We start from the raw sequence: 54,112 nt of genomic DNA, 5'->3' as shown, positions 1-54,112 counted from the left end.
CGCCGCCGCCCCGTCTGGCGCCCCAACCGCGCCTCAGCGCCGCCGGTGAAGCGCTATCTACGGATACCTCTCCAAACCCGCAAGAAGAAAATTCGAGAAAATCCAATTTTTCTTCAGATTTCCGGTTTCAGTCTAGTTTTCAGTAAGTTGTGGGAAAATTCTGTCGCGGACCCTACGTCCGATCGCAAGGATCTTTCGCGGTACTCGCCGCGCTAACAGGGCAAGCCAGCGGAAGAGCGCAAGTTCAGCCGCGTGAGCGCGCAAATCCGGGAATCGAACGCACTTCGAGTCGCAAAGCGAGCAGTGCGACGACCACCAAAAGGTAGATCAGCGGTTCGATCTGCAGGCCCTTGCGGAGCATCACGAAGTGAATCGCACCGAGCAGCACCGCCGGATAGACGAGCCGATGCAGTTTGCGCCAACGCGGGCCGAGCCTGCGGACGGATAAAGCGTTCGATGTCAGCGCGAGCGGCAGGAGCAAAAGGAAACCCGCCATGCCCACGGTGATATAGGGGCGCTTCACGATATCGGCCCAGACGGCCGAAAGCGCCTGTACATCGAGGATCGCCCAAACGCTCAGGTGCAGCACCACGTAGAAGAAGGCGAGCAGGCCGAAGGCGCGCCGGAACTTCATGAAGTTCAGACCTGCATGACGCCGCAGAGGTGTGATGCAGAGACCGATGATCAGAAGCTGAAGCGCGATCTCGCCGTATTCATGCTCCAGCGCTTCTATTGGCTCGACGCCAAGTCCGCCGGTCAGCCCGAGATAGAAGAACCAGGGCGCGGGCAACGCGTAGACAAGGTAGACGGCCCAGGTCGGAATGCGCCGAGCCCAGCCATTTACCCTGTCGCGCCACGCCATCAGAAGTTCACCGACAGATCCATGCCTTCATAGAGCGCGGCGACCTCGTCTTCGTAACCGTTGAACATGAGCGTCGGTTTGCGCGGGCTGAAGAGCCCGCCGCCGATCTCGCGCTCGGTGGCTTGTGACCAGCGGGGATGATCCACGTTCGGGTTCACGTTCGAATAGAAGCCGTACTCGCGCGGATTGGCCTTGTTCCAGCTCGTCGGCGGCTCGCTGTCCGTGAGCGTGATCCGCACGATGCTCTTGATCGACTTGAACCCGTATTTCCACGGCACGACCAGCCGGATCGGTGCGCCATTCTGGTTTGGAATGTCCCGCCCATAAATGCCGGTCGCCATAATGGTGAGCGGATGGCGCGCCTCGTCGAGCCGCAGACCCTCCACATACGGCCATTCGAGAACCGGGCGCGAAACGCCCGGCATCTCTTCGGGACGCAGCAGCGTCTCGAATGCAACGTACCGTGCGCCGTCCTGAACGCCAGCCATGTCCAGAAGATCAGCCAGTTCGAAGCCGTTCCAGGGCACGACCATCGACCAGGCCTCCACGCAGCGGAAGCGGTAGATGCGCTCCTCGATGGTCATCTCGGACAGGATATCTTCGAAGTCGTAGGTGCCGGGACGCTCGACCATGCCATCGATCTCGATCGCCCAGGGCGATGTCGTCAGCTGACCGGCGAGGCGCGCCGGGTCGTCCTTGCCGGTGCCGAACTCGTAGTAATTGTTGTACTGGGTGATCTCCTCCCAGTCGTTCGGCTCAAGACCTTCCGCTTGCGCGCGCGCCCGCGTGGAGAAAAGGCCCCCCGCGACCGAGCCGGCAGCCAGGCCCGCGATGATCTGCCGGCGATTGAGGAAAATCGGCTCGGGCGTCGCGTCGGCCCGTGTGAAAGTGTTCGTCCAGCGATGCGCCATGAAACCTCCGGAAGTTTCGCCGATGCTACGCGCGGCCCGGCTTGAACGCCAAGCACAGCTGGCTCAACTTGCCGTGGTTTCGATGAAATCTTTCGCGTTTTCCGCGTCCCGAGTGACGCAGGGTAACGATGAGTTCATTGGAAAACCAAATGGGCCGTGGCTTAGTGAGCCGGGCCTTTCCGTCAAGCGCGGATCCCCGCCGTCTCTCCGCCCCGTGAGGTGATCTTTTTCGTGTCCGGCTACGTAGGTCAGCCAGATGCAGATCCTGCATCGGACACCAAAATAGGAGAGTTTGATGTTCCGCAGAACTTACCTCGCATTGACGTTGGCTGCTACCACGTCGCTCGGCACCGCGGCGTTCGCTCAGGACGAGATGAACATTGTTGAAACCGCGCAGGATGCGGGCAACTTCACCACGCTCCTCGCCGCAGCCGAGGCGGCGGGTCTTGTCGAGACGCTGACCGGAGAAGGCCCCTACACCGTCTTCGCGCCGACCGACGAAGCCTTCGAGGCACTGCCGGAAGGCACCGTCGACGAGCTGCTCATGGAAGAGAACCAGGATCAGCTGACCTCGATCCTCACCTACCATGTTGTCTCGGGTGCCGTGATGTCCGGTGATCTGTCCGACGGCATGGAAGCAGAAACCGTCGAAGGCAGCACTGTGACCGTCTCCATCGACGGCGACACCGTCATGGTGAACGACGCAACCGTCACCAGCGCCGACATCGAGGCATCGAACGGCGTGATCCATGTCATCGACTCGGTGCTGATGCCGTCCGAATGAGTTCAGGCGTCGGGGCGGCTTGTGGCCGCCCCGATCCGTTTGGCGCAACGTTCACGCGTCCGCGAGACGGACATGAAGTTATCGCGCCAACCCGACAATGCATTTTCACCTTAAAGAAAGAAGCAACAACGCCATCGCCGAGACGAGCATGGTTCCCGTCAGTACGTGCGCCCAAGAGCGGTTTAGTATTGGCGTTCCGCTTCCGCAGTTTGAGCATTCCGTCGCACCGAACCGGAGCCGGTGAGAACAATACGAGCATTTGAAAATACGTTTTGCCACAGCAACCCCTCACTGTGCAGCCGTTATGCAAATCGGCTATTGCGAATTTGCATAACATACATCGAATGATCGACGTTCGCGTGACAAAACGACCTTTGTTCAGTCGCGTTTGGCCATCTGCTCAAAATATAAATGAAGCGCACCCGCGAAATGAACTCTCGCGGGTGCGTGTGCGGTTACGTACCGCTTGGGCTGCATCGCATCCGTCTCAGTGCACGACGGCATCGTCCGGGCGCGGGCGATTCGAAGACGCCACCTTGTCCCCGATCACCAGTCCATCCGCACTCGCCGAGACCGGCAGGACGCTGCCATCGGTCACGTCGCCCGCGAGGATCATCTCGGCCAATGGATCCTGAAGAGCGCGTTGGATCACCCTCTTGAGTGGCCGCGCACCGAACACCGGATCATAGCCTTCGTCGGCCAGCCAATCCTTCGCGGCATCGTCCAGCTCGAGCGTGACCTTGCGGCTCGCAAGGCGGTTCAGGAGGCGCGCCAGCTGGATCTCTACGATGCCACCCATGTCCTCGCGCTTCAGGCGATCGAAGATGATCGTCTCATCGAGCCGGTTGAGGAATTCAGGACGGAAATGCGCGCGCACCGCGTCCATCACGTCCTGCTTGGCCTTGCCGCTGTCAGCACCTTCCGGCAACTGGCTGAGCGCCTGACTGCCAAGGTTCGACGTCAGTACGATGAGCGTCTGCTTGAAGTCGACGGTGCGGCCCTGACCATCGGTCAGCACACCGTCGTCGAGAACCTGCAGAAGCACGTTGAACACGTCCGGATGCGCCTTCTCCACCTCGTCGAAGAGCACGACCTGGTAAGGCTTGCGCCGGACTGCCTCGGTCAGAACGCCGCCCTCGTCGTAGCCCACATACCCCGGAGGCGCGCCAATGAGCCGGGCCACCGCGTGCTTCTCCATGAACTCCGACATGTCGATTCGCACCATCGCGCCGTCATCATCGAAGAGGAACTCGGCAACAGCCTTGGTCAGTTCGGTCTTGCCGACGCCGGTCGGCCCGAGGAACAGGAACGATCCCAAGGGGCGGTTCTCGTCGTTCAGACCCGCACGGGCGCGGCGCACGGCATTCGCCACGGCACGGACAGCCTGATCCTGTCCGATGACCCGCTTGTGCAGACCGTCTTCCATCCGCAGCAGCTTTTCGCGCTCCCCTTCCAGCATCCTGGAGGTCGGGATACCCGTCCAGCGCTCGACGACCTGGGCAATCTGCTCGGGGCGGACGGCCTCTTCGACCATCACGTCCTCTCCGGCATCCTCGGCCTGGTTCAGCTCTTTCTCGAGACCCGGGATCACGCCGTAGCTGAGCTCACCCGCCTTTGCGAGATCGCCGTTGCGCTTGGCGATCTCGAGATCGGCGCGCGCCCGGTCGAGCTGCTCCTTGAGCTCGCGTGACTTGCTGAGCTTGTCGCGTTCGGCTTGCCACTTGGCAGTCATCTCGGAGGCGCGTTCCTGCAGCTCGGCGAGATCCTTCTCGAGCTTGGTCAACCGATCCTTCGACGCGGCATCGTCTTCTTTCCGAAGCGCCTCCTGTTCGATCTGCATCTGCAGGATCTGCCGGTCGAGCGCGTCGAGCTCCTCTGGCTTGGAATCGACCGCCATTCGCAGCCGCGAGGCGGCTTCGTCCATCAGGTCGATCGCCTTGTCGGGCAGGAAACGGTCGGTGATGTAGCGGTGCGAAAGCTGCGCAGCCGAAACGAGTGCGGAGTCCGAGATCCTCACGCCGTGGTGCAGCTCGTATTTCTCCTTGATGCCCCGGAGGATGGAGATCGTATCCTCGACCGTAGGTTCATTCACCATGAGCGGCTGGAACCGCCGGGCAAGGGCCGCGTCCTTCTCGACATGCTTGCGGTACTCGTCGAGCGTGGTCGCACCGACACAATGCAGCTCACCCCGCGCCAGAGCAGGCTTCAGAAGGTTCGAGGCATCCATCGCGCCATCGGCTTTGCCGGCGCCGACCAGCGTGTGCATCTCGTCGATGAAGAGGATGATCTCTCCGGCTGCGGCCTCGATCTCTTTCAGGATGGCCTTCAGACGTTCCTCGAACTCTCCGCGATACTTCGCGCCAGCGATAAGCGCGCCCATGTCGAGCGCCATGAGACGCTTGTTCCGCAAGCTTTCGGGGACGTCACCATCGACGATCCGCAGGGCGAGGCCCTCGGCGATCGCGGTCTTGCCGACGCCGGGCTCACCGATGAGCACCGGGTTGTTCTTGGTGCGGCGGCTCAGAACCTGCATCGCGCGGCGGATTTCCTCGTCGCGACCGATGATCGGATCGATCTTGCCTTCCTCGGCCCGCGCGGTGAGGTCGAGCGCATATTTCTTAAGCGCATCATAGCCTTCTTCGGCATTGGCGCTGTCAGCGGTCCGACCCTTGCGGATGTCGTTGATCGCGGCATTGAGGTTCTGCGCGTTCACCGCACCCGCGTCCAATGCTTCTTTCGCAGGGCTTTTCACCATCGCAAGGGCGGTCAGCATCCGCTCGACCGGCACGAAGCTGTCGCCAGCCTTCTTGGCAAGCTTCTCGGCTTCGGCAAGAACCCGGCCAGTCGCGGCGTCGAGGTAAGTCTGGCCCGCATCACCCGAAACTTTCGGCACCTTGCCGAGCGCAAGATCAAGCGCTTGCCGGACGCGGTCCGGCGCGCCGCCGGCGCGGGAAATGAGATTGGACGCCAATCCCTGGTCGTCGTCGAGCAGGGCTTTCAGCAGATGCTCGGGTGCGATGCGCTGATGGCTTTCCCGCATCGCGATGGTCTGTGCGGCCTGAATGAAGCCGCGCGCACGTTCCGTGAACTTCTCTAGGTTCATGGGTCTCTCCTTGGTAAAGCGCTCCGACCGTTTCGATGCCCGTCATGCGGCACATCAATTTTTCGGAGCCTCAAGAGATAGATGGGGTCGGCTTCGGTTGGTGCAAGAATGCAACACGCAAAAAAGGGCGCCTCCGAAGAGACGCCCTTCAAGCTTTGCAGGAGCAGCGATCAGTTACTGCTATCCGACGATCCGTTGCCGCCTTCCGACGATCCATTGCCGCCTTCCGACGAGCCGCTGCCGCCTTGGCCGATGGACTCGCTGGCTTGGCGCAGCCGCTCGAACGCTTCGGCTGCCGCATTCGCAGCTTGCTCTGCGGCTTGCGCGGCCTGATCGGCAGCAGCCTGGATATCCGCGGCTGCTGCGCGCGCATCTTCCGCGGCGGCTTGCGCGGACCGGGCGGCCTGTGCCGCTTGCGTCGCGGTTTCGGTCAGCTCCTGGAGGTCTTCGTCGCTGAGGTCGGCTGCCATCGCGTTGCCGGTCTCCGAGCTCTCCTCGGAGGAGCCGTCAGAGCTCTGACCTTCGGAATCGCCCTCGGCGGAGGCCGTCTCGGACCCCTGCTGGGACTCATCCTCAGAGCCGCTTGCGGTCTCTTCAGAGGCAGCCTCGTCGCTCGAGCCTTCTCTGTCCGACGTCTCGCCTTCGGAAGAAGCCGCTTCACCTTCGCCCGAGCTTTGACCTTCGGCGGAAGCGGTCTCCGTCTCGGAGCCTTCACCACCGTCCGAAGCGCTTTCACTCGACGCATCGCCTTCGGAAGACTCGCCTTCGGTGCTTTCGCCACCTTCGCTGCCCGAGTCGCTTTCCCCCGACGCTGCGCCTTCGGCGGATGCGGTTTCAGTACCTGAGCCTTCAGCTTCGTCGCTGCTGCTTTCGGAACTCTCGCTGCCTTCCGAGGCAGACTCGCTTTCGCCGGAGGTGTCACCTTCGGAGGATGCGGCCTCGGAGTCCGAACCTTCGGAGCTTCCGCTCTCTTCGCTGGAAGACTGGCTGTTGGCCGCGGCCATCTCAGTGCCCGAAGCTTCGGTGTCACCGCCGCTCTCCGCGCTTTGGGCCGTGTCACCCTCGGACGCGCTTTCCTCGGAAGAGCTCCCCTCGTCAGACGAGGCAGTTTCCTCGGAGGAGCCGCTATCGGCAGATGCCGCCTCAGTCTCCGAAGCTTCGGAGCTGTCGGCTTCGGACGTGCTCTCGTTGGACGAGCCGGTCTCAGAGCTGCCGTCGGCTGCCTCGGCATCGGAGCCGTCCGCGCTGCTCGCGTCGGATGCGTTCTCTTCGGCTGCAGTTGCTTCACCAGAGCTGTCGGACGCTGCTGCTGCGTCAGATCCTTCAGAGTCGCTGCCGCCCTCGCTGCTTTCAGAGCCTTCCGCGGCCTCACCGGAGGCATCGCCCTCGGAAGCTGCGGTTTCAGTCTCAGAACCGGTCGCGTCTTCAGAAGCTGCACCGCTCTCACTGGAGCTCTCGCTGTCGGCAGATGCGGTTTCGGTCTCGGAGCCGTCCGACGCACTGGCGTCTTCGGAGCCTTCGGCGCTCGTATCGCTCTCGGAAGACGTTTCGCCTTCCGTGGATGCTGCCGCGCTGTCGGAGCCTTCCGCGTCGGAGCCTGCCGCATCACCTTCGGTGCTTGCTGTATCGCCCTCGGCACTCGCCGCGTCGTCTTCGGATTCGGATTCGGAAGCGCCATCGCTTTCGGCGGATGCAGTGTCCTCGCCAGATGCATCGGCGGACCCGCCGCTGTCGGTCTCGGCACCTTCCGCGGATGCGGCTTCGCCAGACGCCTCGCCGTCGGAGCTCCCGTCGGCCGCGCCGCCGCTCGAGTCGCCTTCGCCGCTCATGTCGGCGGAGGCCATCTGCGTTTCGTCAGCGCTTGCCGTTTCTTCGCCGCCGCCCTGGGTCAGGCCGAGCGTCAACGCGATACCAGCGGCGACAACGACACCCGCGCCGATGGTGATCGGTGCGACGCTCATCGGTTTCTTCGCAGGTGTTCCCTTGGGCTTGTTCTCTGCCGGACCGGTATCGGTCTTCCCTGCAGACTTGTCGTCAGCCATCCTCACACTCCCAATAACGAATTGTTGTGACCTAATGAATGGAACGAAGCCGGGTGGATTCCGTTCCCGATCCCCTTTAATCGGTCATAACTTAGTCCAGAGAGGTTCCTTGTCATGTCGGATGACCGTCTAATCGTTGCGCTCGATGTGCCGGATGCGCTCTCTGGGCTGAAACTGGCCGAAACGCTTGGCGATGCTGTCGGCTTCTACAAGATCGGCCTCGGGATGCTGACAGGCGGCGGATTGGCCCTGGCCAACGAGCTCAAGCAGGAGCACGGCAAGCGCGTCTTCCTTGACATGAAGCTGTTCGATATCGGCCAGACCGTCGAGAATGCCGTACGCGGCCTCGCGCAGTTCGACATCGACTTCCTGACCGTGCATGGCGATCCGCACGTGGTTCGCGCGGCGATGGAAGGCGCGTCAGGCACCAGGACGAAGATCCTCGCCGTGACCATCCTGACCTCGCTGGACCGGGGCGATCTCGATGAGTGCATGATGCAGAGCGGCGATATGTCAGCCCTCGTCGAAGAGCGGGCGGGCCGCGCGTTCGAGGCAGGGGCCGATGGCGTCATCGCGTCCCCGCAGGAGGCCGCGCGCATCCGTGGGCTCGGAGAGTCCGCCGGACGTCTCATCGTGACGCCCGGCGTCCGGCCCGACGGCGCAGCGCATGGCGACCAGAAACGAATCGCGACACCGGCCCGAGCCATCGCCGATGGAGCCGACCATATCGTGGTCGGCCGCCCGATCTGGCAGGCCTCAAATCCTCGGGGCGCCGCCGCTGACATCTTGCAAGAGATTGTCTGACAAGGGCTTTCTGGAACTATCCACAGGTTTTCCTCGTTATTGTGGCAAGAACAGCAACGAGGCAGACGACATGACACAGATTCCAGAATTGGGCGACGTGACCTACAACGCCGCCTCCCAATCCTTCGAAGCACTCGCAACCTGCGACACACAGACCGGCCAGATTAGACTGCCTGCCAGTTTCGAAGCGCCCCTCGACGCGCCGGAGCAGTTGGTCCGCCAGGGCCTTGTGGCCGATGCAACACGGAAGATGCAAAACGGCAGCGAACTACGGAGCCGCGTGGCGCACCCGATGGGTGACGGCAGCGACGAGAGCGAAGTCGCAAGCCTGTTCAGTTCGGCCAAAAGATTTATCGGAAATGCATGGAACAAAGCGGCCTGACCGCGAGTTTCGATCTTGTTCCCTTGGAGGTCTTTTCCCTGTCCCTTGACCTCCCCCTGCCGGAGCCGGCCCTTCCCCCGGCTCCGGCTTTTCTATGTCTGCCGCACGAGCCATTGAAGCGGCGCGGAGGATCGCTCATCTTGGCAGGGATCCATACAGCCCGAAGCTCCTGAAATGCCCGCCCTCTGCCGCGATTGCCTGACCGAGTTCGACGCGGGGCCACGCTGCCCGTCCTGCCGCTCGCGCCGGGTTGTGGCTCATGCGGAGCTGCGCGATCTTTCCATCGCGCATATGGATTGCGACGCCTTCTATGCCTCCGTCGAAAAGCGCGACAATCCGGAGCTGGCGGACAAGCCCGTCATCATCGGCGGTGGGCGCCGCGGGGTCGTCTCGACCGCCTGCTACGTCGCGCGGATCAAGGGGGTGCGGTCCGCCATGCCGATGTTCAAGGCGCTCGACCTCTGCCCCGACGCAATCGTCATCAAACCACGCATGCAGCTCTATGCAGAGATCAGCCAGCAGATCCGCGCGATGATGGAAGAGCTGACGCCTGCGGTCGAGCCCCTGTCGCTCGACGAAGCGTTCCTCGATCTGACCGGCACCGCGCGACTGCACGGCGCGCCGCCCGCGGTGATGCTCGCGCGGCTCGTTCGGCGGATGCGTGACGAGCTCGGCATCACCGGTTCGATCGGGCTCAGCCACAACAAGTTTCTCGCAAAGGTCGCGTCCGATCTCGACAAGCCGTTCGGCTTCGCGGTGATCGGCAAGGCGGAGACGCAAGCTTTTCTCCGGCCGAAGCCCGTCCGTCTGATCTGGGGCGTCGGCACCGCGACGCAGGAGGCGCTGGATCGCGCCGGCATACGCACTTTCGAGGATCTCTTGCGATGGGACGAGCGGGATCTGACGGCCCGATTCGGATCGATGGGCACGCGGCTTTTCCATCTCGCGCGCGGAGAGGACGCGAGACGTATCTCGGCCCGGAATCCCGTGAAGTCGATCTCCAATGAGACCACGTTCCACGAGGACACCGCCGATCCCGACCTTCTCGACGGACATCTCTGGCGTATGGCGGAAAAGGTGGCCGACCGCGCCAAGGCCAAGGATCTGGCGGGGCGTGTCGTCGTGTTGAAGCTCAAGCGCGCCGATTTCTCGCTCATCACGCGGCGGCATGCGTTGCGTGACGCGACACAGATCGCGGACCGGATCTATCGCGAAGCCCGCGCTTTGTTCGACAACGTCGAAGGCGCGCGGGCCTACCGGCTGTTGGGCGTCGGTCTGTCCGACCTCTGCAGCGCCGATGTGGCCGACCGCACGCCGGATCTTCTCGATCCCGAAGCTGCGAAACGCAGCGAGGCCGAACGCGCCACTGATCGCATCCGCGCGCGGTTCGGTCCAGACGCGATTCTCAAGGGGCGTGCGTTGCGCTGATCAGCGCGCGAAGAGCCGGTAATAAAGGCCCTCGGGCAGAATCTGTCCGACCTTGAACACCCAGGCGAAGGGGTTGGGGAAAGCCCGTGCGAAGTTGTCCGAGTTCAGATGCTCGAACACGATCCGCCCCGCGTCCTTCGGCTCCATGATCTGCGGCATCTTGAAATCGTTCTTTTCAGTGAGCCTCGTCTTGACGAAACCGGGGCTGAGGAGCTGCACCTTCACGTTCGTCTTGTGCAAATCCGCGTAGAGGCATTCGGCCAGCGACATGACGCCCGCTTTCGAGGACGTGTAGGCAAAGGAGCCCGGCAACCCGCGATACCCTGTCAATGAGCCGACAAGCGCGACATGGCCGTGATCGCGTTCGATCATGCGCGGGACGACATGTCCGAGAAACCGGACCGCACCGACGTAATTGACCTCCGCCATCGCGACGGCCTGCTCTGCGTTCCACTCGTCTGCACCAAACGGCCAGTAGACGCCGGCGCAGAAGATGACGCCATCGACATCGCCAACCTCCTCGACGGCCTTCGCGCAGGATTCGTCATCCGTCACATCGAGCGGCACGATCTTCGTGCGCCCGTCGAGGCGCTGGCTCAATTCCTCGAGCTTGTCCGTGCTTCTGGCCGAAAGAACGACCTCGGTGCCGACGCGGCTCAGCTGTTCTGCGATCGCGGAGCCAAGACCGGCGCTCGCGCCGACGATCCAATACCGTTTTCCGGTCCATTCCATCATGCAGGCTCCTTCCGACGCATCGTCGCCACGAGCTCGGCGACCTTAAAACCGTATTTGCGAAACTGGCTGCGATTGATGATGGTTCCGTCGGGCGTGAGATACATCCAATCGACCACATCAAGAACGTGACCGCCCGCATCGGGCGGCAATTTGATCCGATAAGACAGGCACACCGTAGGGCCCGATTGCACGCCGCTGCCCTCACCGATGAGATCGTCCGCATTGGCGGTGAACCGTCCATCCTCGCCGAGCTCGAGATGCCAGGCGCGGTCCTGCGTCTCCCCGCTGTCGTAGCGGAAATGTTCCGACATGATCGCCTTCGCGCCGTTCCAGACGATGTTGAAGTCCGCCGCGAACCGCGACACGACCCGGCCTGACGGGCCGTATATGACACCGTCGCAGAACATCTCTCCGCTCAGGTGCCGGGTCAGATCGAAGGTGGGTCCACCTTCTGCGTAATGTGCCGGACGCTGACCGAGGAACCCGATCCTGCGCCGAACAAACCATACTGCCATGAGCGCGACGAACGCGCCGATGATGAAGGACAGTGCCGCCATGTCCTCACTCTTCCAATTGGGTCGCCCAGAGGAGGGCGAGTGCGATAAGTTTCAAGAGACATGGGACGAACGCGTATAACAGGCTGAGGGTCCACAGCGCGTCAGAAGAATTCTCTTGTCCAGACTCGAAGCCCGACGCTTCGAGAAGCGGCAGGAGCGCTGCGGCCGCAAATGCCAGCGTGAATTTCTGAGCGAAGGACCAGAGGGAGAAACCCTCCGTCGCGTTGGGCGCGATCTTTTCCATCCGCTGCGCGAAGATCGCCGGAAGAAGCGTCAGGTCCGCGCCAAGCGTCGCACCCGAGGCGAGGCAGATCGCCGCGAAGGCCCAGACGTCGCCCTCACGCAAGAACAGCGCGAAAGAGAAGGCGATGATCGCCGCGACCATCGCGGCCATGAGCGTCCGCCGGCCACCGAACCTTTCGGCCGCACGGGACCAGAAGGTGACCGATGCTGCCGCGGCAAGGAAGAACAAGAGCAGGAGCGGCCCTTCCCAGCCCGGCGCATCGAGCCGCGCTTCCACGAAGAACAGGAACAGCGTCGACGTCACAGCGACCGGCGCGGCATTGGCCAAGGCTACGAGCAGCAGCTTGCGGGCCACAGGATCCGACAGGATCACCTTGAAGCCCGACGAGCCGACCGCGAGGCCGCCGCGCCACTCCGTCCTCATCAGGAGAACGGCAAGAAGGCAAAGCCCGGCAAAGACCAGAGAGAAGACCGCGAATTCAGGCAGCCCAGCCGCCGCGAAAGCCGTTGGCATGACCGATGCTGCGCAGATCCCAAGAAGCGCGCCCGTCTCTCGCCACCGCGCAAGCTTCAGGTGGCCCTTCTCGCCCAGATCCTCGGCCTTCGCCACGCCGCGCGCGTAGAAGGTGATCGTCATGAAAGAGAAGGCCGAGAACACCATCGTCAACGTGATCGCGAACCAGAGCGTCGGATGGACGGGCGGCGTCACGGCGAAAAGCCCGATCATGCCAGAGCCCATGATCGCCGCGGCCACGGCAACAGCCAGACCCCTGACACCTCTCAAGCGTTCGGCCAGCCACCCGAAGGCCGGATCCTGCACGAGATCCAGTAGCCGCAGCGCGAAAAGGATCGTGCCCAGCGTGCCCAGCCCGACTGCGTAGCTGTCGGCATAGAATTTCGGTGCGTGGATGTAGATCGGCAGCCCCGCCGCAGAGAGCGTCCCGGCAAAGACCGCATATCCCCAAAGATTGCGCGGCGCCTCGCTCATCGCGAGACGTCCTCGACCGGCGGTTCGGGACGCGGCCGATAGCGTGCGCCTTTCCACCAGAGCTTGAGCGCCTGCCAATGGATCAGCGCCAGAACCCGGCGAGAACCGAAGGGACGGCGCAGGAGCGCACGCAGGATCGAGCCATTCGTCATCGGCGCGCGTCGCCCCGTGAGCGTCGCGATCACGCCGCCACCGTCGCCGGTATCGAAATCGATCCAGATGCCGATCCGGTCCGGGCGGATGTCGAAGCGAAACTCGTAGCCGCCGCCGATGGGCTGGAAGGGCGAGACGTGGAAGATCTTGCGCGCGGTCAGACGGTCGCTGGCCGCGATCGGCGCACCGTCCTGCCGCTGCGCGAGATAGGAATGGCGATCGCCGAAGGTATTTGTGACCTCGGCGATCACGGCGACGAGCGCACCGCTCGCGTCATGCGCCAGCCAGAAGCTCACCGGGTTGAAGACATGGCCGAGCATGCGCGGCTGCGCCAGCAGCAGGATCTCGCCATCCGCGCGCACCTGGTATTGGCTCAGAACATCGCGCGCCCAGGCCGCGCCGCGTCCCTCTTTCGGAGGTCCGCCATGATCGAGATCGCGAAGCGACAGGATGTTCGGAGCATTCCGGGAAAAGAAGCGAGGCCCTTCGGTCTGCGCTTCGGCATCGAGGCAGACATAGTCGATACCGTAGCGAAAATCGTTCTTCGTTTCGCCTTTCCGGCCATGCCACGTATGGCCCTGGATATGCTCGACGCGGCTCATGCGGCCTCGGAAACCCGGTCTCGACGCTGGATCGCCTTGGCCACGTCGAGGGCGGAGGAGAGGCCGTCTTCGTGGAAGCCGTTCTTCATCCACGCCCCGCAGAACCAGGTATTGTTCCGGCCGTTCATCGCCGCCACGTCACCTTGCGCGGCCAGCGCCTCGAGGTCGTAGACGGGGTGCCTCAGAACCGTCTCGTCCCAGATCAGATCCTCGCGGATCGGGCGTGTCGTGTTCAGCGTGACGAAGCACAGATCGTCCTTCGGGATCGGCTGCAGCGAATTCATCCAATAGGTCAGGTCAATGGCGTTCATCGCTCCGGGCGCATCCTCTGTGTAGTTCCACGAGGACCAGACGCGCCGGTTCTTGGGCATGATGCCGGAATCGCCATGCAGCACGACGCGGTTCGGCTGGTAGCGGATCGCGCCGAGCGCGGCCTCCTCCTCGGGCGTGGCATCCGCCAGAAGCGCAAGCGTGTCGTCGGAATGAGTTGCGAAGACCACTTCGTCGAAGTGCTCCCATTCGCAGCCTTCCATACGCAGCTCCGCGCCGGTCTCACCCCGCCGAACGCCGGCCACGGGCGTGCCGAGTCGGATGTCGACATCTGCCCGACGCAAGGCGACCTCGAGGCGGCGCACATACTGGGCAGACCCGCCCGCGACCGTGTACCATTGATGCTGGCCGAACGTGCTCAGAAGTGCGTGGTTCTCGAAGAACCGCACGAGCGCGTGGGCGGGAAAGTCGAGGATCTTTTCGGTCGGCGTCGACCAGATCGCGCCCGAGAGCGGCAGAAGGTAATAGTCGCGGAACCACGGCCCGACGCGCAGCGCCTCCAGGAAATCCCCAAGGCTTTGCGAGCGATCATGCGCCGAGGAGGATGCGCGCGCATTGAAGCGGAAGATATCCCGGATCATCCGCAAGAACTGCGGGTTGGTCACGTTCTTGCGTTGCGCGAAGAGGGCGGAGAGCGACGCGAGCCCGTATTCCATGCGCCCGCCGCCAAGGGACGCACCAAAGCTCATGCTGGATTCGACCACCGGCACGTCGAGCCGCGCGAACATTTCCGCGAGATTGGGGTAATTGGCGTAGTTGAAGACGATGAAGCCTGTATCGACCGGCTGGTCGCCACGCTTTCCTGCGATGATCGTGCGCGCATGACCTCCGAGCCGCGGCTCGGCCTCGATCAGCGTGACACGATGCGTGCCAGACAGCGCTTCGGCAGCACCCAGACCGGAGATCCCCGAACCGATGATCGCGATCTTTTTCGGCTCGGCCGGTCGATATTCGAATGGCATTCGGGAACTTCTCCGGTGTTGTGCGTCTTATTGGGTTACGTGATGCACGGATCCGCGGATGAAAAAGATCCAGATCGCAAAAATTAGTGATCCGGGAGATGCCCCGCCCCGTAACCCGCTCATGATGGGTTATGTGGACGCCGCTCCCGCCGAAGTCGAGCCCGCTTTTCGGCAGCCGCCGAGAGCGAACGGCACGCGCGTGCTCCGCGCGCGCCCCGAGACCGGGCACAAAGTCGGCGCCGATGACTGGGTGGCCGAGATGCTCTTGATCCGTGACGACAGGTGCCAGACGTCCTTCGCAGCGATCTTTGGCCATTTCGCACCGCGCCTCAAAGCCTTCCTGATCCGTTCCGGTCTCACCCCTGCCGTTTCCGAAGATCTCGTGCAGGATGTCATGCAGACCGTGTGGCGGAAGGCAGACATGTTCGACCCCCGCCGCGCGAGCGTCGCGACCTGGCTCTTCACCATCGCACGTAACCGCCGGATCGATTTTCTCAGAAAACACGCGCGCCCCGAGCCCGAGGATTTACCCTGGGGCCCCGAGGCCGAACCCGATCAGGCCGAGGTGATCGGCCTCAAACAGGAAAGCGACGTGCTTCGCCAAGCGCTGCGCGATCTTCCCGAGAAGCAGCGCGTGCTCGTCGAGAAGGCCTATTTCGGGGATCTCACTCATACCGAGATCGCCGCCGAAACCGGCCTGCCCCTCGGCACGATCAAGTCCCGTATCCGTCTGGCGCTCGATCGGCTGCGTCATGCGATGTCCTCATGAGTGTCCCGATGATCCGTCACCACCTGCCAGACTCCCTCTTGATGGCATATTCCACGGGCACGCTGCCCGAAGCCTTCGACCTCGCCATTGCAACGCATCTGTCGCTCTGCGATGCCTGCCGCGCCGCTGCGGAAAGCTACGATGCACTCGGCGGTGCGCTTCTGGAAGAGACCGATGACAAGGTCGAGATGACATCGGGCGCATTCGATGCGTTGATGGCGCGCCTCGGCGAAAGTTCTGCCCCGGAACCCGCCACAAAGCGCCCGCGTGATCCGGTTTTGCCCGAACCCCTGGCCTCCTATGTCGGTGGCGAGCTCGAAGCGGCCCGCTGGCGTCCCGTCGGGCGCGGCGTCCGGCAGGCAATGATACCCCTCACCGACAAATCCGCCACCGCGCGCCTTCTGCATATCCCGGCCGGGACCGCCGTGCCGGATCACGGCCATCGCGGCACGGAAATCACGCTGGTTTTGCAAGGTGCCTTCACAGATGCGGACGGCACCTTCGCCCGCGGCGATGTCGAGGTCGCGACCGATGAGCTCGACCATATGCCCGTGGCCGACATCGCCGAGGATTGCATCTGCCTTGCCGTCACCGATGCGCCCTTGCAGTTCAAGGCGCTTCTGCCCCGGATCGCGCAGCCCTTCCTCGGGATCTGATTCCGCTCTTCATTCTTGGGTTGGCCCAAATACCGTGGGGTGAATTGGCAGCTTGCTGCCAAGAGGGGCCACGCCCCTGAAACGGCAAAGGCCCCGCAACGCGGGGCCTTTGGTCAAGATGACCCGCGCGCAGATGCGCGCGGGACCGCTGGATCAGGACGCCTTTTTCTTCTTGGGCGGCATCAGGTCTGTGATCGTTCCTTCGAACATCTCCGCGGCGAAGTTCACTGTTTCCGACAGCGTTGGGTGCGGGTGGATCGTGTGCCCGAGATCGACCGCATCGGCGCCCATCTCGATGGCCAGAGCCACTTCGGAGATGAGATCGCCCGCATTGGTCCCGACGATCGCCGCGCCGATCACGCGGTCATCCTCGGGATCGAAGAGAAGCTTGGTCATGCCCTCGGAGCGTCCGTTGGACAGAGACCGCCCTGACGCCGCCCAGGGGAACACGCCCTTCTCGACCTTGATGCCCTGCTCCTTCGCCTGCGTCTCGGTGAGGCCGCACCAGGCGACTTCGGGATCGGTATAGGCGACGGAGGGAATCACGCGGGCATCGAAGGCACGCTTTTCGCCCGAGGCGACCTCGGCCGCGACCTTGCCTTCGTGCACGGCCTTGTGCGCCAGCATCGGCTGGCCGACCACGTCGCCGATGGCGAAGATGTGGCTCTGGCCGGTGCGCTGGAACTCGTCCACGGCAATGAAGCCGCGCTCGTCCACCTTCACCCCGGCCTTCTCGGCGTCGATGAGCTTGCCGTTGGGCTTGCGCCCGACCGCGACCAGCACCTTGTCGAAGGTATCGGTGAAGCTCTCGCCCTTGTCGTCCTCGAACGTGACCTTGAGTCCTTTTTTCAGCGCCTCGACATTCGTCACCTTGGTCTTGAGATGGATGTTCTCGTAGCGGCCCTTGATCCGGGTCATCAGCGGCTTGACGAGATCCTTGTCCGCGCCGGGGATGATCTGGTCCATCAGTTCCACGACGGTGATCTGGCTGCCGAGCGCGTCATAGACACAGGCCATCTCGAGACCGATGATGCCGCCACCGAGGATCAGCATCCGCTTCGGAATGTCCTTGAGCTCCAGCGCGCCGGTGGAATCGATCACCCGGTCGTCGTCATGGGGAATGAAGGGCAGTTCCACAGGCTCCGAGCCTGCCGCGATGATGCATTGATCGAACGAGACGTTCGTCGTCCCGTCATCCCCCTCGACCGCGATCATGTTGGGGCCGGTGAACTTACCGAAGCCGCGCACGACCTCGACCTTTCGGCCCTTGGAGAGCCCCTCGAGTCCGCCTGTCAGCTGTTGCACGACGCCGTCCTTGAAGGACCGCAGCTCGTCGAGATCGATCTTGGGCTTGCCGAAGCTGACACCGTGGCTGCCCATCTCGTCCGCCTCGGTGATGACCTTGGCAACGTGCAAAAGAGCCTTGGAAGGAATGCAGCCCACGTTCAGGCAGACACCACCCAGCGAGGGATAGCGCTCGATCAGGATGACCTTCTTGCCGAGATCAGCGGCGCGGAACGCCGCACTGTAGCCGCCGGGGCCGGAGCCCAGCACCACGACTTCCGCGTGCTTGTCGCCTTGGCCCGAGGCAGAGCCGGCGGGTTCGACCTTTTCCGGCGCAGCGCGCGCATCCGCGCCCCGATCGCCATAGCCGCCGCCCTGCTGGCCGCCCTGGCCCTTGGCGTCGTCCGCTTTGTCTTCGGCCGCATCCGCGTCGGCGGCCTCGATCACCATGATCACGTCGCCTTCGGAGACGGTATCGCCCTCCGCCACCTTGATTTCCGTGATCTTGCCGGCATGCGAGGACGGCACTTCCATCGTCGCCTTGTCGCTTTCAAGCTCGATCAGCGGATCTTCCTTTTCGACGGTGTCCCCGACGCTCACCAGAACGGTGATGACGGGCACGTCGGAGAAGTCGCCTATATCGGGAACCTTGATATCCATGGGGTTCGGGCCTCTCGCTTACAGCATGATCCGGCGCGGATCGGCCAGAAGGTATTTCAGATGCGCGTTGAACCGCGCGGCGAGCGCACCGTCGATAGCCCGGTGATCGTAGGACAGCGACAGCGGCAGCATGTTGCGGGGCACGAATTGCTCCCCGTCCCAGACCGGCGCCATCTTGGAGCGTGACAGCCCCAGGATCGCCACTTCGGGCGCGTTGACGATCGGCGTGAAATCGGTGCCCCCGATCCCGCCGAGGGACGAGATCGTGAAGGTCGCGCCCTGCATCTGGTCGCCCTTGAGCTTGCCGTCGCGCGCTGCCGCGGACAGATCGCCAAGCTCCTTCGAGATCTCGACGATGCCCTTGCGGTCCGCATCCTTCAGAACCGGCACGACGAGGCCGTTCGGCGTGTCCGCCGCGAAGCCGATATTGTAGAAGTGCTTGCGGATCAGCTTGTCGCCGTCGGGATGGATCGAGGAGTTGAACTCCCAATGCTTTTTCAGCGCGCCGACGCTGGCCTTGATGATGAACGACAGAAGCGTGACGCGGTAGCCCTGCTCCTTCGCTTCGGTGTCGAGCTCCTTGCGGTATTTGTCGAGCTCGGTGATGTCGGCTTCTTCGTTGTTGGTCACATGCGGGATGTTGAGCCAGGAGCGGTGAAGCGCGGGGCCCGACAGCTTCTTGATCCGGGACATCTCCACATCCTCGACCGGGCCGAACTTGGAGAAGTCGACCGGCGGGATCGGCGGAATGCCCATTCCGCCCTGCGCCTGCGCGCCGCCCGATGCGGCGGGCGTGGAACGGGAGGCGAGCGCCTTCTCGACATCCTCGCGCAGAATCCGGCCCTTTCGGCCAGTGCCGTTCACCGATGCTAGGTCGATCTCGACCCGGCGGGCGAAGGCCCGGACGGAAGGCGAGGCATGAACCTTGCCGAAACCCTTGTCGGTCACGGGCGCGGGAGCCTCCGCCGCTTTCGGGGCTTCCTCGGCCTTGGGCTCCTCTTTCTTGGGTTCCTCCTTGGGCGCAGCCTTTTCTTCGGACCCGTTCGATCCCTCGTCCGAGCCGCCCGACGCTTCCTCGATGATGAGGATCACGTCGCCTTCGTTGACGTTGTCGCCTTCGGAGATCTTGATCTCCTTCACCGTGCCGCCATGCGAGGACGGCACTTCCATCGTCGCCTTGTCGCTTTCAAGCTCGATCAGCGGATCTTCCTCCGAGATCGTATCGCCCACGCTTACGAGAACCGTGATTACCGGCACATCGGAGAAATCGCCGATATCGGGAACTTTCACTTCGGTCGTCATGTCGTCTGTCTCCTCGTTCCGCGTGTCAGCTCAGGCGCGGGTTCGGCTTGCCGCCGTCGATGTTGTATTTGTCGAGCGCCTTCTGAAGGTCTTTCTCGCTCACCGCGCCGTCGCGGTAGAGATCGGCCATCGCGGCCGCCGCGATATGGTTGGCGTCGACCTCGAAGAAGCGGCGCAGGTTCTCGCGGCTGTCCGAGCGCCCGAACCCGTCGGTTCCAAGCACCGTGTAACGCTGGGGAACGAAAGCGCGGATCTGCTCGGCGAAGTTCTTCATGTAGTCCGTGGCCGCGATGACCGGGCCCTTCACGCCGTCGAGCAGTTGCGTGACATAAGGCACGCGCTCCTCGCCGAGCGGGTTCAGCCGGTTATGGCGCATCGCATCCTGACCGTCGCGCGCAAGCTCGTTGAACGAGGTCGCCGACCAGATGTCGGAGCTGACGCCGAAGTCTTCCTTCAGCATCTCCGCCGCTCGGATCGCCTGGATGAGGATCGTTCCGGAGCCCATGAGGTTCACGTGCTTCTTGCCCGGGCGCGAGGTCTTCTGCATCCGGTAAAGACCCTTGATGATCCCTTCTTCCGCGCCCGTCGGCATTTCGGGATGGGCGTAATTCTCGTTCATCAGGGTGATGTAGTAGTAGACATCCTCCTGGTCCGCGTACATGCGCTGGAGCCCGTTCTGCACGATCACCGCCACCTCGTAGGAGAAGGTCGGATCGTAGGAGATGCAGTTCGGAACGGTGCTGGCGAGGATGTGGCTGTGCCCGTCCTCGTGCTGGAGTCCCTCACCGTTGAGCGTGGTCCTGCCCGCCGTGCCGCCCAGCATGAAGCCCCGCGCACGGCTGTCGCCTGCGGCCCAGGCGAAGTCACCGATCCGCTGGAAGCCGAACATCGAGTAGAAGATGTAGAACGGGATCATCGGCACGCCGTGCGTGGAATAGGCGGTCGCCGCCGCGATCCAGTCGGACATGGCGCCGGCCTCGTTGATGCCTTCCTGAAGCACCTGGCCGTCCTTGCTCTCCTTGTAATAAGCCATCTGGTCGGCGTCTTGCGGCGTGTAGTTCTGCCCCAGGGGGTTGTAGATGCCGACGGACCGGAACAGCCCTTCCATCCCGAAAGTACGGCTCTCATCCGGCACGATGGGCACGACGTACTTGCCGATCTCCTTGTCGCGCAGGAGCGTCGTCATGATCCGCACGAAGGCCATCGTCGACGAGAATTCGCGGTCGCCCGATGACTGGAGTTCCTTCTTGAACTTGTCGAGACCGGGCACCTCGAGCTTCGGTGCGTCCGCGCTGCGCTTGGGGAACTCGCCGCCAAGTTCCTTGCGGCGATCAGCAAGGTAGCTCTTCTGCGCGTTGTTCAGCGTAACGAACGGCACCTTCTCGAGGTCGTTGTCCTCGATCGGAATGCGGAAGCGGTCGCGCATCGCTTTCAGCTGATCGACCTGCATCTTCTTGGACTGGTGGGCGATGTTCATGCCCTCGCCCGCCGTGCCCATGCCGTAGCCCTTCACGGTCTTCACGAGGATACAGGTCGGCTGCCCCTCGGTATGGGTCGCGCGGTGATAGGCGTTATACACCTTCTTGATGTCGTGCCCGCCCCGGCGCAGGCCCCAGATCTCGTCGTCGGTCCAGTCCTTCACAAGCTCGGCCGTCTCGGGATACTTGCCGAAGAAATGCTCGCGGATATAGGCACCGTCCTTCGATTTGAAGGTCTGGTAATCGCCGTCGATCGTCTCGTCCATGAGCTGGCGCAGCTTGCCGGAGGTGTCGCGCTCCAGAAGCTCGTCCCAGCCGCGGCCCCAGAGGAGCTTGAGCACCTGCCAGCCCGCGCCGCGGAAATTGCCCTCGAGTTCCTGCACGATCTTGGAATTGCCGCGCACCGGACCGTCGAGCCGCTGCAGGTTGCAGTTGATGACAAAGATCAGGTTGTCGAGGCCTTCCCGCGCCGCGATGGAGATCGCGCCGAGGCTTTCGGGCTCGTCCATCTCGCCATCACCAAGGAAGGCCCAGACCTTGCGGTCGCCCATGTCGATGAGGCCGCGATTGTGCAGGTATTTCATGAAGCGCGCCTGGTAGACCGCCATCATCGGCCCAAGCCCCATCGAGACGGTGGGGAACTGCCAGTAATCCGGCATCAGCCAGGGGTGGGGATAGGAGGACAGACCACCATCCACTTCGGAGCGGAAGGATTTCAGATCCTCCTCGGACAGACGCCCTTCCATGAAGGATCGCGCGTAGATGCCTGGGATCACGTGGCCCTGGAAGAAGACCAGATCGCCGCCATGCATCGTCGATTTCGCGCGCCAGAAATGGTTCAGGCCGACGTCGTAGAGCGCGGCCGAGGAGGCGAAGGAGGCGATATGACCGCCGATCCCGTCCTTCTCCTTGTTGGCGCGCACGACCGTCGCCATCGCGTTCCAGCGATTGATGGTCCGAATGCGCCACTCCATTTCCATATCGCCCGGAACATCGATCTCGTCATCGGGGGAGATGGTGTTCTGATACGGCGTGGTCGCCGTGAAGGGGAGGTTGGCGCCGGCGGCACGAGCTTGGCTGACGGCCTTGTCTAGGAGAAAATGCGCCCTGTTCGGGCCGTCGCGCTGGATGACGTCTTCGATCGCCTCCTGCCATTCCTTCGATTCGACAGGATCGATATCGTTCGGGGTATCTTTCATCTGGCATCTCCCTCATCGAGCGCGGCTGCGTCGTCATGGTTTCGCTTAACGCTAAGCGAAAAATTAATGTCGGACGCGATTTGACGCTGCGGCATAGTCAGCGCCGGATGTAGCATTGCAGAATTTTCATGGATACGCGGAGAGACGCAAGTTTGATATGCGTTCAGGGCATGCCGCTTTAGTTCATCGTTGAACAAAAACGCGCAATGACGCGGCTGCACGTCTCGCAAATCGCCATCCTCCCTGTCGCGCCGCCCTTGGGGCTGTTCGCGGATGCACCGAAAAACCTCGGTGCCCGATGATTGGTTCCGGATACATGGTGTCTCCGTTACCGCTCACTTCAAGAGAAGCGCACCACGGCCCGGACGATCTTGCAACCTTTTCAGGAGGATTCCGCCAATTTCCGGCGTTAGTGGCCGTCTTTCAGCTCGAGGACACGCGGCTCGGCGCTTTCGGCCAACTCCTCGAAGTCGAAATTGTCGAGCCGCTTCGCGCGCCGGCCCGCCTTGTCGGCCGAGATCTTGATTTCGGCAATGTCTTTCGAGGCCTGCCCGAAATGCCGGTCGAGGTTCTCGACCCGGGTGCCAAGGCGGTCGACATCGGTGTAAAGCAGCGAAAGCTCCTTGCGGATCGCCCCCGCCTGCTCGCGCATCCGCGCGTCCTTGAGGATGGCGCGCATCGTGTTCAGCGTCGCCATGCAGGTCGTGGGCGAGACGATCCAGACCCGCGCGGCAAAGCCTTCGCGGACGGTATCGGGGAAATTGGCGTGCAGCTCCGCGTAGACCGCTTCAGATGGCAGGAACATGATCGCGCCCTCGGCAGTCTCGCCTTCGATGATGTAGCGTTCGGCAATGTCGCGGATATGCTTTCGCACTGCCAGCCGCAGCGCTTGCGCCGCGCGCGTCGCTTGCTCCTGCGTCTCGGCGCGGCGGAGCGCCTCGTAGGCCTCCAGCGGGAATTTGGAGTCGATCGCGATCGGCCCCGGCGGGTTCGGCAGGTGGATCAGACAATCGGCGCGCTTGCCGTTCGAGAGCGTCGCCTGCAGCGTGTAGCTGTCCGAGGGCAGCGCCTTGCCGACGATATCGGTCAGCTGGATCTCTCCGAACGCTCCACGCGTCTGCTTGTTCGACAGGATGTCCTGCAAGGACAGAACGTCACCCGAGAGCTTGGTGATATTCTCCTGCGCCTTGTCGATGGTCGCGAGCCGTTCCTGCAATTGAGTGAGCGAGGACGCGGTCTTGGTCGCCTGTCCGTTCAGCACCTCGCCCATCTTCTCCTGCATGTCGGACATCGAGCGCGCCTGCTTGAGCTGACTATCGGCCAGACGGTCGGCCATCTGCCGCTGCACTTCTGCAAGCCGGCTCTCCATCGTCTGCAACACCTGCATCTGCGCGTGGCTCGCCGTTTCGGAGACGGTCTGCAAGCTGCCGGCAAGCTGGGTCTGCCCTTGCCCGAGTTGCTGCACGTCCTGTCCGAGACGCGAGAGATGCCGCGCCAGATCTTCGGTCACGCGCGCCGAGCGCCCGGCGCGACGGATCGCGAGCACCATCAGAAGCACGAGCAAAACGGCGACAGCAACCGCCGTGGCGATGCCGAGCGCGAGAGGGTCGCCCGTTTGCAGATCGGTGAGGAAAGTGTCCATCAGGCCCGTCCGAAGAGTTTTTCGATATCCGCGAGCCCCAGCTCGATATAGGTGGGCCGGCCGTGGTTGCATTGGCCCGAATGCGGCGTGGCTTCCATCTCCCGCAAAAGCGCGTTCATCTCTTCTGCGCGCATCCGGCGGCCCGAGCGGATCGAACCGTGACAGGCTACGCGACTCAGGATCGCTTCGAGCTTGTCCTGAACAAGACGCGAGCCGCCGCCTTCGGACAGCTCATCGAGCACGTCTCGGATCAGGGCCTCTGCATTGACCTCACCAAGGATCGCGGGCGTCTCGCGGATCGCGATGGCGCTGCCGCCGAATGGCTCGATCGTGAGGCCCATGCGCGCCAGGTCGTCCGCGGCCTCGAGGAGAAGCGCGCAATCGGAGGCGGAGAGATCCACCACTTCGGGGATCAGAAGCGCTTGCGCCGCGACGCCGCGTTCCGCCATCTGACGTTTGAGCTTTTCGTAGACGAGGCGCTCATGCGCGGCGTGTTGATCGACGATGACCATGCCGGTTTCAGTCTGAGCGATGATGTAATTCTCGTGGACCTGTCCGCGCGCCGCGCCGAGCGGCAGGACGGCGGGATCGGTTTCCGGCGTTTCGGGTGTGGTGTCTTCCACACGGCCGGACCAGGCGGTCTCCATTTCGGCAAAACCCGGGGCCTGAGCCGCCCGAGCCGAGGACAGCGCCTGCGGTGAGGGCCGGTCCATCTGGTAGACGCGCGGTCCGACGATTTCTGGCCGCATCGCACCGAGCGCAGCCCCCGCCACGGTCGAGGACGCCCGGTGTCCGGCTTCTGCCAAAGCATGTTTCAGCCCCGACACGACCAAGCCGCCCACGAGGCCGGGATCACGGAAGCGGACTTCGGATTTCGCCGGATGCACGTTCACGTCCACGCGCCGCGGATCGCAATCGATGAACAGCGCCACAGCGGGATGCCGGTCGCGCGACAGAAAGTCCGAATAGGCTCCGCGCAGTGCGCCGATCAGCAGCTTGTCTTTCACAGGACGGCCATTGACGAAGACATGTTGCGCCACGGCCGAGCCGCGCGAATAGGTCGGCAGCGCAGCGAGACCGGTCATCCGCGTGCCCTCGCGCTCGGCATCGACGCGGATCGCGTTCTCGGTGAAGTCGCGTCCCATGATCTGGGACAGCCGCCCGGTCAATGCTTCGAAAAGATCGCCAGTGACCGGATCGGCGCGGAAGGTCACGCGCCCGTCGCCGCCGCCCGAGACATCGCGCAGGGTGAACCCGACGGAGGGCTCTGCCATCGCAAGCCGGCGCACGACCTCGCCCACCGCCTGAGCCTCGGCCCGGTCGGTCCGCAGGAACTTCAGACGCGCGGGCGTGGCGAAGAAGAGATCGCGCAAGGTCACGATCGTGCCGGGTCGCAGCGCGGAAGGTCGCGCCGGCTCCGCGATGCCGCCAGAGACCGAGAGTTCGGCCCCGTCAGCCGCTTCCGCGCGGCTCTGGATCGTCAGCCGCCCCACCGCGCCGAGCGAAGGCAGCGCTTCGCCCCGGAACCCGAAGGAGCGGATGTCCAAGAGATCCGATCCGTCGATCTTCGAGGTGGCGTGCCGCGACAGCGCGAGCGGCAGCTCTTCGGGGGTCATCCCGCAGCCATCGTCACTGACCCGTATGAGGGTCTTGCCCCCATCCGCGATGTCGATCCCGATCCGGGTTGCGCCCGCATCAATGGCGTTCTCGACCAGTTCCTTGACCGCGGAAGCGGGGCGTTCCACAACTTCGCCCGCCGCGATCCGATTGATGGCCGCGTCGTCAAGCTGTCGGATTGTGGGCCGGATCTTGGGGCTGTGCGAGTTCATGACGCGATATCTAGCATGCCAGCCCGCGATTCTGAAATGACGATTTCAGCCTGCGCCAGAGGTTGCCAGAGGATCGGCCCGCGGGCCTTGCATCACCAATACATTCCATTATCTGAATACAAAAGCGAATGAGGACATGCCCGCAATGTTTACCAGAACATCCCCGTCGACAGGCCCCCGAAGCCCCGAGGTGACGGGATTCTATGACCAAGCGACCGGCTCCATCATGTACGTGGCAACAGATCCTGCGACGCGGAAAGCCGCGCTGATCGACGTGGTGCTGGATTTCGATCCCGCCTCGGCGCGACTGTCGACCGAAAGCGCGGACGAGGTGCTCGAATTCGTGGCGCGTGAAGGTCTCGAGGTCGAATGGATCCTCGACACGCATCCCCATGCCGATCACGTCATGGCGCAGGCCTATCTCAAGGAAAAGCTCGGAGCTCCGACCGCGATCGGGGAAAAGGTGCGCGAGATCGCCGTCCTTTGGCGAAAGATCTACAACATGCCGGACGCCTTCGATCCGGAGCGCGATTTCGACAGGCTTCTCGCGGATGGCGACAGCTTCCGGCTCGGGGATATTGACGTGCAGGTCATGCTCTCGCCCGGCCATACGCTCGGCTCGATCACCTATGTCATGGGCGATGCGGCCTTCGTGCATGACACGTTCATGCATGTAGATGCCGGAACGACGCGCGCCGATTTTCCGGGCGGCTCCTCGGCGGAGCTCTACCGCTCGCTGATGGCGATCCTCGATCTTCCCGAAGAGACGCGTCTCTTCGTCGGTCACGATTACCCGCCCGTCGGCGACCGCACAGACCCCGCGTGGGAGGCGAGTGTCGCCGAGCATCGCGCGCATAACAAGCACCTCGGCGGAGGCATCTCCGAAGCGGACTATCGCAAGATCCGCGACGAGCGCGACGCAACCCTCGGCCTGCCTGACCGGATGCTGTTTGCTTTGCAGATGAACCTGCGCGGCGGCCGCCTGCCGGAACCCGAAAGCGACGGCAGCGCTTACCTCAAGATCCCCGCGAACAAGTTCTGAAAGGATACCCGATGGACAGCGAGAAGATTGGCTCGGCCACGTTCGAGCGCTGGACGCCCGAGGAGGTCGCCACCGCACTCGAGGCCCGCGAGATCGTGCTGATCGACGTGCGGACACCTCAGGAATTCGGGCTTGAGCGGATCGAGGGTGCGCTGAATTTCCCGATGGCCTATTTCGATGCGACCGCGCTGCCGCCGCAACAAGGCCGCCGTCTCGTTCTGCATTGCGGCTCGGGTCTCAGGTCCGAGCGTATGGGGAAAATCGCCGTCGAAGCGGGATTTGATGTCATCGCCCATCTCGAAGGCGGCTTCCAGGCCTGGAAGGACGCGAAAAAGCCCTACATCGGCACGGATTTCGCGTCTGGCGAACCCAAGCGGATGAATGCCGGGAATTGATCAGCGAACCGGGTTCGGCACGTCCCGCCCGGCAGGTGCAGCGAGACTATGTCCGCCGCCTCGCAGACCGCGTCGATATCGTCCAGTCGCTCCGCCTTGAGCCCGTCAAGACGCTCGGGCGAGACCTCGGAGCGATTGTAGTAGACCACGTTCATGCCAAAACCTGCTTGCGCCCGCCGCGCGGTGGCGATCCCGATCCGGCCCATTCCGACAATACCGAGCGTCTTGCCCGTGAGCCGCGCGCCAACGAGCTGCGTCGGCTTCCAACCATGCCAGTCTCCCGCCCGCACCAGTCGCTCGCCTTCGCCCGCGCGGCGCGTGACCATCAGCATCAGCGTCATCGCCAGATCCGCCGTGCAATCGGTCAGCACGCCGGGTGTGTTGGTGACGGTGATCCCGGCCTCTTCTGCTGCGTCCACGTCGATATGATTGAAGCCGACCCCGAAATTCCCGATCAGCTTTGTCTTTGCGGCTTTGCTCAGAAGGTGGGCCGAGAACCTGTCTGTCACTGTTGGGCAGACCGCATCGAACCTGCCCAGCGCCTCTTGCAGATCATCTTGAGAGAGGGGCTCGTCAGTCTCGTTCAGCACGACATCGTAGTCGCGCCGGACGCGGGCCTCGCAGGCGTCAGGCCATTTGCGCGTGATGAGTATTCTCGGTTTCGCCATCTCGTCCTCCCGGGTCTGCCCCAGAGGTAGCGCCCATCGCGGGCTCGCAACCACCCCTTTCCGCACCCGTTGCCGCGAAAAGGAAACCCGTAGTCGCTTACAGACGCCATGAGCGCGCGGATTCGCGATTGTTCAGAACACGCAAGGGCGTCATCCCGCCCTGCATAGGCATGAAGCGCCCGCACGGGAGAGCGAGGGACAATGGCACCTAAGACCGATATCGAAATCGCCCGCGCGGCGAACAAGAAATACATCCAGGAAATCGGCGAAAAGCTCGGGATTCCCGGCGATGCGCTCCTGCCCTATGGCCATGACAAGGCCAAGGTCGGTCAGGACTTTATTAACAGCCTCGCGGGCAAGCCTGACGGCAAGCTGATCCTGGTGACCGCCATCAACCCGACCCCTGCGGGCGAGGGAAAGACCACGACGACCGTTGGCCTCGGCGACGGCCTGAACGCGATCGGCAAGAAGGCGGCGATCTGCATCCGCGAAGCCTCACTCGGGCCGAACTTCGGCATGAAAGGCGGCGCGGCAGGCGGCGGCTACGCACAGGTCGTGCCGATGGAGGACATGAACCTCCATTTTACCGGCGACTTCCACGCGATCACCTCCGCGCATAACCTGCTTTCGGCGATGATCGACAACCACATCTACTGGGGCAACGAGACCGAGATCGACATTCGCCGTGTCGTCTGGCGCCGCGTTCTCGACATGAACGACCGCGCTCTCCGCCAGATCACTGCCTCGCTCGGCGGTGTCGCGAACGGCTTCCCGCGCGAGGCAGGCTTCGACATCACCGTCGCCTCCGAGGTGATGGCGATCCTCTGCCTGGCCTCCGATCTCAAGGATCTCGAAACGCGCCTCGGCGCGATGATCGTCGCCTACCGCCGCGACAAGAGCCCCGTCTATTGCCGTGACATCGGTGCGGAAGGCGCGATGACCGTGCTCCTCAAGGACGCGATGCAGCCGAACCTCGTGCAAACGCTCGAGAACAACCCCGCCTTCGTGCATGGCGGCCCCTTCGCCAACATCGCGCACGGATGCAATTCGGTCATCGCGACCAAGACCGCGCTCAAGCTGGCGGACTACGTTGTGACGGAAGCCGGCTTCGGAGCCGACCTCGGTGCCGAGAAGTTCTTCGATATCAAGTGCCGCAAGGCGGGTCTCGCACCCTCCGCCGTGGTGCTCGTCGCGACGGTGCGCGCGATGAAGATGAACGGTGGCGTCGCCAAGGCCGACCTCGGAGCAGAGAACGTCGAGGCGGTGAAGTCCGGCTGCGCCAACCTCGGCCGCCATATCGAGAACGTCAAAAGCTTCGGCGTTCCGGTCGTGGTCGCGATCAACCACTTCGCGGGCGACAGCGATGCCGAGGTGCAGGCGGTGAAGGATTTCGTGGCCGAGCAGGGTTCCGAGGCGATCCTCGCCAAGCACTGGGCCGACGGCTCTGCAGGCGTCACCGAACTTGCCACGAAGGTCGCCGAGATCGCCGACAGCGGCGTGTCTGATTTCGCCCCGCTCTACGAAGACGAGGTGGGCCTTGCCGACAAGATCGAGACGGTCGCAACCCGCATCTACCGCGCCGACGGCGTGGTGATGGACGGCAAGATCCGCGCCCAGCTCAAGGAATGGGAAGATCAGGGCTACGGCAAGCTGCCGGTCTGCATGGCCAAGACGCAGTATTCTTTCTCGACCGACCCGACCCAGCGCGGCGCGCCGACAGGCTTCACGATCCCCGTCCGCGAAGTGCGCCTGTCCGCCGGCGCGGGCTTCATCGTCGCGATCTGCGGCGAGATCATGACGATGCCTGGCCTGCCCTCGGCACCTGCGGCGCAGAACATCCGCCTCAACGAAGCCGGCGAGATCGAAGGGCTGTTCTGAGACTGTTCATCGACAGGGGCGGGGTATATCCCCGCCCCGCGACGCCTTGGGCATGACCGGGAAAGGAACAAAATGAGCGCCACCATCATCGACGGCAAGGCCTTCGCCGCCGACATCCGCGAGAAGATCTCGGACCATGTGACGCGTCTGCGCGAGGAGAACGGGATCATCCCGGGCCTCGCCGTCGTCCTCGTGGGCGAGGATCCGGCCAGCGAGGTCTACGTCGCCGCCAAGCACAAGCAGACGACAGAGGTCGGAATGCGCTCGTTCAAGCATGCGCTGCCCGCCGACACCTCCGAGGCAGATCTCTTCGCACTGATCGACAAGCTGAACGCCGATCCAGAGGTACACGGAATTCTCTGCCAGTTCCCCGTGCCGGATCACCTCGACGAGCGTGCGATCGTCGCGCGAATCGATCCATCAAAGGACGTTGACGGGCTGAGCGTCGTAAATGCAGGGCTTCTGGCCAGTGGCGAGAAAGGCCTCGTCTCCTGCACGCCACTCGGCTGCCTGATGCTGCTGCGCGACCGCATTCCCAATCTCTCGGGTCTGGACGCGGTCGTGATCGGCCGCTCGAACCTGTTCGGCAAACCGATGGCCCAGCTCCTCCTGCGCGAGAACTGCACGGTGACCATCGCCCATTCCCGCACGAAGGATCTCGCCGAGACGGTCCGCCGCGCCGACATCGTCGTGGCCGCCGTCGGCCGCGCCGAGATGGTCAAGGCCGATTGGGTCAAATCCGGCGCGACGGTGATCGATGTCGGGATCACGCGCATCCCGCATCCTGACAAACCGGGCAAAACCAAGCTCCTTGGCGACGTCGCGTTCGACGAGGTCAGCGAGGTCGCGGGCGCGATCACCCCGGTTCCGGGCGGCGTCGGTCCGATGACCATCGCCTGCCTGCTGGCCAATACCCTGACAGCATGTTGCCGGGCCCATGACCTCGACGAGCCGGAAGGTCTGACGGTCTGACCTCCCCTCTTTGGGTTGGCGGAAATACCGCGGGAGCGCGAGGGCCGCGCCCTCGCCCGGACCGGGACCGGCTCAATGCCGGTTCCGGTCCGCCCCTGGCTAGCCCAGATCGAGCTTCATCGTCGCCATGCCGCCGCGCTCCGACAGGGTCTCGAACCCGGCCGAGCGATAGGCGTTGAGCGCGGGCAGGTTGTCCGTCTCGCATTTCAGCGTCACGGTCAGCGCCTCGAGGCTGCGCGCCGCCTCGATCACCAGTCCAGCCATCTGCTCTCCCGCGCCGCCCCGCGCCGCCGGCACGACGAACGCATAGGTCAGATGCCGGACCTCGGGTCCGATACCGACGCGCAGCGCGAAGAAGCCGACGTCGCTCCCGTCGGCATCGACGAGATAGAACGATTTGTCGTCCGGCTCGTTCAGCCATTTTTCCTGCCATTCCAGCGGGTCCAGCGGGAACTTCGCATTCGGATTGACGAGCGCCATCTCCTCGGCGCTGCCGATCATCTCGCCCAGGGTGACCACCTCGAAAGGGGCGTTCCGGCGCAGCCTCAGTCGGGGCATGCACTCTCCTCCGCATCGCGTTCGCGAAGGCGCCTAGCGCAAGTCTGCCGCAGCGTCCACCGCCACCGCCGTGCAAGGCGGTGTCGCGTATCTGCGGGTTGGCGGGGATTGCCCCTCGTCTCAAAAGCGGCTCGTGGTGCTCTCTCTCAGAGGCAAATGGGCCCATTAAAAGACTTACAGGATGCCGCCTACCCCGCATCGCAGGTCTGTCCTGCGGCACATTGCAGCGCTCGCCCGACTGTTATGGGAAAGGCGATTTGCCCGCATAGATATCATCCCGATCGCCGGGTGTTTGTTCCTCCCGTACCTCCCTGGCCAGCTTTGTGACAGGCCGCCCTGGACGAAAAGGATGTCGACGACGATGCAAAATGCGTTTCGAGCCTCGTTGGTCATGGCCACGCTTCTTGCTGCGTCGCCGGCGCTTGGGCATGTGAATTGGTTCGTCGATACGCCCGGCGACGTGGCGCCGAATTATGCCTTTACCGATCCCGCCTTTCTTGTCTGGTCGGCACTCGCCTTGGGGCTCATCCTCTTCGCGGTCTGGCTCGATTTGAAGCTGCCGGTTCTGAGGATCGTCGATAGCAAGACCCGGCATGATTTCATCGAAATCCTGCGCGTATTCACCGGAATGAGCTTTCTGCTCACTGCCTATGAGGGCGCTCTGCTTGCGCCGCATCACGTCATGGAAGGCCCTGTCTTTACCGCGCTTTTGTTCTTGCAGGCAGGGATCGGGATTCTCCTGATCGCCAATCGATGGCTCAAATGGACAGCGGTCCTGATGCTCCTGTTACACGCGGGCGTTCTGATCACCTGCGGGCTGCGCGCGGCACTGGAATATTCGATCTTTATCGGCATCGCGCTCTTCATCCTGTTCAACAACCTCAACAACCCCGAAAGGCGCGAGATTGCCAAGCTCTACTCGGTTGCCGCCTTGCGGATCTGGACCGGCATTTCGCTCGTGGCGCTCGCGATCGGGGAGAAGCTTGCGCCGTCGGCGCTCGGGCAGTCGTTTGTCGCCGCTTACGGGTGGAACTTCATGGAGGCGTTGGGCTTCACGGTGTTCACCGACCAGCTCTTCGTTCTGTCCGCAGGCATGATCGAAGCCGTGATCGGCGTCGTCTTGATCCTGGGCGTCACTGTTCGGCTCGCCGTTCTCGCCCTGTCGGTCATGATGGCGATCTCCAACGTGGTCTTCATTCGTCAAGGCGAGAACGAGGCGGCGCTGGTGGAGTTCATCGGGCACATGCCCATTATCGGCACAGCGCTCATCCTGCTTCTGCTCGGCTACGGGCAACGGTTGAAGATCACCCAGTTCCTCGGATGGGAGGCCGTCCCCTCCGCTCAGCCTGAAAAGCTCGCTGAGCCGTCCGTGATCAAAACGTGAGCGCGCGCAGTCAACGCGCGCTCCAAGCCGCCTCGTGACCCCGGTCCGGGAGAACTCGTAGTCTCCGGAATGACCGGTTATCCCAATTGCGACGCGCCCGTCGCCAGTGCCTTTTTCGGATCGAAGAATGGGCGCTCGACCACGTCTCCGCGGACCATCAAATTGTCGACCATCACCTGCACGTCGTTGCCGATACCGGCGTATGTCGCGCCGACCATCGCGAGAGCGATGTTTTTCTCAAGACGCGGCGAATAGACCGCCGAGGTGACATAGCCGATCCGTGCCGCGTCCTTGAGGATCGGCCAGAACACCGTATTCGGTCCGGGCAGCGGCGTCGTCTCCAGCACCAGTCCGATCTGCTGACGGGTCACCCCCGTCTCCTTGATCCGCTTGAGCGCCTCTTTGCCGATGAAATCGGCGTCGATATCGAGGTTCACCAGACGATCGAGGCCAAGCTCGAACGGGTTGGTCTGTGCGTTCATATCGGCATGGTAGGACAGCATACCCGCCTCGATCCGTCGGATCGTCGAGGTATGTCCCGGTTGCAGGCCATGATACTGACCCGCGGCCATGATCGTCTCCCAGAGCTCATCACCGCGTGTGCTGTCCTGCAGGTAAATCTCGTATCCAAGCTCGCTCGACCAGCCCGTCCGCGACACGACCACGGGTATCCCGTTGAGCTCGAGTTCACGCAGCCAGAAGTAACGCAGATCGAGGATCTCGTCTCCGAACAATGCCTGCATGATGCGCCCCGAGTTCGGACCCTGAAGCTGCAACGGCGAGACGTCGGGTTCGCGGATCGTCACGTCCATTCCGGAATTGACCGCCAGCCCCTGAGCCCAGAGAAGAATGTCGCTGTCAGCCAGCGAGAGCCAGAACCGGTCCTCGTTCAGTCTCAGGACGATCGGATCGTTCAGAATGCCGCCTTCGGCATCGGTGATCAGCACGTATTTGCACTGGCCGACCGCCATCTTGGACAGATCGCGAGGTGTGAGCATCTGCGTGAACCGCGCCGCGTCGGGTCCGGTGATCTCCACCTGACGCTCAACGCCGACGTCGCACAGGATCGCGGTGTTCACGAGGTTCCAGAAGTTCTGCTCCGGATCGCCGAAGTCCCGCGGGATATACATGTGATTGTAGACGGAAAAGTTCTGCGCGCCCCAGCGCACGGTGGCGTCGAAGAACGGCGATTTGCGGATTTGCGTGCCAAACCCGAAGCGGTTCGGCGTGATGGTCTGCGACAACAACATCGATGGACTCTCCTCTGTCCGGGTGATGCGGTGCCGCCCTTCTCTGACAGATCGAGGGCAAGCAGGGCTTGCGTCATCCGTGTGTGAGGGCTTGCAGCAACGCGCGCGACTGGTTCGCGCAGCGCCCAATCTGTGGGCCACGTGACCAAATACTCATCTCAAGTGCGACTTGATATGCGCTAGAACCGGCATCAAGCCTTTGGAGGCGACGTTTCCCAAGCGGCAGAGGCGCGACACTGCGCCTTCCAGACGATCCGCCCGAGTCTGCGCTTCTAGAAGGACCATTCAGAAACAGCCGCAACCATCGCCTTTGTTGCGCGTGACACCAGATACGTCTGCATGACCGCCTCTCGACTGACCGTTCTGATCACTCTTATCGCGCTCGCGCTTGGCGGCGTGTCGGTCTTGCAACTAGAGAGCGCGCGACGCTCGGTCGCGACCGAAGACGTCATGCTCGGGCGCACGCCCGCCACGATATATGAGCCATCAGGCGCGAGCGACATGCTTGTCGTCGTATCTCACGGCTTTGCAGGATCGCGCCAGATGATGGACGCCATTTCCCTGACACTGGCGAGGGAGGGTCATTCGGTGGTCGCGTTCGACTACATCGGTCACGGACGCCACGCGGAGGCGCTTTCGCCTGAAATCGGGAACGTGACCGGAACGACCGAAGATCTCGTCAGGCAGACACTCGAGGTCACGGCGCGCTCAAGGGCACGGACGGGGCTGAACCGGGTCGCGCTTGTCGGGCATTCGATGGCGACCGACGTCAACGTTCGCGCCGCGCAGCGAGATCCCTCGGTCGAGGCTGTTGTCGTGATCTCGATGTATTCCGAGGCAGTCACATCGTCGCATCCCGAACGCCTGTTGATCGTGTCGGGAATGTTCGAGGGACGGTTGCGCGATGTCGCACTGGAAACGGTCGCTCAGGTCGGCCGTGCCGAAGAAGGTTTCACCGCTCGGGACGGGAGCGTGTCGCGACGCGCTGTCGTTGCGCCTTTGGTTGGGCACGTGGGCGTCTTGTGGTCGACACGCACGCTGAACGAAGTGTCCGCGTGGCTCGGCAGGGCGACAGATGCCAAGTCGACGGGACCGTGGATTCTCGCGTTGCTTCTGTCGATCACGCTTCTCTGCAAGCCGATCGTATCCGTCTTGCCCAAGGCCAGGAGTCATACAGCGCAGGATCTGCGTCCTGCCATCATCGCGGCGTCTTTATCAGCGGTCCCTGCAAGTGGTCTGGCGATGACGGGCCTGCCACTGAACGGATTGGCTGCGTTCGGGGCGCTCGCGCTCAGCTTTGGAAGCTGGGGGGTCTTGGTGCTCCTGCTTCTGCAAGCCGATCTCCGTTTGGCCCTGCGCGATCTTGGTGGAGCGCTGGTGATGGTCGCCTGGGGACTTGGCGCCTTCGCGCTGGCGCTCGACCGCTACGGCGCCGCATTCGTTCCGGCCGGCCCGAGAGCGATCCTGTTCCTCGCTCTGCTGCCCGGCATGCTTCTCTTCGGACTGGCGGATCGCCACATGGTCCGCGGCCGCGGTTTGCTCGCACGGATCGGGCTGCGCGTGCCATTTTTATTGGCACTGGTGCTCGCGATGACGGTGCATCCGGCAGAGCTCGGGCTGACCTTTACCGTGCTTCCCGTGCTGGTCCTGTTCTGGGCAGTTTACGGCACGATGGCGAGGTGGGTCGAAGAGCGGTCAGGCCCCAATGGTGCCGGTTTGGGGTCTGGGATCGTTCTTGCCTGGGCCATCGCGGCCTCGACGCCCTTGTTCAACGCCTGATCCCAAGCTCTCGGCCCAAGCGGCGTTCGCAGCGAGTTAGAAACTGGCGTGGCCCTTGGCGCGCGCACGCTGAAGGATGCGCTGAAGCGTCCGCCGATGCATGCCAAGTCGCCGGGCGGCTTCGGAGACGTTGCCGTCCACCTCCTCGAAGATCCGGGCGATATGTGTCAGCCGAGCCTGCTCGGGCTCGACGATCGTATCGGGCAGACCCTTGGATGACGCCGGGTCTGCCAACAGCGCGTGAGCGATTTCATCTCCCGATGCGGGCTTGGCGAGGTAGTCGAATGCGCCGAGCTTGATCGCCGCAACCACTGTCGGCGTGTCGCCGTACCCTGTGAGAATGATCGATCGCGCATCGGGCCGCGCTTTCTTCAAAGCTTCGACGATGTCGAGACCGCTTCCATCCTGCAAGCGCAGATCGCAGACGGCGAAGGCAGGTTTTTCGGTCGAAGCGATGCGCCTTGCGTCCGAGCAGCTTTGCGTCACGGTGGGCACGAAGCCGCGTCTGGCAAGTGCCCGGCCAAGACGTTCCGAAAATTCAATGTCATCGTCGGCGATGAGGACCGCCATGTCGTCGGATTGATCGATATTTTCCATGGTGTTCAGCGACCGAATTGCGCTGCCTTCCGTAGCTTTTGGAGTGTGGAAGCTACGCGGTCGTGCAAGTTTCGGATCGGAATTAGCTCGATATAACACGGAATTGTCAGCAAGTCGCACACGCGGCCCAAGCCCTCACCACTGCCGGAGATGGACGCGTGGATGCGGCTATCAGCCGCCGATCTCGCGGGCGGGCAGGATCTGACCGGTGCAGGCGCCAAAGCCGACACGATAGCCTTTGCCCTGGGCGCCGCCGCGCAGCGTCAGCGTGTCACCGTCCTCGATGAAGCATCGGGTTTCGCCGGTATCGAGCGTGACCGGCTCCTTGCCGCCCCAGCTCATCTCGAGCAGAGAGCCGCGCGAGTGCGGCTCTGCACCCGAGATCGTGCCCGAGCCGAGCAAATCACCGACGCGCATCGGGCAACCGCTGCTGGTGTGGTGGGCCAGTTGCTGTGCGGCAGAGTAATAGAGTTCGTTGAGGTTTGTTTGCGAGAGCACCGTTTCCCGCCCGCCCTTGGGGGTCAGGCCAACCTCGAGCGCTATGTCGTAGAGCATGGGCGCAGGCTCGGCGAGGTAGGGCAGAAGCTCCCGTTCGCGCTCCGGGGTGGAGGCTCGAAAGGGCTCGAGCGCGGCGGCGGTCACGATCCAGGGCGAGATCGTGGTGGCGGTCGCCTTGGACTGGAACGGCCCCAGCGGCTGGTATTCCCAGGCCTGGATGTCGCGGGCGGACCAGTCGTTGAGAAGAACGTAGCCGAAGATGTTCTCGAAGGCCTGTTCGACCGAGATCGGACCTTCCGACGGCTGACCGACAATGGCGCCCATCTCCAGCTCGATGTCGAAACGCTGCGACGCAGCGAAGCGTGGCGCGGCGTCGTCCGGACCTTTCAGCTGGCCATGCGGCCGGATGATCGGAGTGCCAGAGACCACGACGGATGAGGCCCGGGCATTGTAGCCGATCGGGATATGCAGCCAGTTCGGCGGCAGCGCGTTCTCGGGCCCGCGGAACATCGAGCCGACGTTGAAGGCGTGGTTTCGGCTGGCATAGAAATCGGTGTATTCCGACACCCTGAACGGCATGTGCATCTGCACGGCTGCCTGATCGACCAAATAGCTGGGCAAAGGTTCGGCGCCCTCCGCCAAGAGCTCGGTCAGCCGGACGCGCAACTCTGCCCAGGCCTCGGGGCCAAGTTCCATGAAGTCGTTCCAGTAGGGCACGTCGAAGACCGGATGGCCTGCAGGCGTCACGAGGTCATCGCCCTCGGCGGCGCAGAGATCGAAGATCTTCTCGCCGATTGCGACCCCGCAGCGCGGCATGGTCCCGTCGCCGCTCGAAAAGACGCCGTAGGGCAGGTTGTTCAGCGGGAAGTCGGCTTCAGGTGCGTTGGCGCTCTCGACCCAGGAGCGAAGCAGATCGGTCATGTCGGTGCCTTCCAGTTGGCGTCGTGTTCGGGTCGCATCGAAGACCGGCAATTCGAGAAATTCATCGGCTTCGGAATTGCGCTCAATATAACAATCAGCCCGTTCGGCAGCGACAGCGGTGCCGATGGACGGGCTTTCATCGACTTCGTTCCCAGGCAATCCGCACACGCTTGGACGTGCCGGACCGCAAATAAGTGTAGAGCTTCATTTCCGGCCGGGAGTGCCGTCGAACTTCTTTTCAAGACTGTCCCAGCAGTCGATGTAGTCGTCCTGCAGTGGCGCCTCCTTGCCCGCGAACTCGGTCAGGTGCTGCGGGAAGCGCGTCTCGAACATGAAGGACATGGTGTTGTCGAGCTTGTCCGGCCCAAGATTGGCGTTCGACGCCTTCTCGAAGGCTTCGCGGTCCGGCCCGTGCGGCAGCATCATGTTGTGGAGGCTCATGCCGCCAGGGACGAAGCCCTGAGGCTTGGCATCATACTGGCCATAGATGTTGCCCATCAGCTCGGACATGACGTTCTTGTGGTACCAGGGCGGGCGGAAGGTGTTCTCGGCTACCATCCAGCGCTCGCGGAACAGCACGAAGTCGATGTTGGCCGTGCCCGGCACCGCCGAGGGCGCTGTCAGCACGGTGAAGATCGACGGATCTGGATGGTCGAAGAGGATCGCGCCGACCGGGCAATATGTCTTGAGGTCATATTTCATGGGTGCGTAATTGCCGTGCCATGCCACAACGTCGAGGGGGGAGTGCCCGATGTGGGTCTCGTGGAACTGGCCGCACCACTTGATGGTCAGGGTCGAGGGCACCTCGCGGTCCTCGAAGGCGGCCACCGGCGCCTTGAAGTCGCGCGGATTGGCCATGCAGTTCGCGCCGATCGGCCCTCGGCCGGGCAGCTCGAACTTCTGGCCGTAATTCTCGCAGACGAAGCCGCGGCAGGGGCCGTCCAGCACCTCGACCCGGTAGACGAGGCCGCGCGGCAGGATGGCGACCTCCTGCGGGGCGAGGTCGATGATGCCGAGCTCGGTCGCAAAGCGCAGGCGGCCTTCCTGCGGCACAACCAGCAATTCGCTGTCGGCGGAGTAGAAGTAGCTGTCGGTCATGCTCTCGGTGACGAGATACACATGCGCCGCCATGCCAACCTGCGTGTTCACGTCGCCGGCGGTGGTCATGGTTCGCATGCCCGTCAGCCAGGTCAGCCCGTCCTCATGCGGCACCGGATCCCAGCGGTACTGCCCAAGGCTGGTGACGCTCTCCGGCACATGCGGCGCGGTCTTCCAATAGGGCAGATCGATGCGCGTATAGCGGGACGAGTGCTTGACCGAGGGGCGGATACGATAGCACCACGTTCGCTCGGGGCGCACATCGGTAAAAGCGGTGCCGGAGAGCTGCTCGCCGTAAAGACCGTATTCGCATTTCTGGGGCGAGTTCATGCCCTGGGGCAAAGCGCCGGGCAGCGCCTCCGTTTCGAAATCGTTGCCGAAGCCGGGCATGTAGCCGGGCGTCGTCGTGCCACCGTCAGCTTGGATCGTGACGCCGGATTCGAACTTGGTCATGAGGCTTCTCCTGTGTTCTGGCCCGATGTGCGGGCGGCTTCGAGCGCAGCCGAAAGCGTCTCGCGGTCGCCAATGTGATTGGCGAGGATGAGGATCAGCCGCGCATTGAGAGCGTGGCTTTCCTCGGGCGTAAGACCCTCATGGGTGCCTAGAAGCTCCGCGTAGAACCCGTCGGGGTCTGGGATGTTCGGGGTGTCGTTCAGCATCTGTCAGTATCCCATGGCGCGGCGCATCGCGGCGCGGAGTGCTGTTTCGTCGAATTCCGGCCAGCGCCCTGCGACGTGCTGGTCAGGCCGGATCAGATAAAGCGCCGCAGACGCCGATGCGAGATAACGATCCCGGATTTCGGGTGTCGGCTCGACAGACAGGCGGGTGGCCTTCGCCCCGGCCTCCTCGAGGCTGTCGGGCGCGTCGCAGCCGATGGCCAGCAGGGTGAAACCGCCGCCGAGCGACTGGAGCAGGAAGCCATCGCCGAAGGGTGCGTCCGGGCAAGGGGCGCCGGGACGGCTTCGAGCCGGTCCGTCGAGCGCATCGGCGGTGTTCAGCGGCGAGCCGTCGTAGATGCAAGGCAGGCTGAGGCGCCCCGAATTGATCAGTGGCCGGGCGAAGGCGTGCTGCCGCGCAAGGTCGAGGACGGCGTTTCGGAACAGGCGGGAGACCTCCGTCTTCGGCGTCAGGAAATCGGTCGAACGGGACGAGTTGAGGATGTTTTCGTCGGCCGCCATCACCCGCTCGGCATCGTAGCTGTCGAGCAGCGCATCGGGCGCACCAGCCAGTACCGCCGCCAGCTTCCAGCCGAGGTTGTCGGCGTCCTGCACGCCCGAATTCGCGCCCCGCGCCCCGAAGGGCGAGACCTGGTGCGCGCTGTCGCCGGCGAAAACAACGCGGCCATGCCGGAACCGCTCCATCCGCCGGCACTGGAACGTGTAGATCGAGCACCAGTCCAGTTCATAGTCGGAATGGCCCAGCATCTTGTCGACGCGGGCGCGGATGTTCTCGGGCTTGAGTTCCTTTTCGCGGTCGATATCCCAGCCAAGCTGGAAGTCGATGCGCCAGATGTCGTCGGGCTGCTTGTGAAGAAGCGCGCTGTCGCCCGACTTGAACCACGGCTCGAACCAGAACCAGCGTTCGGTCGGGAAGTCGGCGGTCATCTTCACGTCGGCGATGAGGAAGTTGTCCTCGAAGACGCGGCCCTCGAAGCCTAGGCCGAGCATCGAGCGCACCGGCGAACGGGCACCGTCGCAGGCGATCAGGTAATCGGCGGCGATCCGGTAAGGGCCGTCAGGCGTCATCAGGTCGAGCGTCGCGCCGTCCTCCGTGACGGTCGCGGCATCGACGCGGTTTTTGCCCCGGACCTCGATCGGCGCTCCGCCTGCCTGCGCTCGCGCGATCGCCTCCATCGTGAATCGCTCGAAATGCGGCTGCTGAAGGTTGATGAAGGCCGGGTATTCATGCCCCGCCTCGGGCAGCAGGTCGAAGTCGAAGATCTCGTCGCGGTCGCGGAAGACACGGCCTTTCTGCCAGACAATGCCTTTGCCCACCATGTCCCGGCCGGCGCCAAGCCGGTCCATGATTTCGAGCGTTCGCTTGGCAAAACACAGCGCTCGCGAGCCGAGGCCGACGCCTTCGTGATCGTCGAGCACGACGACCGGCGTTCCGCGCAGCCCAAGATCGAGAGCAAGCGAGAGCCCCACCGGACCCGCGCCCACGATGACCGCCGGGTGCCGGATGGGCGCCTCGGCGTCCTGATCGGGCGACCGGGCATAGGGGTAGAGCCGGAACGCCAGCGGATAGCGGTCTTGCAGTGTCATTGGCCTCCTCCTCCCCAGTCGACCGTCAGGACTGTAGCTGTTCCCACATCGCGATGTCGCGCTCGGCGGTCCAGATCCGCGGCGTGTCGATCCCGCGCGCCTCGTCATAGGCGCGGGCCACGTTGAACGGCAGGCAGTGTTCGTAGATGGCGTAATCCTTGAACTTCGGATCGCAAACCTCGCGCACGGCGTCCCAGGCGTCCTTGAGGCTGCCGCCTTTCGCGGCGACCTGCTTGACCGGGCGATAGGTGCTTTCGACGAAATCGCGGGTGTTCTCGAGCGCGGCATCCACCATCTCGCGCCCAACCAGCGCGTCGCCGCGGCCCGGCGCGATGAACTGCGGGTCATAGGCCTTCACGTTGTCGAGCGTGCCGCCCCAATCCTCGTAATGCCCGTCACCGCAATAGCAGGCGGAGTGGTATTCGACGATATCGCCGGTAAACATGGTCTGCGCATCGGGCACCCAGATCACCGCGTCACCGGCGGTGTGGGCGCGGCCAATCTGCTTGATCTCGACCTTGCGGTTGCCAAGGTAGACGGTCATCTCGTCGCTGAAGGTCGTCGTCGGCCAGGTCAGGCCGGGGATGCTTTCATGCCCCTCGAAAAGGCGCGGAAAGCGCTGGAACTCGCTGTCCCAGTCTTCCTGTCCTCGCTCGACCACCATGGCGCGGGCGGTGTCCGACATGATGATCTGGCCCGCCCCGAAGGCCGAAGCCCCCAGCACGCGCACGGCGTGATAATGGGTCAGCACCACGTGGCTAATGGGTTTGTCCGTAACGCTGCGGACGCAGTCGATGACCTTGTTCGCGAGACGTGGGGTGGCCTGCGCCTCGACAATCATCACGCTGTCGTCGCCGATGATGACGCCGGAATTGGGATCGCCCTCGGCGGTGAACGCGTAAAGCCCCTCGCCGATCTCGGTGAAGGAGGTCTTCTTCTCCGTCATGTCCCCCTGGGATGCGAATGCCTTGGCCATATCGCAGCTCCTTCCTGAGCGTCATTGCACTCTTGCTGAACTCGTTTCGATTGCAACGATACGGTTATCGTTGCACCCATGGCTAAAGTCAATATTGTTGCGCCTGCAACGAATTTGGGACCAAGCATGCCGACGGACTTCCACCTGTCGACCTTCCTGCCTTACCGCCTCGCCGTTCTGTCCGAGCGGGTCAGCCGCCGCCTTTCGGTCGAATACGGGCGCAGTCATGATCTTTCGGTCGCCGAGTGGCGGGTCTTGGCGCATCTGTCTCGCTGCGGCGCGGTGTCGGTGCGCGAGATCCATGGCTGCGTGAACCTCGATAAGCCGCGCGTGAGCCGCGCCGTCAGCCGCCTCGAGGCACAGGGCCTTGTCAGCAAAGCCCCGGTCGACCTCGATGGCCGGCTGGTGGCTATCTCCCTGACGGAGAAGGGCCGCGCCATATTTGCCGATATCGTTCCCAAGGCCCATGCCGTCGAGCGGCGGCTTCTGGACGCGATCGCCCCCGAAGACCTCGCGACCGTCTTCCGCGTGATGGAACAATGGCACAGCGTGCTCGACGACGACCCGGATGCCAGGCCGCGCTCGCAAATGGACCTCGACGGGTTGACCGACGCAACACGCCGAGGCGCCTGAACCGCTCATCGGATCGCTTCCCGTCAGAAGAGCTTGGAAGGAAACTCCCGCTTTGACCGGCCCAGATTTCAGACGGCAAGTCAGGATTGAGAGGACGCGCCGGAATTAGGTTCCGGCGCAAAAACTCAGAAGTCCAAGTTCTCCACGCTCAGCGCGTTCTGCTGGATGAAATCCCGACGCGGCTCGACCACGTCGCCCATGAGCTTGGTGAAAAGGTCGTCCGCTTCGGCCATGTCGTCCACCGTTACCCGCAGAAGCGTGCGCGCGTCGGGATCGAGCGTCGTTTCCCAGAGCTGGTCGGGGTTCATCTCACCTAGGCCCTTGTAGCGCTGGAGCTGGTTCCCCTTCTCGCCCTCTTCGAGAATAGCGTTCAGCAGGTCGAGCGGGCCATAGATCATCTGCCGCCGCTCCTTGCGCTGGAGCGCTGCAGGCGCGCCGTAGACGGCCTGAAGGCTCTGAGTGAAGGAGCCCGTGCGCCGCGCCTCGCCCGAGCGCAGCATCGTGCCGTCGAGGGTACGGACTTCCTCAACACCCCGCAGGATTCGCGCCAGGCGGATGCCGCGATCCTGGGTGATCCGGCCCTGCCAGCCGCGCTCGTATTCGAGCGCGATGAGATCGAGCCGTTCGGCCACACGGTTCGCGACGCCTTGCAGGTCCTGGTCGACGGCGCCGGGCACGAAGGCACCGGCGATGGCCGCCTGTTCGAGAATGCGGCGCGGGTAATGCGTCGGGAAGGCCTCGAGCACGCGCTTGAGCTGCCGGGCTTCCTCGACCACGCGCACGAGGTCCTGGCCAGTGATTTCCTCGCCATTGCCCTGCTGCAGGATCGCGCCTTCCGTGCCCATCTGGATCAGGTAATCCTCGAGAGCCGGCGTATCCTTGAGGTAGACCTCCGACTTGCCGCGCGACACTTTGTAGAGCGGCGGCTGCGCGATGTAGAGGTATCCGCCGTCGATGAGTTCGGGCATCTGGCGGTAGAAGAACGTCAACAGAAGCGTGCGGATATGCGCGCCGTCGACGTCGGCGTCAGTCATCAGGACGATCTTGTGATAGCGCAGTTTCGAGATGTTGAACTCGTCGCGGCCGATCCCGGTGCCGAGCGCCATGACGAGATTGCCGATCTCCTGGCTTGATAGCATCCGGTCGAAGCGCGCGCGCTCGACGTTCAGGATTTTGCCCTTGAGCGGCAGGATCGCCTGCGTGCCCCGATCGCGGCCGGTCTGAGCCGAGCCACCTGCGCTATCGCCCTCGACGATGAACAGCTCGGTCTTGGACGGATCCTTCTCGGAGCAATCCTTGAGCTTACCGGCGAGGTAATTCACGTCCATCGCGGTCTTGCGGCGTGTAAGCTCCCGCGCTTTGCGCGCCGCCTCGCGGGCGAGCGCGGCCTCGACGATCTTGCCGACGACCATACGCGCCTCGTTGGGGTTCTCCTCGAACCATTCCGAGAGCTTCTCGTTCATCATGCTCTCGACCGCTGGGCGTACCTCGGAGGAGACCAGCTTGTCTTTGGTCTGGGACGAGAATTTTGGGTCCGGCACCTTTACCGACAGAACGCAGGTCAGACCTTCGCGGGCGTCGTCGCCGGTGAAGCTGACCTTCTCCTTCTTGGCGATCCCGCTATCCGTCGCATAGCGCGTCAGCGTTCGCGTCAGGGCGCCACGGAAACCGGCCATATGGGTGCCGCCATCACGCTGCGGAATGTTGTTGGTGAAGGGCAGCACCGTCTCGTGGTAGCTGTCGTTCCACCACATCGCGATCTCGACGCCGATCCCGTCCCGCTCGCCGGTCATGTAGATCGGCTCCGGCATCATCGGCTGCTTGGAGCGGTCGAGATACTTCACGAACTCCTTCACACCGCCTTCGTAGAAAAGCTCCGATTTCAGGGGCTCGGCGGGGCGCTCGTCTTCCAGAAGGATACGGACGCCGGAATTGAGGAAGGCGAGCTCGCGCAGGCGCTTTTCGAGAACGTGGAAATCGTAGTCGAGGTTCGAAAACGTCGTCAGCGATGCGAGGAACCGCACCTCGGTGCCCTGCTGCCCGTTCGCATCACCGACATCCCTCAGATGCTCGACGGTCTCGCCGCGCTCGAACCGCGCAACGTGCTCGCGCCCGTTCCGCCAGATGCGCAGCTCAAGCCAATCGGACAGCGCGTTCACGACCGAGACGCCGACGCCATGCAGACCGCCCGAAACCTTGTAGGAATTCTGGTCGAACTTCCCGCCCGCGTGAAGCTGGGTCATGATGACCTCGGCGGCAGAGACGCCCTCTTCCTCGTGGATATCGACCGGGATGCCGCGCCCGTTATCGGCGACGGAGACGCTGGAATCCGCATGGATCTTCACGCGCACATGTGTCGCGTGGCCGGCCAATGCCTCGTCGATCCCGTTATCCACGACCTCGTAGACCATGTGATGCAGGCCGGAGCCGTCATCGGTATCGCCAATATACATGCCGGGCCGCTTGCGCACGGCTTCCAAGCCTTTGAGAACCTTGATGGATCCCGCGCCATATTCTTCGGGAGCGCCTGCGTTCTCTGCCATGGAATTTATCCTCGTTATTGCCTCGAGATTTATAAGGTTTCCGGGCAGGGATGTCACGGTCCAGACACCATATTTTGTGGGGCTTCGCGGCATTCGCCGCGACAGGCCGGGTCAGGTGAAGGGGATCAGGAAACCGACGCCGATCAGAAGGCAGCCCGCGACGATATTCGTCCGCCGGACGGCTTCCGGACTGGACAGAAGCCGCTTCACCCGGTCGATGGACAGCGCCAGCATCAGGTTCCCGAACAGAGGAACTGCGGCAGAGATGAGCGAGATCACCGCCATGTCGGCCCAGGTCACGCGGCTGACATCGAAGAAGCCCGGCAGCATGCCCATGTAGAACAGGATCGCCTTCGGGTTGCCGATGATGACAGCAAGGCCCGCGAGGAATCCGGCCCACATGCCGGGGCGCGTGAGGCGGCTGTCGCGCGACAGATCGGCATTGGCATTCTTGAGGATCAGCGCGCCCATGATCAGGAAGGTCGCCGCCGCGATCCAGCGCAGCGCGTCGATGAACCCGCCATAGACCGAGACGATCCAGGAGACGCCGAGAATCGCGAGGAAAGGCCAGAGGACATCGCCCACGACGACACCCAGGGCCAGCGGCCAGGCGGCGTTGAACCCACCTGAGAGCGCACGCGCGACCAGCGCCACCCAGACCGGACCGGGCGTCAGGAACAGGATCAGGAGCGCGCCGGAATAAAGAAGAAGATCGGAGGCAGTGAGCGTCACGGTGCGTCTTTCTGTATCGTACGGCTCTCGCCGCTGTCGTCGGTGACTTCCACGTATTGCGCCTTGTCTCCGAGCTCCTCGAAGAGCTCGGCCCCTGTGCCTGTCATCCAGGCCTGCGCGCCCAACGCCGTCACCTCGGCATAAAGCGCCGCGCGGCGGTCCGCGTCCAGATGCGCTGCCACCTCATCGAGAAGAAGGATGGGGGGCGCGCCGAAATCGGCCGAGATCGCACGCGCATTGGACAAGATCAGCGAGATCAAGAGCGCTTTCTGCTCGCCCGTGGAGCAATCCGAGGCCGGAACACCCTTTGCCGCATAGGTGCCCAGAAGGTCGGCGCGGTGCGGGCCGACGAGCGTGCGACCGGCCATGAGGTCACGCGGGCGGCTTTCGGCAAGAGCCGTGGCGAAGGCGCCTTCACCCTCGGGCGCGGGCTCTTCGGCATTGGTCAGCACCAGATCGGCTGCGGGGAACGCGGTTTCCGCGCCCTCTTGCGCCGCTGCGATCCTGGACAGGGCGGCATGTCGGTTCGCATCGATCACCGCGCCCGTGCGCGCCATCTGCGCCTCGAGCGCGCGATACCAATGCGCGTCGCGCACCTGATCCTTCAGGAGCCGGTTGCGGTCGCGCATGGCCTTTTCGTAGTCAAGGCTCGCCTCGGCATGATCGGGAAAGAAGCTCAGCGTCATCCGGTCGAGAAACCGGCGTCGCCCTTCGGCCCCTTCGATCCAGAGTCTGTCCATCGACGGCACGAGCCAGAGAACCCGCGCCATGCGTCCGAGCATCGTCTGTGGCTGCGGCTTCTCGTCGATCCGAACCTGGCGGGGCTGGCCGTTCTCAGACAAAAACGCAATCTCGTTCCGCCCGCCCGGGCCGTTCAGAAGCCCTTCTATCTTCCAGCCGATGGCCTCGGGACGGCGGGTCATCGTCTCGGCCGAGGCGCGCCTCATCCCACGGCCGGGCGAGAACAGGGATACGGCTTCGAGCAGGTTCGTCTTGCCCGCCCCGTTCGGCCCGTAGATTGCCACCGGCCGCGCATCGACGCGCAGCGCCGCGCGCCTGTGGGAGCGGAAGTGCGAAAGCGTCAGGGTTTCGAGCGCGAGAGCCATGAGCCAGACCTAACCAAGCAATGCGATGCCTGCCACACGCAAAAAAGCCCCGCATCGCGGGGCCCTTTCACGTTGCGTGAGGTGCTGCATCACACCCGCATCGGCATCACGACGTAGACTGCACTTTCGTCAGAGCCTTCGCGCATCAGCGTCGGATCACCCGACGAGTTGAACATGAAGACCGCGTTCTCGCGATCGACCTGGCTCGCGATTTCCAGAAGGTATTTCGCGTTGAAGCCGATCTCTAGCCGCTCGTCGCCATACGCCACAGCGAGCTCTTCCTCGGCAGCCCCGCTATCGGGCGCGTTCACCGAGAGGATCAGACGATCCTCGTCGAGCTGGAGTTTCACCGCGCGAGACCGCTCCGAAGACACGGTCGAGACGCGGTCCACCGCACGGGCGAATTCGGATGCATCGACTTCGAGACGACGGGTGTTGTTCTGCGGAATGACGCGGGTGTAATCGGGGAATGTCCCGTCGATCACCTTCGACGTCAGCGTGATTTCCGGCGTGGCAAAGCGCACCTTGGTCTCTGAAACAGAGACGGCGATGTCCATATCGTCGTCATCGAGAAGTTTGCGGAGCTCGCCGACGGTTTTGCGCGGCACGATGACGCCCGGCATCTCTTCGGCGCCCGAGGGAAGCGCGGAATCGATCCGCGCAAGGCGGTGCCCGTCGGTCGCGACGCAGCGCAGACTGCGCCCATCGGCAGTCTCGGCCACGTGCATGTAGACGCCGTTCAGGTAGTAGCGCGTTTCTTCCGTCGAGATCGCGAATTTCGACTTGTCGAAGAGCCGGCGCAACACCTGTGCCTTCACGCTGAAATTGGCCGAATACTCAGAAGACGCCATTACCGGGAAGTCCTCTTTCGGCAGCGTCGCCAGCGAGAAGTTGGAACGCCCGGCCTCGACGGTGAGGCGACCCGCTGCCCCGTCTTCGCTGAGCGTGACCAGTGCGCCGTCGGGCAGCTTGCGGACGATCTCGTGCAGGGTGACCGCCGACACGGTCGTGGCGCCAGCGCGCTCGACCTGCGCGGCGTCCTTGTCCACGACCTCGATATCGAGATCCGTGGCACGGAAGTACACCGTGTCGCCTTCCGCCTCGATCAAAACGTTTGCGAGGATCGGGATCGTGTTGCGTCGCTCAACGACCGATTGCGCCCGGCTGACCGCCTTGAGCAGCGCTGCGCGCTCCATGCTGAATTTCATGACCTATCCCTCCGAGACTCGCCAAGCGGCCTCGGGCTGGGCCCGACACCGTTGGTTTTCCCGTTTTGTCCGACGTCTACGTCAGAGCGTCAAGGCCGGTGCGCGTGGCACGCACCGGACGCTGGCGATTGTGGTGGTGCGGACTCATTCCTCAAGCGCGCAGCGCAGCAGTTCCACGTCTTCCGCGATCTGCGCGTCGCTCAGCATCAAATCCTCGACGCGCTTGACGCCATGAAGAACGGTCGTGTGGTCCCGCCCCCCGAAACGACGGCCGATTTCCGGGAAGGAGCGGGCCGTCAGTTGCTTGCACAAATACATTGCGATCTGACGCGGACGGGCGAAATTGCGCACGCGCTTCGGACCGATCAGGTCGGACAGTCGGATGTGGTAATGCTCGGCCACCTTTCGCTGGATCTCGTCGATGCTGATCTTGCGCTCGGAGGCGCGGATCACGTCGGTCAGGCATTCCTGCGCCATCGAGATGTCGACGGTCTTGCCGACGAGGGATGCGAAGGCGAAGAGGCGGTTGAGTGCGCCTTCTAGTACCCGCACATTCGTCGAGATGCGATGCGCGAGGAAGGCGAACACGCCTTCATCGACCTCAACATCCGGGTAGTGTTTACGGTTTTTCTCGAACTTCGACTGAAGAATGCCGAGGCGGAGCTCGTAATCGGTCGGGTGCACATCCACGACGAGGCCCGATTGCAGCCGCGAGACGATGCGGTTCTCGAGCGACTTGATATCGTTGGGCGCGCGATCGGCGGAGATTATGATCTGCTTGTTCTGGTCCACCAGCGCGTTGAACGTGTGGAAGAACTCCTCCTGCGTCGAATCCTTGCCCGCGATGAACTGCACGTCATCCACCATCAGAACGTCTACGGAGCGAAAGAGGGACTTGAAGTCCATCATCCGCCGGTCGCGCAGCGCCTGGACGAAGCGGTACATGAACTGCTCGGCGGACAGATACAGCACGTTGAGCTCGGGATTGCGGGCGCGCAGCTCCCAGGCGATGGCGTGCATCAGGTGCGTTTTACCGAGGCCGACGCCGCCATGCAGGAAGAGCGGGTTGAAGGTCACGGCTCCGCCTTCGGCTACGCGGCGCGCGGCGGCATGGGCCAGCTCGTTGGGCTTGCCGACAACGAAGGTGTTGAAGGTGAAGTTCTCATCGAGCGGACCGTCGGGAACGATGTCCGAGACAGGGGACGGTGCCTTGGCCGGACGCGGCTGGCTGTGGGATGTCGGCTGATTGGCCGGACGCGACGCCGTGTCGACGCGGAACTGCACGCGGCGCACACCGGGCTCGACCGTAGAGATCCGCGCCAGGATCGCATCGCCAAAATTCTGGGACACGTAGCTGCCGAAGAAGTTCGTGGGCGCCTGAAGCACCGCGACCTCGCCTTCGCAGCCGTTGAATTTCAGTGGTTTGATCCACGTCTTGTAGTTGTTCTCGCCCAGAGTCCTTGCCAGATCATCCTGCAACGCGCCCCATTGTTCCTGTGTCATTCCGTGTCTGTCCCCGGCTTTTCCTCGTTCGACGTGGCCCGATCCACGCCACGGTCCCGACAGCTTTGACAAAAGATACCCACCCCGGCAGCCAAGGCTGCGGGCTTGTAGTGACGGTGCACACGCAAGACATACCGGTCCCAACGCCGGAATGGCCGTGCGGGCACACCAAAGGTGTATCTTGGACAAGGCAGGGGCATGAAATGCCCCACGCTGAACCGATGGCAGTCGGCTCCGAGCCGCAAGAGGCTGGTTCGTCGTTACCGTCGAACGCGCCGTCTGCGGACCTGTCCCCCCAAGCGATCGTGACTCGCAGGACTGAAATTAGACGCCGGGCGCAGGGGCCGACAACTGTTCTTACAGCTTGACTCAGAGATTCCCGGAAAAGAATCTCTGCGCCGCGCAGAAAAGCCACATACGAAAAAAAGACGCCAAATAATGGCGTCTTTTCAGGACCTTGGCCGAAACGGCCAGCTAAGCCTTTGATTTTACGAGAGGGCCTTCACGCGCGACGTGAGGCGCGAGATTTTGCGGGCCGCGGTGTTCTTGTGAAAGACGCCTTTGGTGACGCCGCGCATCACTTCGGGCTGGGCTGCGCGAAGGGCGGCCTGCGCGTCATCCTTGTTGCCCGAGGCGATCGCCTCTTCGACTTTGCGAAGGTAGGTGCGGATGCGCGAACGACGGGCCTTGTTCACGGCATAGCGGCGCTCGTTCTGACGCGCGCGCTTCTTGGACTGGGGCGTATTCGCCATGATGATCGACCTTTGAGTTCGAGTTCCAGAATGTCTTGCGCTTATATGACGCCGCACCCGGGCCTCTCGACCGGATCGATTCTTGCCAAAGCGGGCATCACGCGCATGTAAGCCGCTCCGATACGGTAAAAGGCCAAGCCTGGCAACCCGTATCGGCGGGATGCGTTACTTGTCGCGGAACTGAGCTGTCCGCTTTTCCTGAAAGGCCGCCATGCCCTCCTTCTGATCTTCGGTGCTGAAGAGCGAATGGAACAGCCGCTTCTCGAAGAGGATGCCCTCGGCTAGCGTGGTCTCGTAGGCGCGGTTCACGGCTTCCTTTGCCGCCATCGTGGAGAGGGTCGATTTCTCCGCGATCTTGCCGGCTGCGTTCATAGCCTCTTCCATCAGGCTTTTCGCGGGCACGACGCGGCTGACGAGGCCCGACCGTTCCGCCTCTTCGGCATCCATGAAGCGGCCGGTGAGGTGCATGTCCATCGACTTCGACTTGCCGACAAAGCGGGTGAGCCGCTGCGTGCCGCCGATTCCGGCGATGACGCCAAGGTTAATCTCAGGCTGACCAAATTTCGCGTTGTCGCCCGCGATAATGAAGTCGCACATCATGGCAAGCTCGCACCCGCCACCCAGCGCGTAACCGGCGACTGCCGCGATGATTGGCTTGCGTACCTTTTGCACCGCCTCGTGCTCACTGCCGAAGAAGTCGGTCAGGTACATTTCCACGAAGCTCTTTTCCGACATCTCCTTGATGTCGGCACCGGCCGCGAAGGCCTTTTGCGAGCCCGTCAGAACGATGGCCCGCACCTTGTCGTTGCGGTCGGCATCGGTCAGCGCACTCGCCAGCTCTTTCAGAAGCTGCGAGTTCAGCGCGTTCAGGGCATCGGGGCGATTGAGTTTGATGGTGCAGACGTGGTCTTCGATCTCGACGATAATCGTCTCGTAGGCCATGCGGACGGCGCTCCGTTGGTTCCACTCAGACCATCGTGGTTATCACGTCCCCGCCCCGGATCAAGTTATCTTTGGCAGGCCGTGCAATAGAAGGACGATCGCCCTGCCTGCACGATGCGCCGCACCTTGCCGTTGCAGCCGTCGCGGCGGCAGGGCGCGCCCTCTCGGCCATAGACATCGAAACTGTGCTGAAAATAGCCAAGCTCACCATCCGCGCGCCGGTAGTCACGGAGCGAGGAGCCCCCGGCCGCGATCGCATCCTCAAGCGTGGCGCGGATCACCGGCACCAGGCTCGCCACCCGCGTTCTGCCAATCTTTCCAGCCTTCCGCACCGGGTGAATGCCCGCCCGGAAGAGTGCCTCGCACACATATATATTTCCGAGCCCTGCAACGATCTTCTGGTCGAGCAGCGCGGATTTTATCGGCGTCATCCGACCGCGCAGCGCTGCAATCAGGTGGTCTTCGTGGAAAGCATTTCCCAAGGGCTCCGGCCCGATTGCAGACAGCAGCGGATGGCCCTCCGCAGTCGCAGTCTCGAACAGGTCCATCGCGCCGAAGCGCCGCGGGTCATTGAAGATGATCCGCGCCCCGTTTTGCATGTGGAAGACGACATGGTCGTGTTTTTCGGGCGCAGGATGGTCGTGCACGAATTGCCCCAGTGGATCGCCGGAAATCAGGATGCGCCCCGACATGCCGAGATGCATGAGCAGCGTTTCGCCGCCCGAAAGATCGGCGAGGATGTATTTCGACCGGCGCCGCAAGCGTTCGACGCGCTGCCCGGTCAGACGCTCCGCCATCCGGTCCGGAAAGGGCCATCGCAAGTCGGGACGGTTCACGTCGGCTCGCGCGATGACATGACCTTCCATTGCCGGCAGGAGGCCGCGGCGCACGGTTTCGACTTCTGGAAGTTCTGGCATTCTGGATCGCTCGGGCTCTCAGGTCTGGCCGCGTTCATATAGGCCCCGCGACAGCCAGCGAAAGACCAGAGAGGGCTTGCGCGGATTTGACTGTTTGTCCCGGCACCGCCATCTGTGTAACCCGGATTTCAAGCGACACCCTGAGGCGGAGACCCAGATGGCAGACGAGCCCGAGAAAAAGGCGCATTTCGGTTTCTCCGAAGTGGCCGAGACCGAGAAGGCCGGTCTCGTGCAGGGGGTCTTCCAGTCGGTCGCATCGAAATACGATGTGATGAATGACGCGATGAGCCTCGGCATCCACCGCCTCTGGAAAGATGCGATGATGGATTGGCTCGCGCCGCGCCCTGACCAACGGCTTCTCGATGTCGCGGGCGGAACCGGTGACATCTCCTTCCGGTTTCTGAAACGGGCGGGTCGCGGTCATGCCACGGTGCTCGACCTGACCGAGCCGATGCTCGTCGCGGGACGGCAACGGGCCGAAGCGGCCGAGATGGCAGAGAGCCTCGACTGGGTCGTTGGCGACGCGATGTCCCTGCCCTTCCCTGCGTCCAGCTTCGATGTCTACACGATCTCCTTCGGTATTCGGAACGTGACGCGGCCCGAAGTGGCGCTGCGCGAAGCGCACCGCGTGCTGAAACCGGGTGGCCGACTGATGGTGCTCGAATTCTCGCGCATTCCGCAGCCGGGTCTTCAGAAGCTCTATGACCTCTATTCCTTCAACGCGATTCCCGCGATGGGACAGGCGATTGCCGGTGATCGCGACAGCTATCGATATCTTGTGGAATCGATTCGGCGGTTCCCCGACCAGGAGACCTTCCTCGAGATGGTACGCGAGGCCGGATTCGAGAATGCCAGCTATCGCAACCTGAGTCTCGGAATTGCTTGCCTGCATTCCGGCTGGAAGATTTGAATAGATGCGCGGACCTCTGAACCTCTGGCGGCTGATCCGTACCGGCGCGACGTTCGAACGATCGGGCGCGATGCCTGTCGTTCTCGACGCGGTCGATGCCCCGCGCTCCATCCGTGTCGCGGCCCGGATCATCGGCCGACCCTTCGCCTTTCTCGGATATGAAGGCGATCCGAACATGCCGCCGGTCACCCGCGCGCTCACGGCGCTGGGCCCGGCCTACATCAAGTTCGGTCAGATTCTCTCGACCCGGCCGGATGTCGTTGGCGAGGAGCTCGCCGCGCAATTGCGCGTCCTACAGGACAAGTTGCCGCCGTTCTCCAAAGACGAAGCCCGCGATGCGATCGAGGCCGATCTCGACGTGTCGTTAGACGGCATTTTCGCAAGCTTCTCGGAGCCCGTGGCTGCGGCCTCCATCGCGCAGGTGCACAAGGCGACGCTGGCCGAGACTGGCGAAACCGTTGCGGTCAAGGTCTTGCGTCCTGGCGTCGAGCGTGCGTTCCGGCGTGATATCGACGCATTCTACTTCTCGGCGCGCGTTATCGAATTGCTTCTGCCCTCCACGCGCCGACTCAAGCCTGTCGATGTGATTGCGCATTTCGAAGGCGTCGTGATGGGAGAGCTGGACCTGAGGCTCGAAGCCGCCTCGGCGTCCGAATTCGCGGCGAATACGGAGCAGGATGACGGATTTCGCGTTCCTGACGTGAAATGGTTCCTGTCGGGCCGGCGCGTGATGACGCTCGGCTGGGCCGAAGGTGCGTCGATGGGCGATAACGCGGCGCTCGACGCAGCTGGGATCGACCGGATCGCCCTGTCGGAGCGCGTGATCCAATTGTTTCTGAGCCACGCACTGAGAGACGGTTTCTTTCACGGCGACATGCACC

47 protein-coding genes (1 of these 47 only partly in view) are annotated in these 54,112 nt (G+C 63.2%); 16 read left to right on the top strand and 31 right to left on the bottom strand.

Annotated elements, in window-relative coordinates:
* Positions 1-216, top strand: a 216-nt coding sequence (locus tag BM171_RS19095) for a hypothetical protein (RefSeq protein WP_217646670.1), incomplete at its 5' end; no start/stop codon positions are given.
* Positions 217-244: 28 nt separating this feature from the next.
* Here the strand turns inward: BM171_RS19095 and msrQ are convergent.
* Together msrQ and msrP are read right to left on the bottom strand one after the other, a co-directional pair.
* Positions 245-862, bottom strand: a complete 618-nt coding sequence (gene msrQ / locus BM171_RS02700) for a protein-methionine-sulfoxide reductase heme-binding subunit MsrQ (RefSeq protein ID WP_093009231.1) — start codon at positions 860-862, stop codon at positions 245-247.
* Positions 862-1,773 carry a protein-methionine-sulfoxide reductase catalytic subunit MsrP gene (gene msrP / locus BM171_RS02695; protein ID WP_093009230.1) on the bottom strand — a complete coding sequence of 304 codons (912 nt, stop codon included), beginning with the start codon at positions 1,771-1,773 and terminating at the stop codon, positions 862-864. Before msrP ends, msrQ begins: the two co-directional genes overlap by 1 nt.
* 295 nt (positions 1,774-2,068) lie before the next feature.
* On the opposite strand from msrP, the gene BM171_RS02690 reads away from it, so the two are divergent.
* The gene (locus tag BM171_RS02690; RefSeq protein ID WP_093009229.1) at positions 2,069-2,557 is read left to right on the top strand and encodes a fasciclin domain-containing protein; all 489 of its coding nucleotides are present in this window, start codon (positions 2,069-2,071) and stop codon (positions 2,555-2,557) included.
* Positions 2,558-3,044: 487 nt separating this feature from the next.
* On the opposite strand, the gene clpB is transcribed toward BM171_RS02690, so the two are convergent.
* Both clpB and BM171_RS02680 read right to left on the bottom strand, forming a co-directional pair.
* Positions 3,045-5,660, bottom strand: a complete 2,616-nt coding sequence (gene clpB, locus BM171_RS02685; protein ID WP_093009228.1) for an ATP-dependent chaperone ClpB — start codon at positions 5,658-5,660, stop codon at positions 3,045-3,047.
* Positions 5,661-5,830: 170 nt separating this feature from the next.
* On the bottom strand, positions 5,831-7,702 hold the full coding sequence (locus tag BM171_RS02680) for a putative sodium/potassium/calcium exchanger (RefSeq protein ID WP_139218658.1): 1,872 nt from the start codon (positions 7,700-7,702) through the stop codon (positions 5,831-5,833).
* A gap of 114 nt (positions 7,703-7,816) precedes the next feature.
* Here BM171_RS02680 and pyrF point away from each other — a divergent pair, with 114 nt between their 5' ends.
* The 3 genes from pyrF to BM171_RS02665 all read left to right on the top strand — a co-directional run bounded on the left by pyrF (position 7,817) and on the right by BM171_RS02665 (position 10,316).
* Positions 7,817-8,506: an orotidine-5'-phosphate decarboxylase gene (gene pyrF, locus BM171_RS02675; RefSeq protein WP_093009226.1), complete on the top strand. Its 690-nt coding sequence runs from the start codon at positions 7,817-7,819 to the stop codon at positions 8,504-8,506.
* A gap of 70 nt (positions 8,507-8,576) precedes the next feature.
* Positions 8,577-8,888, top strand: coding sequence for a hypothetical protein (locus tag BM171_RS02670; protein WP_093009225.1), 312 nt, complete (start codon positions 8,577-8,579; stop codon positions 8,886-8,888).
* Between the two features lie 174 nt (positions 8,889-9,062).
* Entirely contained in the window at positions 9,063-10,316 is a 1,254-nt protein-coding gene (locus tag BM171_RS02665; protein WP_093009224.1) for a DNA polymerase IV, read from the top strand.
* Here BM171_RS02665 and BM171_RS02660 read toward each other — a convergent pair whose 3' ends face one another.
* From BM171_RS02660 to BM171_RS02640, 5 genes are read right to left on the bottom strand one after another with little or no spacing between them, the layout of a single operon-like run.
* Positions 10,317-11,051 carry an SDR family NAD(P)-dependent oxidoreductase gene (locus tag BM171_RS02660; protein WP_093009223.1) on the bottom strand — a complete coding sequence of 245 codons (735 nt, stop codon included), beginning with the start codon at positions 11,049-11,051 and terminating at the stop codon, positions 10,317-10,319.
* Positions 11,048-11,608 carry a DUF3833 family protein gene (locus BM171_RS02655; protein WP_093009222.1) on the bottom strand — a complete coding sequence of 187 codons (561 nt, stop codon included), beginning with the start codon at positions 11,606-11,608 and terminating at the stop codon, positions 11,048-11,050. The genes BM171_RS02660 and BM171_RS02655 overlap by 4 nt, the downstream gene beginning before the upstream one ends.
* 4 nt (positions 11,609-11,612) lie before the next feature.
* The gene (locus tag BM171_RS02650) at positions 11,613-12,839 is read right to left on the bottom strand and encodes an MFS transporter (RefSeq protein ID WP_093009221.1); all 1,227 of its coding nucleotides are present in this window, start codon (positions 12,837-12,839) and stop codon (positions 11,613-11,615) included.
* Positions 12,836-13,594: a DUF1365 domain-containing protein gene (locus tag BM171_RS02645; RefSeq protein WP_093009220.1), complete on the bottom strand. Its 759-nt coding sequence runs from the start codon at positions 13,592-13,594 to the stop codon at positions 12,836-12,838. The genes BM171_RS02650 and BM171_RS02645 overlap by 4 nt, the downstream gene beginning before the upstream one ends.
* The gene (locus BM171_RS02640; protein ID WP_093009219.1) at positions 13,591-14,886 is read right to left on the bottom strand and encodes an NAD(P)/FAD-dependent oxidoreductase; all 1,296 of its coding nucleotides are present in this window, start codon (positions 14,884-14,886) and stop codon (positions 13,591-13,593) included. Before BM171_RS02640 ends, BM171_RS02645 begins: the two co-directional genes overlap by 4 nt.
* Before the next feature lie 259 nt (positions 14,887-15,145).
* On the opposite strand from BM171_RS02640, the gene BM171_RS02635 reads away from it, so the two are divergent.
* Together BM171_RS02635 and BM171_RS02630 are read left to right on the top strand one after the other, a co-directional pair.
* A complete protein-coding gene (locus tag BM171_RS02635; RefSeq protein ID WP_245760168.1) occupies positions 15,146-15,655 on the top strand; it encodes a sigma-70 family RNA polymerase sigma factor in 510 nt (169 codons plus the stop codon).
* Positions 15,656-15,663: 8 nt separating this feature from the next.
* Positions 15,664-16,311, top strand: coding sequence for a ChrR family anti-sigma-E factor (locus BM171_RS02630; RefSeq protein WP_245760161.1), 648 nt, complete (start codon positions 15,664-15,666; stop codon positions 16,309-16,311).
* 153 nt (positions 16,312-16,464) lie between these two features.
* Here BM171_RS02630 and lpdA read toward each other — a convergent pair whose 3' ends face one another.
* From lpdA to mutL, 5 genes are all read right to left on the bottom strand, one after another.
* Positions 16,465-18,255: a dihydrolipoyl dehydrogenase gene (gene lpdA, locus BM171_RS02625; RefSeq protein ID WP_093009217.1), complete on the bottom strand. Its 1,791-nt coding sequence runs from the start codon at positions 18,253-18,255 to the stop codon at positions 16,465-16,467.
* 18 nt (positions 18,256-18,273) lie between these two features.
* Entirely contained in the window at positions 18,274-19,557 is a 1,284-nt protein-coding gene (gene aceF / locus BM171_RS02620; RefSeq protein ID WP_093009216.1) for a dihydrolipoyllysine-residue acetyltransferase, read from the bottom strand.
* A 25-nt stretch (positions 19,558-19,582) separates the two neighbouring features.
* Positions 19,583-22,234 (bottom strand): pyruvate dehydrogenase (acetyl-transferring), homodimeric type, encoded by a 2,652-nt coding sequence (gene aceE, locus BM171_RS02615; RefSeq protein WP_093009215.1) that lies wholly within the window; start codon positions 22,232-22,234, stop codon positions 19,583-19,585.
* 409 nt (positions 22,235-22,643) lie between these two features.
* Positions 22,644-23,876 (bottom strand): DNA recombination protein RmuC, encoded by a 1,233-nt coding sequence (locus tag BM171_RS02610; protein ID WP_093009214.1) that lies wholly within the window; start codon positions 23,874-23,876, stop codon positions 22,644-22,646.
* Positions 23,876-25,705 (bottom strand): DNA mismatch repair endonuclease MutL, encoded by a 1,830-nt coding sequence (gene mutL / locus BM171_RS02605; RefSeq protein WP_093009213.1) that lies wholly within the window; start codon positions 25,703-25,705, stop codon positions 23,876-23,878. Before mutL ends, BM171_RS02610 begins: the two co-directional genes overlap by 1 nt.
* Before the next feature lie 145 nt (positions 25,706-25,850).
* On the opposite strand from mutL, the gene BM171_RS02600 reads away from it, so the two are divergent.
* Together BM171_RS02600 and BM171_RS02595 are read left to right on the top strand one after the other, a co-directional pair.
* The gene (locus tag BM171_RS02600; RefSeq protein WP_425438931.1) at positions 25,851-26,747 is read left to right on the top strand and encodes an MBL fold metallo-hydrolase; all 897 of its coding nucleotides are present in this window, start codon (positions 25,851-25,853) and stop codon (positions 26,745-26,747) included.
* An 11-nt stretch (positions 26,748-26,758) separates the two neighbouring features.
* The gene (locus BM171_RS02595) at positions 26,759-27,142 is read left to right on the top strand and encodes a rhodanese-like domain-containing protein (protein WP_093009211.1); all 384 of its coding nucleotides are present in this window, start codon (positions 26,759-26,761) and stop codon (positions 27,140-27,142) included.
* Here the strand turns inward: BM171_RS02595 and BM171_RS02590 are convergent.
* Positions 27,085-27,810: an NAD(P)-dependent oxidoreductase gene (locus tag BM171_RS02590; RefSeq protein ID WP_093009210.1), complete on the bottom strand. Its 726-nt coding sequence runs from the start codon at positions 27,808-27,810 to the stop codon at positions 27,085-27,087. The genes BM171_RS02595 and BM171_RS02590 overlap by 58 nt on opposite strands.
* A gap of 201 nt (positions 27,811-28,011) precedes the next feature.
* Between BM171_RS02590 and BM171_RS02585 the strand changes: the two genes are divergently transcribed.
* Positions 28,012-29,688, top strand: a complete 1,677-nt coding sequence (locus BM171_RS02585; RefSeq protein WP_093009209.1) for a formate--tetrahydrofolate ligase — start codon at positions 28,012-28,014, stop codon at positions 29,686-29,688.
* 72 nt (positions 29,689-29,760) lie between these two features.
* Positions 29,761-30,660, top strand: coding sequence for a bifunctional methylenetetrahydrofolate dehydrogenase/methenyltetrahydrofolate cyclohydrolase FolD (gene folD, locus BM171_RS02580; protein ID WP_093009208.1), 900 nt, complete (start codon positions 29,761-29,763; stop codon positions 30,658-30,660).
* 99 nt (positions 30,661-30,759) lie between these two features.
* On the opposite strand, the gene BM171_RS02575 is transcribed toward folD, so the two are convergent.
* Positions 30,760-31,218, bottom strand: coding sequence for a GNAT family N-acetyltransferase (locus tag BM171_RS02575; protein WP_093009207.1), 459 nt, complete (start codon positions 31,216-31,218; stop codon positions 30,760-30,762).
* A gap of 361 nt (positions 31,219-31,579) precedes the next feature.
* Here BM171_RS02575 and BM171_RS02570 point away from each other — a divergent pair, with 361 nt between their 5' ends.
* Positions 31,580-32,602, top strand: a complete 1,023-nt coding sequence (locus BM171_RS02570) for a hypothetical protein (protein WP_093009206.1) — start codon at positions 31,580-31,582, stop codon at positions 32,600-32,602.
* Positions 32,603-32,679: 77 nt separating this feature from the next.
* On the opposite strand, the gene BM171_RS02565 is transcribed toward BM171_RS02570, so the two are convergent.
* Complete coding sequence (locus BM171_RS02565) at positions 32,680-33,852, bottom strand: glycine cleavage T C-terminal barrel domain-containing protein (RefSeq protein WP_093009205.1); 1,173 nt, start codon at positions 33,850-33,852, stop codon at positions 32,680-32,682.
* A 339-nt stretch (positions 33,853-34,191) separates the two neighbouring features.
* Here BM171_RS02565 and BM171_RS02560 point away from each other — a divergent pair, with 339 nt between their 5' ends.
* Entirely contained in the window at positions 34,192-35,631 is a 1,440-nt protein-coding gene (locus tag BM171_RS02560) for an alpha/beta fold hydrolase (protein WP_093009204.1), read from the top strand.
* Between the two features lie 36 nt (positions 35,632-35,667).
* Here BM171_RS02560 and BM171_RS02555 read toward each other — a convergent pair whose 3' ends face one another.
* From BM171_RS02555 to BM171_RS02530, 6 genes are all read right to left on the bottom strand, one after another.
* Entirely contained in the window at positions 35,668-36,348 is a 681-nt protein-coding gene (locus BM171_RS02555; protein ID WP_281244599.1) for a response regulator transcription factor, read from the bottom strand.
* 51 nt (positions 36,349-36,399) lie between these two features.
* Positions 36,400-37,647: a fumarylacetoacetase gene (gene fahA / locus BM171_RS02550; RefSeq protein ID WP_093009293.1), complete on the bottom strand. Its 1,248-nt coding sequence runs from the start codon at positions 37,645-37,647 to the stop codon at positions 36,400-36,402.
* Between the two features lie 204 nt (positions 37,648-37,851).
* On the bottom strand, positions 37,852-39,198 hold the full coding sequence (gene hmgA / locus BM171_RS02545) for a homogentisate 1,2-dioxygenase (RefSeq protein ID WP_093009202.1): 1,347 nt from the start codon (positions 39,196-39,198) through the stop codon (positions 37,852-37,854).
* Positions 39,195-39,404 (bottom strand): DUF2783 domain-containing protein, encoded by a 210-nt coding sequence (locus tag BM171_RS02540; protein WP_093009201.1) that lies wholly within the window; start codon positions 39,402-39,404, stop codon positions 39,195-39,197. Before BM171_RS02540 ends, hmgA begins: the two co-directional genes overlap by 4 nt.
* Before the next feature lie 3 nt (positions 39,405-39,407).
* On the bottom strand, positions 39,408-41,009 hold the full coding sequence (locus tag BM171_RS02535) for an FAD-dependent oxidoreductase (RefSeq protein ID WP_093009200.1): 1,602 nt from the start codon (positions 41,007-41,009) through the stop codon (positions 39,408-39,410).
* Between the two features lie 25 nt (positions 41,010-41,034).
* Positions 41,035-41,985 carry an MBL fold metallo-hydrolase gene (locus tag BM171_RS02530; RefSeq protein WP_093009199.1) on the bottom strand — a complete coding sequence of 317 codons (951 nt, stop codon included), beginning with the start codon at positions 41,983-41,985 and terminating at the stop codon, positions 41,035-41,037.
* A gap of 126 nt (positions 41,986-42,111) precedes the next feature.
* On the opposite strand from BM171_RS02530, the gene BM171_RS02525 reads away from it, so the two are divergent.
* Positions 42,112-42,618, top strand: coding sequence for a MarR family winged helix-turn-helix transcriptional regulator (locus BM171_RS02525; RefSeq protein ID WP_093009198.1), 507 nt, complete (start codon positions 42,112-42,114; stop codon positions 42,616-42,618).
* 125 nt (positions 42,619-42,743) lie between these two features.
* Here the strand turns inward: BM171_RS02525 and gyrB are convergent, their stop codons facing one another.
* The 8 genes from gyrB to mutM form a co-directional block, all read right to left on the bottom strand.
* Positions 42,744-45,161, bottom strand: coding sequence for a DNA topoisomerase (ATP-hydrolyzing) subunit B (gene gyrB, locus BM171_RS02520; protein ID WP_093009197.1), 2,418 nt, complete (start codon positions 45,159-45,161; stop codon positions 42,744-42,746).
* A gap of 111 nt (positions 45,162-45,272) precedes the next feature.
* A complete protein-coding gene (locus BM171_RS02515) occupies positions 45,273-45,893 on the bottom strand; it encodes a LysE family translocator (protein WP_093009196.1) in 621 nt (206 codons plus the stop codon).
* Positions 45,890-46,999 carry a DNA replication/repair protein RecF gene (gene recF, locus BM171_RS02510; protein ID WP_093009195.1) on the bottom strand — a complete coding sequence of 370 codons (1,110 nt, stop codon included), beginning with the start codon at positions 46,997-46,999 and terminating at the stop codon, positions 45,890-45,892. The genes BM171_RS02515 and recF overlap by 4 nt, the downstream gene beginning before the upstream one ends.
* Positions 47,000-47,088: 89 nt before the next feature.
* Positions 47,089-48,207 carry a DNA polymerase III subunit beta gene (gene dnaN / locus BM171_RS02505; protein WP_093009194.1) on the bottom strand — a complete coding sequence of 373 codons (1,119 nt, stop codon included), beginning with the start codon at positions 48,205-48,207 and terminating at the stop codon, positions 47,089-47,091.
* Positions 48,208-48,351: 144 nt separating this feature from the next.
* Positions 48,352-49,710, bottom strand: coding sequence for a chromosomal replication initiator protein DnaA (dnaA, locus tag BM171_RS02500; RefSeq protein WP_093009193.1), 1,359 nt, complete (start codon positions 49,708-49,710; stop codon positions 48,352-48,354).
* Between the two features lie 488 nt (positions 49,711-50,198).
* A complete protein-coding gene (rpsT, locus tag BM171_RS02495; protein WP_093009192.1) occupies positions 50,199-50,462 on the bottom strand; it encodes a 30S ribosomal protein S20 in 264 nt (87 codons plus the stop codon).
* Between the two features lie 165 nt (positions 50,463-50,627).
* Complete coding sequence (locus tag BM171_RS02490; protein ID WP_093009191.1) at positions 50,628-51,404, bottom strand: enoyl-CoA hydratase; 777 nt, start codon at positions 51,402-51,404, stop codon at positions 50,628-50,630.
* A 65-nt stretch (positions 51,405-51,469) separates the two neighbouring features.
* Positions 51,470-52,321 (bottom strand): bifunctional DNA-formamidopyrimidine glycosylase/DNA-(apurinic or apyrimidinic site) lyase, encoded by an 852-nt coding sequence (gene mutM, locus BM171_RS02485; RefSeq protein WP_093009190.1) that lies wholly within the window; start codon positions 52,319-52,321, stop codon positions 51,470-51,472.
* Between the two features lie 157 nt (positions 52,322-52,478).
* Between mutM and ubiE the strand changes: the two genes are divergently transcribed.
* Positions 52,479-53,231 carry a bifunctional demethylmenaquinone methyltransferase/2-methoxy-6-polyprenyl-1,4-benzoquinol methylase UbiE gene (gene ubiE, locus BM171_RS02480; protein WP_093009189.1) on the top strand — a complete coding sequence of 251 codons (753 nt, stop codon included), beginning with the start codon at positions 52,479-52,481 and terminating at the stop codon, positions 53,229-53,231.
* A 4-nt stretch (positions 53,232-53,235) separates the two neighbouring features.
* On the top strand, positions 53,236-54,112 hold the 5' portion of the coding sequence (gene ubiB, locus BM171_RS02475) for a 2-polyprenylphenol 6-hydroxylase (protein ID WP_093009188.1). Its footprint extends 659 nt past the window's final position; the window shows 877 of its 1,536 coding nt (coding positions 1-877); its start codon is at positions 53,236-53,238; its stop codon lies beyond the right edge, outside the window.

The organism is Roseivivax halotolerans (genome assembly GCF_900115815.1).
Classification (GTDB): domain Bacteria; phylum Pseudomonadota; class Alphaproteobacteria; order Rhodobacterales; family Rhodobacteraceae; genus Roseivivax; species Roseivivax halotolerans.
The sequence above is the reverse complement of the archived record's forward strand: the minus strand, read 5'-3'. Positions and strand labels throughout refer to the sequence as shown.

What these genes read in the sequence shown, in the direction of transcription:
- msrQ (WP_093009231.1), bottom strand. Translation starts at nt 862, where the DNA reads ATGGCGTGGCGCGACAGGGTAAATGGCTGGGCTCGGCGCATTCCGACC.
- msrP (WP_093009230.1), bottom strand. Translation starts at nt 1,773, where the DNA reads ATGGCGCATCGCTGGACGAACACTTTCACACGGGCCGACGCGACGCCC.
- BM171_RS02690 (WP_093009229.1), top strand. Translation starts at nt 2,069, where the DNA reads ATGTTCCGCAGAACTTACCTCGCATTGACGTTGGCTGCTACCACGTCG.
- clpB (WP_093009228.1), bottom strand. Translation starts at nt 5,660, where the DNA reads ATGAACCTAGAGAAGTTCACGGAACGTGCGCGCGGCTTCATTCAGGCC.
- BM171_RS02680 (WP_139218658.1), bottom strand. Translation starts at nt 7,702, where the DNA reads ATGGCTGACGACAAGTCTGCAGGGAAGACCGATACCGGTCCGGCAGAG.
- pyrF (WP_093009226.1), top strand. Translation starts at nt 7,817, where the DNA reads ATGTCGGATGACCGTCTAATCGTTGCGCTCGATGTGCCGGATGCGCTC.
- BM171_RS02670 (WP_093009225.1), top strand. Translation starts at nt 8,577, where the DNA reads ATGACACAGATTCCAGAATTGGGCGACGTGACCTACAACGCCGCCTCC.
- BM171_RS02665 (WP_093009224.1), top strand. Translation starts at nt 9,063, where the DNA reads ATGCCCGCCCTCTGCCGCGATTGCCTGACCGAGTTCGACGCGGGGCCA.
- BM171_RS02660 (WP_093009223.1), bottom strand. Translation starts at nt 11,051, where the DNA reads ATGATGGAATGGACCGGAAAACGGTATTGGATCGTCGGCGCGAGCGCC.
- BM171_RS02655 (WP_093009222.1), bottom strand. Translation starts at nt 11,608, where the DNA reads ATGGCGGCACTGTCCTTCATCATCGGCGCGTTCGTCGCGCTCATGGCA.
- BM171_RS02650 (WP_093009221.1), bottom strand. Translation starts at nt 12,839, where the DNA reads ATGAGCGAGGCGCCGCGCAATCTTTGGGGATATGCGGTCTTTGCCGGG.
- BM171_RS02645 (WP_093009220.1), bottom strand. Translation starts at nt 13,594, where the DNA reads ATGAGCCGCGTCGAGCATATCCAGGGCCATACGTGGCATGGCCGGAAA.
- BM171_RS02640 (WP_093009219.1), bottom strand. Translation starts at nt 14,886, where the DNA reads ATGCCATTCGAATATCGACCGGCCGAGCCGAAAAAGATCGCGATCATC.
- BM171_RS02635 (WP_245760168.1), top strand. Translation starts at nt 15,146, where the DNA reads ATGCTCTTGATCCGTGACGACAGGTGCCAGACGTCCTTCGCAGCGATC.
- BM171_RS02630 (WP_245760161.1), top strand. Translation starts at nt 15,664, where the DNA reads ATGATCCGTCACCACCTGCCAGACTCCCTCTTGATGGCATATTCCACG.
- lpdA (WP_093009217.1), bottom strand. Translation starts at nt 18,255, where the DNA reads ATGGATATCAAGGTTCCCGATATAGGCGACTTCTCCGACGTGCCCGTC.
- aceF (WP_093009216.1), bottom strand. Translation starts at nt 19,557, where the DNA reads ATGACGACCGAAGTGAAAGTTCCCGATATCGGCGATTTCTCCGATGTG.
- aceE (WP_093009215.1), bottom strand. Translation starts at nt 22,234, where the DNA reads ATGAAAGATACCCCGAACGATATCGATCCTGTCGAATCGAAGGAATGG.
- BM171_RS02610 (WP_093009214.1), bottom strand. Translation starts at nt 23,876, where the DNA reads ATGGACACTTTCCTCACCGATCTGCAAACGGGCGACCCTCTCGCGCTC.
- mutL (WP_093009213.1), bottom strand. Translation starts at nt 25,705, where the DNA reads ATGAACTCGCACAGCCCCAAGATCCGGCCCACAATCCGACAGCTTGAC.
- BM171_RS02600 (WP_425438931.1), top strand. Translation starts at nt 25,851, where the DNA reads ATGTTTACCAGAACATCCCCGTCGACAGGCCCCCGAAGCCCCGAGGTG.
- BM171_RS02595 (WP_093009211.1), top strand. Translation starts at nt 26,759, where the DNA reads ATGGACAGCGAGAAGATTGGCTCGGCCACGTTCGAGCGCTGGACGCCC.
- BM171_RS02590 (WP_093009210.1), bottom strand. Translation starts at nt 27,810, where the DNA reads ATGGCGAAACCGAGAATACTCATCACGCGCAAATGGCCTGACGCCTGC.
- BM171_RS02585 (WP_093009209.1), top strand. Translation starts at nt 28,012, where the DNA reads ATGGCACCTAAGACCGATATCGAAATCGCCCGCGCGGCGAACAAGAAA.
- folD (WP_093009208.1), top strand. Translation starts at nt 29,761, where the DNA reads ATGAGCGCCACCATCATCGACGGCAAGGCCTTCGCCGCCGACATCCGC.
- BM171_RS02575 (WP_093009207.1), bottom strand. Translation starts at nt 31,218, where the DNA reads ATGCCCCGACTGAGGCTGCGCCGGAACGCCCCTTTCGAGGTGGTCACC.
- BM171_RS02570 (WP_093009206.1), top strand. Translation starts at nt 31,580, where the DNA reads ATGCAAAATGCGTTTCGAGCCTCGTTGGTCATGGCCACGCTTCTTGCT.
- BM171_RS02565 (WP_093009205.1), bottom strand. Translation starts at nt 33,852, where the DNA reads ATGTTGTTGTCGCAGACCATCACGCCGAACCGCTTCGGGTTTGGCACG.
- BM171_RS02560 (WP_093009204.1), top strand. Translation starts at nt 34,192, where the DNA reads ATGACCGCCTCTCGACTGACCGTTCTGATCACTCTTATCGCGCTCGCG.
- fahA (WP_093009293.1), bottom strand. Translation starts at nt 37,647, where the DNA reads ATGACCGATCTGCTTCGCTCCTGGGTCGAGAGCGCCAACGCACCTGAA.
- hmgA (WP_093009202.1), bottom strand. Translation starts at nt 39,198, where the DNA reads ATGACCAAGTTCGAATCCGGCGTCACGATCCAAGCTGACGGTGGCACG.
- BM171_RS02540 (WP_093009201.1), bottom strand. Translation starts at nt 39,404, where the DNA reads ATGCTGAACGACACCCCGAACATCCCAGACCCCGACGGGTTCTACGCG.
- BM171_RS02535 (WP_093009200.1), bottom strand. Translation starts at nt 41,009, where the DNA reads ATGACACTGCAAGACCGCTATCCGCTGGCGTTCCGGCTCTACCCCTAT.
- BM171_RS02530 (WP_093009199.1), bottom strand. Translation starts at nt 41,985, where the DNA reads ATGGCCAAGGCATTCGCATCCCAGGGGGACATGACGGAGAAGAAGACC.
- BM171_RS02525 (WP_093009198.1), top strand. Translation starts at nt 42,112, where the DNA reads ATGCCGACGGACTTCCACCTGTCGACCTTCCTGCCTTACCGCCTCGCC.
- gyrB (WP_093009197.1), bottom strand. Translation starts at nt 45,161, where the DNA reads ATGGCAGAGAACGCAGGCGCTCCCGAAGAATATGGCGCGGGATCCATC.
- recF (WP_093009195.1), bottom strand. Translation starts at nt 46,999, where the DNA reads ATGGCTCTCGCGCTCGAAACCCTGACGCTTTCGCACTTCCGCTCCCAC.
- dnaN (WP_093009194.1), bottom strand. Translation starts at nt 48,207, where the DNA reads ATGAAATTCAGCATGGAGCGCGCAGCGCTGCTCAAGGCGGTCAGCCGG.
- dnaA (WP_093009193.1), bottom strand. Translation starts at nt 49,710, where the DNA reads ATGACACAGGAACAATGGGGCGCGTTGCAGGATGATCTGGCAAGGACT.
- rpsT (WP_093009192.1), bottom strand. Translation starts at nt 50,462, where the DNA reads ATGGCGAATACGCCCCAGTCCAAGAAGCGCGCGCGTCAGAACGAGCGC.
- BM171_RS02490 (WP_093009191.1), bottom strand. Translation starts at nt 51,404, where the DNA reads ATGGCCTACGAGACGATTATCGTCGAGATCGAAGACCACGTCTGCACC.
- mutM (WP_093009190.1), bottom strand. Translation starts at nt 52,321, where the DNA reads ATGCCAGAACTTCCAGAAGTCGAAACCGTGCGCCGCGGCCTCCTGCCG.
- ubiE (WP_093009189.1), top strand. Translation starts at nt 52,479, where the DNA reads ATGGCAGACGAGCCCGAGAAAAAGGCGCATTTCGGTTTCTCCGAAGTG.